Source organism: Pantoea sp. FN0307 (assembly GCF_050113815.1).
Classification (GTDB): Bacteria; Pseudomonadota; Gammaproteobacteria; order Enterobacterales; family Enterobacteriaceae; genus Mixta; species Mixta alhagi.
Genome location: NZ_JBNJSO010000003.1, coordinates 346,030 through 403,700, shown reverse-complemented (window position 1 = coordinate 403,700; position 57,671 = coordinate 346,030). Strand labels below are relative to the sequence as shown.

Annotated in this window: 50 protein-coding genes (2 of these 50 only partly in view); 14 read left to right on the top strand and 36 right to left on the bottom strand. The window is 54.6% G+C overall.

Going from position 1 to position 57,671, the window contains the following annotated elements:
• The 4 genes from ACQE3Z_RS12310 to ACQE3Z_RS12295 all read left to right on the top strand — a co-directional run.
• Nucleotides 1-611: the end of a Tex family protein gene (locus ACQE3Z_RS12310; protein ID WP_426974027.1), read on the top strand. 1,714 nt of this gene lie to the left of the window's left edge; 611 of the gene's 2,325 nt are visible here — the last part of the coding sequence; its start codon lies off the left edge, out of view; it ends in the stop codon at nucleotides 609-611.
• Nucleotides 612-744: 133 nt separating this feature from the next.
• Nucleotides 745-978, top strand: coding sequence for a ferrous iron transporter A (gene feoA / locus ACQE3Z_RS12305; protein ID WP_426974026.1), 234 nt, complete (start codon nucleotides 745-747; stop codon nucleotides 976-978).
• Nucleotides 975-3,287 carry a Fe(2+) transporter permease subunit FeoB gene (gene feoB / locus ACQE3Z_RS12300; protein WP_426974025.1) on the top strand — a complete coding sequence of 771 codons (2,313 nt, stop codon included), beginning with the start codon at nucleotides 975-977 and terminating at the stop codon, nucleotides 3,285-3,287. Before feoA ends, feoB begins: the two co-directional genes overlap by 4 nt.
• Nucleotides 3,288-3,428: 141 nt before the next feature.
• On the top strand, nucleotides 3,429-5,117 hold the full coding sequence (locus ACQE3Z_RS12295) for an alpha-amylase family glycosyl hydrolase (RefSeq protein WP_426974024.1): 1,689 nt from the start codon (nucleotides 3,429-3,431) through the stop codon (nucleotides 5,115-5,117).
• Between the two features lie 30 nt (nucleotides 5,118-5,147).
• On the opposite strand, the gene ACQE3Z_RS12290 is transcribed toward ACQE3Z_RS12295, so the two are convergent.
• On the bottom strand, nucleotides 5,148-5,417 hold the full coding sequence (locus ACQE3Z_RS12290; RefSeq protein WP_085068596.1) for a DUF1471 domain-containing protein: 270 nt from the start codon (nucleotides 5,415-5,417) through the stop codon (nucleotides 5,148-5,150).
• 174 nt (nucleotides 5,418-5,591) lie between these two features.
• Entirely contained in the window at nucleotides 5,592-6,365 is a 774-nt protein-coding gene (gene bioH / locus ACQE3Z_RS12285; protein WP_426974023.1) for a pimeloyl-ACP methyl ester esterase BioH, read from the bottom strand.
• A gap of 39 nt (nucleotides 6,366-6,404) precedes the next feature.
• Between bioH and gntX the strand changes: the two genes are divergently transcribed.
• Together gntX and nfuA are read left to right on the top strand one after the other, a co-directional pair.
• Entirely contained in the window at nucleotides 6,405-7,088 is a 684-nt protein-coding gene (gene gntX / locus ACQE3Z_RS12280) for a DNA utilization protein GntX (RefSeq protein WP_250651507.1), read from the top strand.
• 58 nt (nucleotides 7,089-7,146) lie between these two features.
• Complete coding sequence (nfuA, locus tag ACQE3Z_RS12275) at nucleotides 7,147-7,722, top strand: Fe-S biogenesis protein NfuA (RefSeq protein ID WP_085068601.1); 576 nt, start codon at nucleotides 7,147-7,149, stop codon at nucleotides 7,720-7,722.
• 150 nt (nucleotides 7,723-7,872) lie between these two features.
• On the opposite strand, the gene ACQE3Z_RS12270 is transcribed toward nfuA, so the two are convergent.
• Complete coding sequence (locus ACQE3Z_RS12270) at nucleotides 7,873-8,226, bottom strand: nitrogen fixation protein NifS (RefSeq protein ID WP_426974022.1); 354 nt, start codon at nucleotides 8,224-8,226, stop codon at nucleotides 7,873-7,875.
• A gap of 189 nt (nucleotides 8,227-8,415) precedes the next feature.
• On the opposite strand from ACQE3Z_RS12270, the gene ACQE3Z_RS12265 reads away from it, so the two are divergent.
• Together ACQE3Z_RS12265 and ACQE3Z_RS12260 are read left to right on the top strand one after the other, a co-directional pair.
• Nucleotides 8,416-9,264, top strand: coding sequence for a DUF3289 family protein (locus ACQE3Z_RS12265; RefSeq protein WP_426974021.1), 849 nt, complete (start codon nucleotides 8,416-8,418; stop codon nucleotides 9,262-9,264).
• Nucleotides 9,261-9,728 carry a DUF943 family protein gene (locus ACQE3Z_RS12260; RefSeq protein WP_426974020.1) on the top strand — a complete coding sequence of 156 codons (468 nt, stop codon included), beginning with the start codon at nucleotides 9,261-9,263 and terminating at the stop codon, nucleotides 9,726-9,728. The genes ACQE3Z_RS12265 and ACQE3Z_RS12260 overlap by 4 nt, the downstream gene beginning before the upstream one ends.
• A 121-nt stretch (nucleotides 9,729-9,849) precedes the next feature.
• Here ACQE3Z_RS12260 and malQ read toward each other — a convergent pair whose 3' ends face one another.
• Entirely contained in the window at nucleotides 9,850-11,928 is a 2,079-nt protein-coding gene (malQ, locus tag ACQE3Z_RS12255; protein WP_426974019.1) for a 4-alpha-glucanotransferase, read from the bottom strand.
• A gap of 50 nt (nucleotides 11,929-11,978) precedes the next feature.
• Complete coding sequence (gene malP / locus ACQE3Z_RS12250; protein WP_426974018.1) at nucleotides 11,979-14,384, bottom strand: maltodextrin phosphorylase; 2,406 nt, start codon at nucleotides 14,382-14,384, stop codon at nucleotides 11,979-11,981.
• 371 nt (nucleotides 14,385-14,755) lie between these two features.
• Here malP and malT point away from each other — a divergent pair, with 371 nt between their 5' ends.
• Nucleotides 14,756-17,473 (top strand): HTH-type transcriptional regulator MalT, encoded by a 2,718-nt coding sequence (gene malT / locus ACQE3Z_RS12245; protein ID WP_426974017.1) that lies wholly within the window; start codon nucleotides 14,756-14,758, stop codon nucleotides 17,471-17,473.
• A gap of 29 nt (nucleotides 17,474-17,502) precedes the next feature.
• On the opposite strand, the gene ACQE3Z_RS12240 is transcribed toward malT, so the two are convergent.
• The 3 genes from ACQE3Z_RS12240 to glpE all read right to left on the bottom strand — a co-directional run bounded on the left by ACQE3Z_RS12240 (nucleotide 17,503) and on the right by glpE (nucleotide 19,539).
• The gene (locus tag ACQE3Z_RS12240) at nucleotides 17,503-18,261 is read right to left on the bottom strand and encodes a DeoR/GlpR family transcriptional regulator (RefSeq protein ID WP_085068617.1); all 759 of its coding nucleotides are present in this window, start codon (nucleotides 18,259-18,261) and stop codon (nucleotides 17,503-17,505) included.
• 85 nt (nucleotides 18,262-18,346) lie between these two features.
• A complete protein-coding gene (glpG, locus tag ACQE3Z_RS12235; RefSeq protein ID WP_426974078.1) occupies nucleotides 18,347-19,171 on the bottom strand; it encodes a rhomboid family intramembrane serine protease GlpG in 825 nt (274 codons plus the stop codon).
• Between the two features lie 38 nt (nucleotides 19,172-19,209).
• A complete protein-coding gene (glpE, locus tag ACQE3Z_RS12230) occupies nucleotides 19,210-19,539 on the bottom strand; it encodes a thiosulfate sulfurtransferase GlpE (RefSeq protein WP_426974016.1) in 330 nt (109 codons plus the stop codon).
• 280 nt (nucleotides 19,540-19,819) lie between these two features.
• Here glpE and glpD point away from each other — a divergent pair, with 280 nt between their 5' ends.
• Complete coding sequence (gene glpD / locus ACQE3Z_RS12225; protein ID WP_426974015.1) at nucleotides 19,820-21,328, top strand: glycerol-3-phosphate dehydrogenase; 1,509 nt, start codon at nucleotides 19,820-19,822, stop codon at nucleotides 21,326-21,328.
• 78 nt (nucleotides 21,329-21,406) lie between these two features.
• Here glpD and glgP read toward each other — a convergent pair whose 3' ends face one another.
• The 6 genes from glgP to asd form a co-directional block, all read right to left on the bottom strand.
• Nucleotides 21,407-23,854 carry a glycogen phosphorylase gene (gene glgP / locus ACQE3Z_RS12220; RefSeq protein WP_426974014.1) on the bottom strand — a complete coding sequence of 816 codons (2,448 nt, stop codon included), beginning with the start codon at nucleotides 23,852-23,854 and terminating at the stop codon, nucleotides 21,407-21,409.
• 20 nt (nucleotides 23,855-23,874) lie between these two features.
• Nucleotides 23,875-25,308, bottom strand: a complete 1,434-nt coding sequence (gene glgA / locus ACQE3Z_RS12215) for a glycogen synthase GlgA (protein WP_085068625.1) — start codon at nucleotides 25,306-25,308, stop codon at nucleotides 23,875-23,877.
• A 67-nt stretch (nucleotides 25,309-25,375) separates the two neighbouring features.
• The gene (gene glgC, locus ACQE3Z_RS12210) at nucleotides 25,376-26,668 is read right to left on the bottom strand and encodes a glucose-1-phosphate adenylyltransferase (RefSeq protein WP_250651497.1); all 1,293 of its coding nucleotides are present in this window, start codon (nucleotides 26,666-26,668) and stop codon (nucleotides 25,376-25,378) included.
• A gap of 10 nt (nucleotides 26,669-26,678) precedes the next feature.
• Nucleotides 26,679-28,664 (bottom strand): glycogen debranching protein GlgX, encoded by a 1,986-nt coding sequence (glgX, locus tag ACQE3Z_RS12205; RefSeq protein ID WP_426974013.1) that lies wholly within the window; start codon nucleotides 28,662-28,664, stop codon nucleotides 26,679-26,681.
• Entirely contained in the window at nucleotides 28,661-30,847 is a 2,187-nt protein-coding gene (gene glgB, locus ACQE3Z_RS12200) for a 1,4-alpha-glucan branching enzyme (RefSeq protein ID WP_426974012.1), read from the bottom strand. Before glgB ends, glgX begins: the two co-directional genes overlap by 4 nt.
• A 379-nt stretch (nucleotides 30,848-31,226) precedes the next feature.
• Nucleotides 31,227-32,333: an aspartate-semialdehyde dehydrogenase gene (gene asd / locus ACQE3Z_RS12195; protein WP_426974011.1), complete on the bottom strand. Its 1,107-nt coding sequence runs from the start codon at nucleotides 32,331-32,333 to the stop codon at nucleotides 31,227-31,229.
• Nucleotides 32,334-32,574: 241 nt separating this feature from the next.
• On the opposite strand from asd, the gene ACQE3Z_RS12190 reads away from it, so the two are divergent.
• Complete coding sequence (locus ACQE3Z_RS12190; protein WP_085068632.1) at nucleotides 32,575-33,168, top strand: YhgN family NAAT transporter; 594 nt, start codon at nucleotides 32,575-32,577, stop codon at nucleotides 33,166-33,168.
• A gap of 59 nt (nucleotides 33,169-33,227) precedes the next feature.
• On the opposite strand, the gene gntU is transcribed toward ACQE3Z_RS12190, so the two are convergent.
• From gntU to ACQE3Z_RS12160, 6 genes are all read right to left on the bottom strand, one after another.
• Nucleotides 33,228-34,568, bottom strand: a complete 1,341-nt coding sequence (gene gntU / locus ACQE3Z_RS12185; RefSeq protein ID WP_250651493.1) for a gluconate transporter — start codon at nucleotides 34,566-34,568, stop codon at nucleotides 33,228-33,230.
• A gap of 9 nt (nucleotides 34,569-34,577) precedes the next feature.
• Nucleotides 34,578-35,114, bottom strand: coding sequence for a gluconokinase (gntK, locus tag ACQE3Z_RS12180; protein ID WP_085068635.1), 537 nt, complete (start codon nucleotides 35,112-35,114; stop codon nucleotides 34,578-34,580).
• 139 nt (nucleotides 35,115-35,253) lie between these two features.
• Nucleotides 35,254-36,249, bottom strand: a complete 996-nt coding sequence (gene gntR, locus ACQE3Z_RS12175; RefSeq protein WP_426974010.1) for a gluconate operon transcriptional repressor GntR — start codon at nucleotides 36,247-36,249, stop codon at nucleotides 35,254-35,256.
• Nucleotides 36,250-36,406: 157 nt separating this feature from the next.
• A complete protein-coding gene (locus ACQE3Z_RS12170; protein ID WP_426974009.1) occupies nucleotides 36,407-37,102 on the bottom strand; it encodes a pirin family protein in 696 nt (231 codons plus the stop codon).
• Nucleotides 37,103-37,378: 276 nt separating this feature from the next.
• On the bottom strand, nucleotides 37,379-37,858 hold the full coding sequence (locus ACQE3Z_RS12165) for a putative T6SS immunity periplasmic lipoprotein (protein ID WP_426974008.1): 480 nt from the start codon (nucleotides 37,856-37,858) through the stop codon (nucleotides 37,379-37,381).
• A gap of 2 nt (nucleotides 37,859-37,860) precedes the next feature.
• Nucleotides 37,861-38,397 carry a type IV secretion protein Rhs gene (locus ACQE3Z_RS12160; RefSeq protein ID WP_426974007.1) on the bottom strand — a complete coding sequence of 179 codons (537 nt, stop codon included), beginning with the start codon at nucleotides 38,395-38,397 and terminating at the stop codon, nucleotides 37,861-37,863.
• A 458-nt stretch (nucleotides 38,398-38,855) separates the two neighbouring features.
• Here ACQE3Z_RS12160 and ACQE3Z_RS12155 point away from each other — a divergent pair, with 458 nt between their 5' ends.
• Entirely contained in the window at nucleotides 38,856-39,353 is a 498-nt protein-coding gene (locus tag ACQE3Z_RS12155; RefSeq protein ID WP_426974006.1) for a GNAT family N-acetyltransferase, read from the top strand.
• Nucleotides 39,354-39,523: 170 nt separating this feature from the next.
• On the opposite strand, the gene ACQE3Z_RS12150 is transcribed toward ACQE3Z_RS12155, so the two are convergent.
• Entirely contained in the window at nucleotides 39,524-39,733 is a 210-nt protein-coding gene (locus ACQE3Z_RS12150) for a type II toxin-antitoxin system Phd/YefM family antitoxin (RefSeq protein ID WP_426974005.1), read from the bottom strand.
• A 146-nt stretch (nucleotides 39,734-39,879) separates the two neighbouring features.
• Nucleotides 39,880-41,628 (bottom strand): gamma-glutamyltransferase, encoded by a 1,749-nt coding sequence (gene ggt / locus ACQE3Z_RS12145; protein ID WP_426974004.1) that lies wholly within the window; start codon nucleotides 41,626-41,628, stop codon nucleotides 39,880-39,882.
• 202 nt (nucleotides 41,629-41,830) lie between these two features.
• Here ggt and ACQE3Z_RS12140 point away from each other — a divergent pair, with 202 nt between their 5' ends.
• The gene (locus ACQE3Z_RS12140; RefSeq protein WP_426974003.1) at nucleotides 41,831-42,127 is read left to right on the top strand and encodes a DUF2756 domain-containing protein; all 297 of its coding nucleotides are present in this window, start codon (nucleotides 41,831-41,833) and stop codon (nucleotides 42,125-42,127) included.
• A gap of 3 nt (nucleotides 42,128-42,130) precedes the next feature.
• Here the strand turns inward: ACQE3Z_RS12140 and ugpQ are convergent, their stop codons facing one another.
• The 10 genes from ugpQ to ACQE3Z_RS12090 form a co-directional block, all read right to left on the bottom strand.
• Complete coding sequence (gene ugpQ / locus ACQE3Z_RS12135) at nucleotides 42,131-42,868, bottom strand: glycerophosphodiester phosphodiesterase (RefSeq protein ID WP_250651487.1); 738 nt, start codon at nucleotides 42,866-42,868, stop codon at nucleotides 42,131-42,133.
• Nucleotides 42,865-43,938: a sn-glycerol-3-phosphate import ATP-binding protein UgpC gene (locus ACQE3Z_RS12130; protein WP_426974002.1), complete on the bottom strand. Its 1,074-nt coding sequence runs from the start codon at nucleotides 43,936-43,938 to the stop codon at nucleotides 42,865-42,867. Before ACQE3Z_RS12130 ends, ugpQ begins: the two co-directional genes overlap by 4 nt.
• Before the next feature lie 3 nt (nucleotides 43,939-43,941).
• The gene (gene ugpE, locus ACQE3Z_RS12125; protein ID WP_250651485.1) at nucleotides 43,942-44,787 is read right to left on the bottom strand and encodes a sn-glycerol-3-phosphate ABC transporter permease UgpE; all 846 of its coding nucleotides are present in this window, start codon (nucleotides 44,785-44,787) and stop codon (nucleotides 43,942-43,944) included.
• Nucleotides 44,784-45,671: a sn-glycerol-3-phosphate ABC transporter permease UgpA gene (gene ugpA, locus ACQE3Z_RS12120; RefSeq protein ID WP_250651484.1), complete on the bottom strand. Its 888-nt coding sequence runs from the start codon at nucleotides 45,669-45,671 to the stop codon at nucleotides 44,784-44,786. The genes ugpE and ugpA overlap by 4 nt, the downstream gene beginning before the upstream one ends.
• A gap of 84 nt (nucleotides 45,672-45,755) precedes the next feature.
• The gene (gene ugpB, locus ACQE3Z_RS12115) at nucleotides 45,756-47,075 is read right to left on the bottom strand and encodes a sn-glycerol-3-phosphate ABC transporter substrate-binding protein UgpB (RefSeq protein WP_426974001.1); all 1,320 of its coding nucleotides are present in this window, start codon (nucleotides 47,073-47,075) and stop codon (nucleotides 45,756-45,758) included.
• 799 nt (nucleotides 47,076-47,874) lie between these two features.
• A complete protein-coding gene (gene livF / locus ACQE3Z_RS12110; protein ID WP_250651482.1) occupies nucleotides 47,875-48,588 on the bottom strand; it encodes a high-affinity branched-chain amino acid ABC transporter ATP-binding protein LivF in 714 nt (237 codons plus the stop codon).
• A 1-nt stretch (nucleotide 48,589) separates the two neighbouring features.
• Nucleotides 48,590-49,357 (bottom strand): high-affinity branched-chain amino acid ABC transporter ATP-binding protein LivG, encoded by a 768-nt coding sequence (livG, locus tag ACQE3Z_RS12105; RefSeq protein ID WP_250651481.1) that lies wholly within the window; start codon nucleotides 49,355-49,357, stop codon nucleotides 48,590-48,592.
• Nucleotides 49,354-50,628, bottom strand: a complete 1,275-nt coding sequence (locus ACQE3Z_RS12100; protein WP_426974000.1) for a high-affinity branched-chain amino acid ABC transporter permease LivM — start codon at nucleotides 50,626-50,628, stop codon at nucleotides 49,354-49,356. The genes livG and ACQE3Z_RS12100 overlap by 4 nt, the downstream gene beginning before the upstream one ends.
• Nucleotides 50,625-51,551, bottom strand: a complete 927-nt coding sequence (gene livH / locus ACQE3Z_RS12095) for a high-affinity branched-chain amino acid ABC transporter permease LivH (protein ID WP_426973999.1) — start codon at nucleotides 51,549-51,551, stop codon at nucleotides 50,625-50,627. The genes ACQE3Z_RS12100 and livH overlap by 4 nt, the downstream gene beginning before the upstream one ends.
• Nucleotides 51,552-51,679: 128 nt before the next feature.
• Entirely contained in the window at nucleotides 51,680-52,795 is a 1,116-nt protein-coding gene (locus ACQE3Z_RS12090; RefSeq protein ID WP_426973998.1) for a branched-chain amino acid ABC transporter substrate-binding protein, read from the bottom strand.
• A gap of 403 nt (nucleotides 52,796-53,198) precedes the next feature.
• On the opposite strand from ACQE3Z_RS12090, the gene panM reads away from it, so the two are divergent.
• Complete coding sequence (panM, locus tag ACQE3Z_RS12085; protein WP_426973997.1) at nucleotides 53,199-53,594, top strand: aspartate 1-decarboxylase autocleavage activator PanM; 396 nt, start codon at nucleotides 53,199-53,201, stop codon at nucleotides 53,592-53,594.
• Nucleotides 53,595-53,685: 91 nt separating this feature from the next.
• Here the strand turns inward: panM and rpoH are convergent, their stop codons facing one another.
• From rpoH to ftsY, 4 genes are all read right to left on the bottom strand, one after another.
• Nucleotides 53,686-54,543 (bottom strand): RNA polymerase sigma factor RpoH, encoded by an 858-nt coding sequence (gene rpoH, locus ACQE3Z_RS12080; protein ID WP_249893003.1) that lies wholly within the window; start codon nucleotides 54,541-54,543, stop codon nucleotides 53,686-53,688.
• Between the two features lie 262 nt (nucleotides 54,544-54,805).
• On the bottom strand, nucleotides 54,806-55,789 hold the full coding sequence (ftsX, locus tag ACQE3Z_RS12075; RefSeq protein WP_426973996.1) for a permease-like cell division protein FtsX: 984 nt from the start codon (nucleotides 55,787-55,789) through the stop codon (nucleotides 54,806-54,808).
• Complete coding sequence (gene ftsE, locus ACQE3Z_RS12070) at nucleotides 55,782-56,447, bottom strand: cell division ATP-binding protein FtsE (protein ID WP_249893001.1); 666 nt, start codon at nucleotides 56,445-56,447, stop codon at nucleotides 55,782-55,784. The genes ftsX and ftsE overlap by 8 nt, the downstream gene beginning before the upstream one ends.
• Nucleotides 56,448-56,452: 5 nt before the next feature.
• On the bottom strand, nucleotides 56,453-57,671 hold the 3' portion of the coding sequence (gene ftsY / locus ACQE3Z_RS12065) for a signal recognition particle-docking protein FtsY (protein ID WP_426973995.1). It continues 419 nt past the right edge of the window; the window shows 1,219 of its 1,638 coding nt (coding positions 420-1,638); the start codon falls outside the window, past its right edge; its stop codon occupies nucleotides 56,453-56,455.

Genomic DNA, 57,671 nt, shown 5'->3' with positions numbered 1-57,671 from the left:
CCTATCCGGTGGTAGAGCGTATTCTGGAGGCAACCCGCCAGTCGCTACGTGAGCTGATGGGTAACCCGAATGAGCTGCGCAACCTGAAAGCGGTCGACTTTACCGACGATCGTTTTGGCGTGCCGACGGTCAGCGATATTCTTAAAGAGCTGGAAAAGCCAGGCCGCGATCCGCGTCCGGAATTCAAAACGGCACAGTTTGCTGAAGGCGTGGAAACCATGAACGATCTGCTGCCGGGCATGGTGCTGGAAGGCGCAGTGACTAACGTAACTAACTTCGGTGCGTTCGTGGATATCGGCGTGCATCAGGATGGACTGGTGCATATCTCCTCGCTCTCCGACAAATTTGTCGAAGATCCACATACCGTAGTGAAAGCGGGCGATATCGTTAAGGTCAAGGTGCTGGAGGTGGATTTGCAGCGTAAGCGTATTGCGCTGACCATGCGTCTGGATGAGCAGCCGGGTGAAACCGCTTCGCGCGCTGCGCCACGTAGCCAGGAGCGCGCCAATAACCGCCCGACGGCGAAACCACGCGCGCGTGGCAACAGCACTCTCTCTGGCAACAGTGCGATGAGCGATGCGCTGGCCGCGGCGCTGGGTAAAAAACGCTAACAACTTTAAGGGCGGCCAGGTGCCGCCCTTTGTATTATGTTTGTTCTAAATCAACATTAACGATAATCGTTCTCATTAATATGGTGCCGTTTTGTTCTTGCCGCCTTAAGCGACAGTCAATGAGGTGCACCCTATGCCACTATTTGCCCGCCAACACTATCAAATTCTTGGTTTTTCTTCCGCCGTTAGCCCGGCTTACCGGCAAAAACTCCTTTCTCTTGGGCTGTTGCCCGGTGCCTGTTTCCAGGTGATGCGTATTGCGCCGCTGGGCGATCCGCTCCAGATCCAGACAGGACGCGTTAGCCTGATGCTGCGCAAAAAGGATCTGGCGCTGCTGCAGCTACAGCCGATGGCGGAGGTGGCATGAAAAGCTGCACTATTGGTCTGCTGGGTAATCCCAACGCCGGAAAAACCACCCTGTTTAATCAGCTTACCGGCGCACGTCAGCGCGTGGGCAACTGGGCCGGCGTTACCGTAGAGCGTAAAGAGGGCTTCTTCACCGCTGGCGAGACGCGGGTAACTTTAATCGATCTTCCCGGCACCTATTCGCTCACCACCCTTTCTCAGCAGGCGTCGCTCGACGAGCAGATCGCCTGCCACTTTGTTTTAAGCCAGCAGGCAGACCTGCTGATTAATGTTGTGGACGCCTGTAATCTTGAGCGCAACCTCTATCTTACGCTGCAGTTGCGTGAGCTGGGTGTGCCCTGCATCGTCGCGCTCAATATGCTGGATATGGCGGAAAGCCAACGCATTACCATCGATATACCCGCGTTGGCGCAGCGCCTTGGCTGTCCGGTAGTGCCCGTGGTTTCAACGCGCGGCAGCGGGCTGGATCGCCTGAAACAGCTGATTGACCAAGGCGCTCCCGTCTGCGCGCCGCTGGAGGTCTGCTATCCGGCTGAACTGAACAGCGCTGTCGATCGGCTGGCGGCTACGATGCCGGTCAACGAAAGCCGTCAGCAGCGGCGCTGGCTGGCGCTACAGCTGCTGGAAGGCGATGTCTATAGCCGCCAGCAGATAAGCGATGTGACGCAACAGCATTTAACCGAGCTGGAGACCCAACTCTCATCAGATATTGCGATAAATATCGTCGCCGCACGCTATGAAAAGCTGGCGTCGATTTGCGCTGAAGTCAGCAATCAACATTTGATGGCGCCGCATCGGCTGTCGCAGCGTCTGGATAATCTGGTGTTGAACCGCTGGCTGGGCTTGCCGATCTTTTTGCTGATGATGTATCTGATGTTCGTGCTGGCGATCAATATCGGCGGCGCAATCCAGCCGCTGTTCGACATCGGCTCAACGGCACTGTTTATTCATGGTATGCAGTGGCTTGGCGCTATGCTGCATTTCCCCGTCTGGCTGACACTGTTTCTTGCTCAGGGCATCGGCGGCGGGATCAATACGGTGCTGCCGCTGGTGCCACAGATTGGTTTAATGTATCTGTTTCTCTCCTTTATGGAAGACTCCGGCTATATGGCGCGCGCTGCCTTCGTGGTCGATCGGCTGATGCAATCGCTTGGCCTGCCGGGAAAATCTTTTGTGCCGCTGATTGTCGGCTTTGGCTGTAACGTCCCTGCGGTAATGGGCGCGCGCACGCTGGATGCCCCACGCGAACGGTTGATTACGGTGATGATGGCGCCTTTCATCTCCTGCGGGGCCAGGCTGGCGATTTTTGCCGTGTTCTCTGCCGCCTTCTTTGGCGCGCACGGCGCGCTGGTGGTGTTTAGCCTGTATCTCACCGGCATCGTGATGGCGGTGTTAACCGGTCTGTTGCTAAAGCACACGCTACTGCGCGGCGAAGCCTCGCCGTTCGTGATGGAGCTGCCAAGCTGGCACGTTCCGCATCTGAAAAGCCTGCTCTTGCAAGCCTGGCAGCGGCTGCACGGCTTTGTGCTGCGCGCCGGGAAAGTGATTGTGATCGCCAGCATTTTTATTGGCGGGCTGAATAGCTTCTCGTTTAATGGTCAGCCGGTTAACAGCATCAATGATTCGGCGCTGGCCAGCGTTAGCCGGGTGATCACTCCGCTGCTGGCCCCTATCGGCATCCAGCCGGATAACTGGCAAGCCTCGGTCGGCCTGCTGACAGGCGCAATGGCTAAAGAGGTGGTGGTCGGTACGCTGAATACGCTCTATACCGCCGAAGCGCTGCATGAAGAGCCGTTCAACGTCTACGACTGGAGCCTGAAGGCGGAACTTGCCGATGCGGTAACGGAAACCTGGCAGGGCCTGAAAGAGACGCTGACTTTCAGCGTACTGGCTAACCCTATTGAGGCCAGTAAAGGCGATGGTGAAATGGCGGGCGGCGCGATGGGGAAAATGAGCCGCCAGTTTGGCAGCGATGCCGCCGCTTTCAGCTACCTGCTGTTTGTGCTGCTTTACATTCCCTGCGTCTCGGTGATGGGCGCGATTGCGCGTGAAAGCAGCCGCCGCTGGATGGGCTTTTCAATTCTGTGGGGGTTAAACGTTGCTTACTCCCTTGCCACGCTGTTCTGGCAGTTTTCGCGTATCAATGAGCAACCGCTTACCAGCAGCCTGATTATTTTACTGGTGCTGCTGTTTAACAGCGCCCTGCTGCTGCTGTTACGGCGGATTAAACTGCCACCGCAGCGCATTCCGATTCGGGTGTTGCCGGTGGAAAGCTATGAAAAGCCGTTAAGAAGCGGAGAATGCCATTAGCCAACCAGGCGACGGCAATTTTAGCCAGGCGGCTCCCATCCTGAGAAAGGGAGTCGCTGTAGCGGTTGCGATTTTAGCCTGGCGGTCTACAGTAAAAACTAACGCCCTTGCGAACCTAATGCTGCAGCCTGCCGGATAAACATGGATATTATCAATAACTTAATCGATAAGATCTACCAGGACACTTTTCCAATGGCCGCGCGGGAGCGCCTGCTGTCACACATTCGCGCCGCCCGTGATGCGATAAAAAAACCGCGTAAGCCGCACTGGGATGAAAAAGATGTGGTGCTGATAACCTATGCCGATCAGTTCCGCGAGCCGGAAGCGCCGACGCTTGCCACGTTTTCACGCTTTTACCAGCAGCATTTGCAGTCCACTTTTAACCTGGTTCACCTGCTGCCTTTCTTCCCCTGGTCATCCGACGACGGTTTTTCCGTGATTGATTATCATCAGGTCAATCCCATATGCGGCGAATGGCGCAACGTGGCTGAACTGCATACGCATACGCGTTTGATGTTCGATTTTGTTTGCAACCATATCTCTGCACGCAGCGCCTGGTTTAAACATTATCTGGCCTGCGATCCCGGCTGGGACGATTTTTTTATCAGTATGCCGCCCGGCACCGATTTAAGCAGCGTGACCCGCCCGCGTACTTCACCGCTGCTGACCCCTTTTGAGCGTAGCGATGGTCATACCCACTATATCTGGACCACCTTTAGCGCCGATCAGATAGACCTGAACTTCGCCAGCCCGGAAGTGCTGATTCGTATGGTTGACGTGCTGCTGGAATACCTGAAAAAAGGGGCCGATTACGTCAGGCTGGATGCGGTGGGCTATATGTGGAAAACGCCTGGCACACGCTGTATTCACCTGGAAAATACCCATCTGCTGGTGAAGCTGTTCCGCGCCATTGCCGACGTGGTCGCACCTGGCACCGTGATCATTACCGAAACCAATGTGCCGCATCAGGACAATATCAGCTACTTTGGCAACGGTCAGGATGAAGCGCAGATGGTTTATCAATTCTCGCTGCCGCCGCTGGTACTACATGCTATTCATAACGGCTCGGCGCGCGCGCTGCGCCAGTGGGCGGCGGGCCTCGATTTGGGCGGCGGCGGCACGACCTTTTTTAACTTTCTCGCCTCACATGATGGCATCGGCCTCAACCCGGCGCGTGGCATTCTGCCGGAAGTTGAGATCGTTTCGCTGGTGCGTGACCTGGCGCTGGAAGGCGCACTGATCTCTTATAAAAATAATCCGGACGGCACCACCAGCCCGTATGAGATCAATGTCACCTACATGGATGCCTTGAACAAGCAGAACGATAACGATGATACGCGCATCCGGCGTTTTATGCTGGCACATGCGATTCTGCTGGCTTTCCCCGGCGTTCCCGCCATCTATATCCAGAGCATTCTTGGCTCGCGCAACGATCAGGAAGGCGTCAAAGTCGCCGGTCATAACCGCGCCATCAATCGGGAAAAATATGCGCTCTCAGCGATCGAAAAAGCGTTGTCCGGCGGCAATTATCTCCAACAGCAGGTTTTTAACCGCCTCAGTGCGCTGATACAGCTGCGTACGCGTCAGCCTGCGTTTCATCCTGATAATCCAATGGAGATCCTCAACAGTGAAAATACGCTGTTAATGATGCGGCGCTATTCATCAACGGGCGATAACAGTCTGCTGTGCGTGTTTAATCTGAGCGGCAAAAGCGTGGAGGCGACGCTGCCGGAAGCGAAGAAATATCGCGATATTGTTGAGCAGGCGCTGATTGATGGTTCGCAGCCGGTAACGCTGCCGCCGTGGCACTATCTGTGGCTGAAAGGTTAAGCAGGCATAACCGGTATGCCTGCTTAAAGATTACTTATAGACGTCTGCCGTAGCGCTGAAACGCCCGTGTTCGCGTCCGGCGATCACCAGAAAGTATTTGCCGCCCTTCTCATCCGCCAGCTTTGACAGTTCACGTTTGGCATCCATTGGCGAGGTGGTTTCCGCCGTGGTATTCACCGTGCCGATTTTCTCCAGATTCATTTTCTGCACATCTTCTTTCGTCACTTCCTGTGCCGCCAGCGCAGAGAATGAGAGACCACCCAGCAGACAAGTTACAGCAATAGTTTTAATGATATTCATAGTACACCTTCGTCATAAGTTAACTGAAAAACTCAGACCGCCGAAGAATACAATGAGATAGGGGTATACAGTGCCCTGCTCCCTGGCAGACTCATACAGTCATGATCAGCGGCCTTGCTCAGTTACAATTATTAACGCCAGGTGATATTTTGCCAGCTAAAGGGATAAAGTTTATTAAACTGAATCGCTGAACGCTTTGACCGCCGTACAAAATTCCTGCGTATGCGAGATAAAGGGCGCATGGGCGGCTTTTTCTATAATCAGAGAGGCGCTGGCAGGCCAGCGCTGATCCAGCAGCGTGGCGACTTTACGTGGTACCAGCCCATCCAGATAGCCATAAATACGTAGCAGCGGAACCTGAAGCCTGTCCATTTCATCGCGTAAATCCGTACTCCGTAAAATCTCCAGCCCACCCGCCAACACCTCCACCGTGGGGATCGGCTGCGACAGCACCACCTCTTTTAACGCCCGGGCATCTTGCCTGGCGCTTTGCGTGCCCAGCGTTTGCAGCGCCAGAAAGCGTTCAACGGTGCGCTGATAATCCTCGCTAAGCTGTTGCTGAAAGCCGGTCAGCGTCTCTGGCTTAATCCCCGGCCAGCTCTCTTCATCGGCGGTAAAACGAGGCGATGAGGCGACGGTAATCAGGCCAGTAACCTGTTGCGGATAACGCAGCGCCAGCCGGCTGGCAACCAGACCGCCTAACGACCAACCCAGATAGAGTGCCTTTTCCGGCAGATGGGGCAACAGAGCGTCGATCATCCCATTCAACGTTAATGCGCCAAATCCCTGACTGCGGCCAAAACCCGGCAGGTCCACCACATGCAGCCGAAAATGTGCGCTGAGCGGCTCCGCAATGCAACGCCATACTTCCGCGTTCAGTCCCCATCCGTGTAACAGCACAAGATCGCGATTGCCGGTGCCGGTTGTATGCCAGTAAAGCTGCGCCATCGGTTATTGTCTCACTGTTGCTTAATTAAGGAGGTCGCTATGCTACCAATGCAGGGAGGCTGTTGGCTATGCCAGATACCGCTGGCGCTGCCGGTGCAGGGATTATGCAGCTACTGTTTACGCGCGCTGCCACCGTTACCGCTTTGTTGCCCGCGCTGCGGCTTACCTGCAGGCGATGCGCTTGTGCCCTGCGGTCGCTGCCTGCAGCGCCCGCCACCCTGGCAGCAGCTGATCGCCGTAAGCGATTACTGTTCGCCTTTAAGCTTGCTGATTGCCCGCTATAAATTCTCTGGCCGCACCGCACTCTCTGTGATGCTGGCGCGGCTGATTTTGCTAAGCTGGTTAGCGGCCAGACGTCAGCGCGGCCTGCCTCGTCCCGATTTAATACTGGCTGTGCCGCTGCATCATCAGCGCGCCTGGCGACGCGGTTTTAATCAGGCTGACCTGCTGGCCCGTTCGCTGGCTCGCTGGTTAAGCTGTACTTATGACCCTCAGGCTTTAACGCGCCGCCGCGCTGCTCTTATTCAGCATCGACTTGGGGCGCAAGCGCGTAAGCGCAACCTGCGCGGCGCTTTTCAACTTGAAATCACCGTTCAGGATCGCCATATCGCCCTGATTGATGATGTGGTGACGACCGGTAACACGGTCGCGGAAGTGAGCCGTCTGCTGATGCGCGCCGGAGCCGCCAGCGTCCAGATTTGGTGCCTTTGCCGTACCTTGTAGAGCGTCGGCGATGGGCGTATTATAACCAACTAAATTAGTCAACTATTGAGCAACTGCCATGATCCGAATTACCGATGCCGCCCAGGACCATTTTGCAAAACTGCTTTCAAATCAGGAAGAAGGCACTCAAATCCGCGTGTTCGTGATTAATCCGGGCACCCCAACGGCCGAATGCGGCGTGTCATATTGCCCACCGGATGCGGTAGAGCCGAGCGATACCGAACTGAAGTTTGAAAAGCTTTCCGCCTATGTGGATGAGCTGAGCGCGCCCTACCTGGAAGATGCTGAGATCGATTTCGTTACCGATAACCTTGGCTCTCAGCTGACGCTGAAAGCGCCAAACGCCAAAATGCGTAAAGTGTCTGATGACGCACCGCTGCTGGAGCGCGTTGAATATCTGCTGCAGGCACAGATTAACCCGCAGCTGGCCGGACACGGCGGCCGCGTAACGCTGATGGAAATCACCGACGAAGGCTACGCCATTCTGCAGTTCGGCGGCGGCTGCAACGGCTGTTCCATGGTCGACGTGACGCTGAAAGAAGGGATTGAGAAAGAGCTGCTGGCTGCGTTCCCTGAGCTGAAAGGTGTGCGCGATCTTACCGAACACCAGCGCGGCGAACACTCTTACTACTAAGCGTGGGCCGATGGCTGCGCTGGTCTGCCTGAGGCAGAGAACAGAACGTGATAAAAGGCGGCTTTGAGGCCGCCTTTATATTTAATTCAGTCATCCAGAATCTCTTTTGCTTTAAATTTCCATTTCCTTAATTTTATTAACACCCTATCGCTAACTAGCGCCTTCTATTGAATTAATTAGCTTGCATACTCTATCAACATTATTTGTTGCATACTCCATAGTAGATAAATAAATAATGCTGCTTTTATCAAAATCATTAATCAAGAATTGCCACTGCAAGCCAGGTGCACAAATAATGATTTCTGCATATTGTTTTATTTCATCAATATTAGCCTCAGAAGTATCTTGCTCAACGACCCAGGGATAACCTTCTCTTTTAAGGTAATCAGCTAACGTTTGAATGTAACTTTTTTCACGAAACCATGAGAATATGGCACTTGTTACTGGCGGCGCTCTCCCTAACATTGGGCTTGAGTTATTAACAAAAATTATTTTCCTTTGCATAAATCCGTCCTTACGATTATTAATTAACGAAAAGCGTTACACTGAAATACCTAAGCGACTCAACAAGCGAAAAAATGCACTTTTAAATTTCCTGCATTTACTTTATGGTTATTACCACTACCATCGCCGTTGTTAAATAAAGACTCAAATGGAAGAGTCAAGGATGGGTGTCTACAAGGAGTTAGTGACATGATTAAACTCACCTTCCCGCAAAATCTTTATACCACAAAGCATGAATTTAACGACTATGGGACAGATGATATGCGGTATGGCGATATAACCGCCGCACGTCTTAAAAAAAAGTTCCGGCTGACCAATATCTCTAATATAGTCGATCCCTGGACCATGACCCAACTAACGGCTTTTGATAATCCTCAGTCACGATTTTTCGGCGCACATAGCGGCAACAGACACAGTGCCACGCTCAGCGCGCAACAGTGTGCCAGGCTACTATTTGAAGAGATACAGGTTACCTCATTGCCCTTTGCATGCGTAGGCCCCTGGAAGTATCTTATCAATCGGATGCTTCAGCATTTCCAGCATGGTACAGGTATGCCATTTACTGATATGCAGCTTGATGCGGCCTATAAAAATCAAATTATTAATGATAATACAAAAAACAGTAGTTTAGCCGCTATTAAGGAGGTAATAAATAAGCGTATCAATTATGAGAAAAAAATCATTCCTCCGGAAACGCTTTCTGCCATAACGGAAGAAATCAGCTACAGGACTCTGCCAAAATTTGATTCAATGATACACGACAAAATCAATGGGTTAGGCATTACCATACATGACGTCTACGCTACACGTATAGATTTATTAAGTCTGGAAATCAGTGAAAAAGGCTGGCGCGCGCAGGTAAAGTATACCGGGCAGGATCATTTCGGCCTGGACGTGGACGATATTCAAAAGGCTAAATTTAAGCAATTCCAGTTTTTCAGGATATGGTTTATTCTACAACGCTTTGATCAATTCGGGTTCCGCCCCTTCTTAACCAATATGGAAGCGACAATTACTCTCGAGGAAAAGCGCCCATGAGCAGGAAAAAATCATTTCACTTTCTCATTTTTATCATGATTACGGCTATGGGTATTTATCTTTATCTGGATAACCGGCGCGTTAACATTATTGATGCACATCATGGCATATACTCTGCCGCAATTCTGGTCGATCATTTACCTGTTACCGCCTCATCGGCGATTAACTGGTGGCTGGGAAATCAGAACGCTATCCGGGAAAAATATCATATTCCCTCTGAAGAGGCGGGCGGGCCATCCAACTTTACCGTTTTTGCTTTTGGCGACGGCTACCAGAAAGAGGATGAGAACGATATGCTCTGTTTTGATGATGTGCCTCCCCCTGAAAACTGCATCGTCAAAGAGATACTGTTAACGGTTGGCCGCAACCGTGAGGGTAATATCCGATTCGCCTTTGGCAACGCTGCCTATATTCGCTATGCCGATGGCCGTATTATTGAATTAAAAAAAGAAACATACCACTGACGGCTACGGGGTTCTTATCCTGGACTCATAACGCTTTAGCGGTAGAATAATAGTGCCGCAATCTGGCTGCATTCGTAAAAGAGACCCGACCCATCTTTATCTGACCGGCCGGGCTTGATGATTAACTGCCTTTCGCTTTGCGTCGCCGATCCAGATCCTTAATCAGCTGATTGATATGTTCATCGCTAAACATCTCATCCAGCGTGTGGCTCAGCTTGCGCCGCCAGTTGGGATATTGATCCACCGTGCCCGGCACGTTCACCGGCTGTTCCATATCCAGCCAGTCTTCCGGCTGCAGGCCCAGCAGCGCGCTGCCGCTATCAGCAATATAGCGCAGCATACCGCGGTTCAGCTCCGGCGACATCACCAGCTTCTCAGCACGCTTGCCCAGCTTCTTCGGTACGCAGCCCTGCTCATGTAGCGCATCCAGCAGGGCCTGTTTTTGCCGCTCACGGTTTTCATACAGCCCTTTCAGCACTACCTTATCCGGATAAAGCCCCAACTCCTCGCCCAGCGTCAGATCGCCTGCGCTCCAGAACCCCCGCAGCGTCGGCAAATCGTGCGTGGCGCCGCTGGCCATCGACTGGCGCGGCCACTGCTGCGGCGCGCGATAGCGATCGGCGCTCTCCTGCTCAAAATAGAGCACCTTCCAGGAGTAGATCCCGCTGCGGCGCAGCTTGCCAATAATCTCCTGCGGCACCGTACCCAGATCCTCCCCGATCACCATACAGCGATTCCGCTGGCTTTCCAGCGCCAGGATTGCCAGCAGATCGTCAACCGGATAGGAGATATAGGCACCGTGATTCGCCGTCATCCCATAGGGGATCCACCACAGGCGCAGCAGCGACATCACATGATCGATACGCAACGCGCCGCAGCTGGCCATATTGGCGCGCAGCATCTCAATAAATGGCTGATAGGCCCGCGCCGCCATAACATGCGGATCCATTGGCGGTAGCCCCCAGTTCTGTCCCAGCGGCCCCAGAATATCCGGTGGCGCGCCAACCGAGGCTTGCAGGCAGTAAAGCTCAGGATCGCACCAGGTTTCCGCCCCGCCCTCCGCCACGCCAACGGCTAAATCGCGATACAGGCCAACCGACATGCCGCGCTGCTGACAAACCTGCCAGCACTCATCAAACTGGCGATTAGCCAGCCACTGCAGCCACAGCCAGAAATGAACCTCATCCTGATTTTCACGGCAAAACTGCTGTACCGCCTCGCTGTTGGCCCGGCGATACGCTTCCGGCCAGGCAGGCCAGCCCCAGCTTTGCCCGTCTTGCTGCAGCATCGCTGCATGAAGCGCATCGTATGCCGCCTGGCTGTAAAGACTCTCACCGCCAGCGCTGACAAAATCGGCAAAATGACGTCGCGTTTCATCCTGCTCGTCACGCTCAGAGTACTGCGCCCATGCCAGCCGCAGACCTTCAATTTTTAACTGATTAACCGCGCTATAGTCCACCCAGTCTGACTGGCGCGCCGCCTCTACCCGACGCTGCGTCTCTTTCTTTTTCCACCAGCGTTGCGCCGCTGCGCTCTGCTGGAAATCGGGCACACGCTCTACGTCGATATAGATGATATTCATCCAGCGACGCGATGAAGGACTGTAAGGACTGGCGCTTTCCGGGCTGGCGGGATAAAGAGAGTGAATGGGATTGAGGCCGATAAAATCGCCGCCGCGATCGGCTATTTGCATCAGCATTGCGCTTAAATCGCCAAAATCACCGATGCCCCAGTTGCGGGCGGAGCGCAACGTATACAGCTGCACGCAGGCCCCCCAAAGTTTTTTGCCCTCCAGCAGCGGCTGCGGTTCATAGCAGCGCTGCGGCGCAATAATCACCCGGCAGGCCCACTGTTTTTTGCCCTGCGTTAGCGTCAACTGGTGATAGCCCTGCGGCAGACGCGGCGGTAGCGCAAAGGCTTCACCGCCCTGCGCTTCGCCCTGCCAGGTTTTGCCCTGCTCGGTCTGTAGCTGCCAGTGAAACTGACCGCTGCCGCCAGGCGCAATTGTACGTTTTTGCCGTCCGCTAAATACTTTTACCGGCGGAAGCGGCGCGTTGCTGGCCGCGCGCGGAAATCCCATCGCCTCCAGCAGCAGCTGGCGGGTTTCTGCGCCGATCGCTTCCGGCTCCCCTTTGGCATTGATATAGCTGGCAGCAATCCCGGCCGCGCTGGCGTCCTTCTCAAGCTGAGTTAAATCCATAACGCTTCCTGAATCCGTGTTCTGTTCTGAACGGCCTGCGCCGCTCGCCCTTAACGTTTGCTCTGCCAGATGCGCTGTTGATAATCGCGGATGGAGCGGTCGGAACTGAACATACCGGTACGCGCCGTATTAAGAATCGCGCTACGTGTCCAGGCCTCTTGATCGCGCCATAGCGCTTCGACGCGCTCCTGCGCCACGATATAGTCGGCAAAGTCCGCCAGTACCATCCAGGGATCGCCATTTTTGGTCAGGCTTTCCAGCAGCAGATCAAAAGCATGTTTATCGCCCTGGCTGAAATGGCCTTTTTCCATCTCTTTCAGTAACCCGTCGAGATGCTTGTCTTTCTTACGCAGCTTTTTCGGATCGTAGCCTTTGGCTTTTAACGCCTTCACTTCATCAACGGTATTACCGAAGATAAAGATATTCTCTTCGCCCACCTGCTCGGCAATTTCCACGTTCGCGCCGTCAAGGGTGCCGACGGTCAGCGCGCCATTCAACGCCAGCTTCATATTGCCGGTGCCGGACGCCTCATAACCCGCCGTCGATATCTGTTCCGAGAGATCCGCCGCCGGGATCATCAGCTCCGCGACGCTAATGCGATAATCCGGAATAAATACCACCTTCAACCGATCGCCGATCAGCGGATCGTTATTGATCACCTCCGCTACTTTATTAATGGCATAGATAATATTTTTTGCCAGGTAGTAGCCGGGCGCGGCTTTGGCACCAAACAGGAAAACGCGTGGCACTTTATCCCGTTGTGGGTTGTCGCGTAGCTGACGATAGCAGTGCAGGATATGCAGTAGCCCAAGGTGCTGACGTTTGTATTCATGCAGACGTTTGATTTGCACATCAAACAGCGCCCCGGGATTGACCTCAATGCCGGTCACCTGGCGGATGTAATCGGTCAGGCGCTGTTTATTATCTTGTTTAATCTGGCGATAGCGCTGGCGGAACGCTTTATCCTCTGCATACGGCTCCAGCGCTTTTAGCGCATCCAGCTGCGTGACCCAGTCGCTGTTGCCCAGCGTCTCGTCAATCAGCGTAGCCAGCGCCGGGTTGCACTGTTTCAGCCAGCGACGCGGCGTAATGCCGTTGGTGACATTATGAAATTTATGCGGCCACAGCTGGTGATATTCCGGGAAGAGATCCTTTACCACCAGATCGGAGTGCAGCGCCGCGACACCATTCACCGCAAAACCGCTGACCACGCAAAGGTTCGCCATGCGCACCTGTTTATCGTACAGCACCGCCACTTTTTCCCAGATTTTCTCATCGCCGGGCCACTGCTTATTCACCAACTTTTTAAAACGCTGATTGATCTCTTTGATAATCATGAAATGACGCGGCAGCAGCGAGCGCACCAGACGTTCATCCCAGCGTTCCAGCGCTTCCGGCATCAGCGTATGGTTGGTGTACGCGAAGACGTTACTGGTGATCTGCCAGGCCTCATCCCAGCTCAGCTGATGCTCATCCAGCAGAACACGCAGCATTTCCGGAATAGCGATAGTCGGGTGGGTATCGTTAAGCTGGATGACCTCATAATCAGGCAGTTCCGCCAGCTGGCGTCCCGCCTGATGATGGCGGCGCAGAATATCCGCCACCGAGCAGGCACACTGAAAATATTGCTGCATCAGGCGCAGGCGCTTGCCTTCCTGATGGTTGTCGTTGGGATAGAGCACTTTAGTCAGCTTCGCCGCATCGATCCCATGCTGCTCCGCCTGCAGAAATTTACCGTTATTAAACAGTGTTAAATCAAAGGGCTCTGCATGAGATGCCTGCCACAGACGCAGCGGCTGTGCTAAACCGTTGCGATAGCCGATAACCGGCAGATCCCAGGCTTCGCCGCGCAGCATAAATGCCGGTTCCCAGCACAGGGAGCCGTCACTGTTTTTTACCACTTTACCGCCGATGCCAACGTCCACATCCAGCGCGGCGTTATGGCGAAACCAGGGATAGCTGCCACGCTGCCAGTCATCTGGCGCTTCGCGCTGTTGGCCATGATCGAAGCACTGACGGAACAGGCCGTACTGATAGTTAAGCCCGTAACCGTGAGCTGCCTGGCCCACCGTCGCCATTGAATCAAGATAGCAGGCCGCCAGCCGGCCCAGACCACCGTTGCCCAGCGCCGGATCCACTTCCTCCTCCAGCAGATCGCTAAGCGCAATGCCCTGCTGCGCAAGCAGTGCCTTTACATCGTCATACCAGCCAAGGTTAATCAGGTTATTGCCGGTCAGACGCCCGATCAGAAACTCCATCGACAGATAGTTAACGTGGCGCTGTTGTTCGTCTGGTTTCGCTAACGGCTGTTCCGCCAGAAGTTCTGCCAGCGCTGCGCTGACCGCTTGCCACCACTGATGTCGGGTCATCTCACTGGCGCTGCTCAGCCCGAGATATTGCCACTGGCGTGTTAACGCCGCCTCAAAACGTGTGTGACTGAATTTTTGCTGCGACATACGTGTCTCTTCCGCTAAGTGAATGGTTTCGCAAATAATTGATACACATGCTGACGTTAACCCCCTGCGGCGGCATCCTCCTGTAGCCAGATTCATCAGGGAGGAGCCGCAGGGCGTAGGAAAAAGTGTGACCGATGGCAGGTTAACTTAAGATGTCATAGCGAAAAAAAGCGCCTTTTCAGCGGCGTTTTGTGGCTTTTTTTACAAGAAAGCGTCAAAAAACAATAAGGAAATGTGATGAGGTGCAACTTAATGAACTCTGGTCGGAGGCCATTCTTGCATTAACGCGCGGCAGCACAGAAAGTACTTAATTACGCAGCGTAAAATAATTCCCTTTGTTTCCTTCTATTTCACCACAGTGAAGTGTCGCCATGCTGATACCATCGAAACTCAGCCGTCCTCTGCGGCTTCAGAACACCATTGTTCGGGAGCGTTTGATAGCCAGGCTTGCGAACATTGCGCACTACCGTTTAGCCCTGATTAGTAGCCCTGCCGGCTATGGCAAAACCACGCTGGTGGCGCAGTGGGCGGCGGATAAAAGCGATCTGGGATGGTATTCGCTGGATGAGAGCGATAACTACCCTGAGCGTTTTGCTAACTATTTTATGGCGGCAGTACAGCAGGCCACTGACGGGCACTGCGTGCGTAGCGAAGCGCTGGCGCAAAAACGTCAGTATGCCAGCCTTAGCGCGCTCTTTTCCCAGCTGTTCGTGGAGCTTTCCGAATGGCATCGGCCGCTTTACCTGGTGATTGACGACTACCATCTGCTGACCAACGATGCCATTCATCAGGCGATGCGCTTTTTTATTCGTCATCAGCCGGAAAACCTGACGCTGATTATCCTTTCGCGTAATTTGCCCTCGCTGGGCATCGCTAACCTGCGCGTACGCGAGCAACTGCTGGAAATTAACAGTCAGTCGCTGGCCTTTACGCCACAGGAGGCGAAACAGTTTTTTGATTGCCGCCTGCAGCGCCCTATCGGCGCAGATGATTCGCAGCGGTTGTGCGATGAAGTTGCCGGCTGGGCAACCGCGCTACAGTTGATTGCCCTGACGGAGCGTCAATCCAATACCCCAACTCATCACTCCGCGCAGCGTCTGTCAGGCATTAACGCCAGCCATCTTTCCGACTATCTGGTGGATGAGGTGCTGGACTGCGTGGACGCGGCGACGCGTAACTTTTTGTTACGCAGTTCCGTGCTGCGTTCTATGAACGATATGCTGATTGCTCACCTGACCGGCGAAGAAAATGCACAGCTGCGGCTGGAAGAGACAGAGCGTCAGGGCTTATTTCTTCAGCGCATGGACGACAGTGGAAAATGGTTTAATTTTCACCCGCTGTTTGCCACCTTTTTACGCCAGCGCTGTCAGTGGGAGCTGAGCAGCGAACTGCATAAGCTGCATCGGGCGGCGGCAGAGGGCTGGATGGCGCTCGGCTACGCCGGAGAAGCAATTCATCATGCGCTGGCGGCGGAAGATACTCATCTGCTGCGCGACATTTTGCTGCATCATGCCTGGTCCCTGTTTAACCATAGCGAACTGGCACTGCTGGAAGAAGGGCTTAAAGCGCTGCCGTGGCAGCTGCTGGTTGATAATCCCCGCTTGATTCTGTTGCAGGCCTGGCTGGCGCAAAGCCAGCATCGCTACGGCGAAGTAAATCTTTTGCTGGCACGTGCTGAAGAAGAGATGACGCGGCAACAGATCGCTATCGATGCAGTTCTGAGCGCTGAATTTGATGCGCTACGCGCGCAGGTGGCGATTAACGCCGGGAAGCCCGAAGAAGCGGAGCGGCTGGCTAATCAGGCGCTGGCGAACCTGCCGCTGGCAAACTACTACAGCCGTATTGTCGCCACCTCGGTAAAAGGAGAGGTTCTGCACTGTCAGGGGCAGCTGGAGGCCGCGCTGGCCACCATGCAGCAGACTGATGAGATGGCGCGCCACTATAACAGCTGTCATTACGCGCTCTGGGCGCTGCTGCAACAGAGCGAGATCTTGTTGGCGCAGGGCTTTTTACAGACCGCTTACGATATTCAGGAAAAGGCCTTTGCGCTGATTAACGAAGAAGGGCTGGAACAGTTGCCGATGCATGAGTTCCTGCTGCGTATTCGCTCGCAGTTGCTCTGGTCCTGGGCGCGCCTTGATGAGGCAGAAGCCACCGCCCGTAAAGGGCTGGAAGTGCTGGCAAACTTCCAGCCGCAGCAGCAGTTACAGTGTCTGGCGATGCTGGCGAAATGCGCGCTGGCGCGTGGCGATCTGGACAATGCACGTCGTCACTTGATTCGCTGTGAGAATCTGCTTGGCAACGGTCAGTATCACAGCGACTGGGTAACCAACGCCGACAAACCGCGCGTGATTTACTGGCAACTCACTAACGATAAGGTCGCCGCGGCTAACTGGCTGCGGCTGACGCCAAAACCACCTACTGCCGATAACCACTTTTTGCAGGGCCAGTGGCGGAATATCGCACGCGTGCAAATTCTGCTGGGCCATTATGAAGAAGCCGAAGTGGTGCTGGATGAACTGAATGAAAGCGCGCGGCGGCTACGCCTGACCAGCGATCTGAATCGTAATCTGCTGCTGCTTAATGCGCTTTACTGGCAAACCGGACGTAAAAGCGAAGCCCAGCAGACGCTGATTGAAGCGCTGACGCTGGCAAACCGCACCGGCTTTATCAGCCACTTTGTGATTGAAGGCGAAACCATGGCGCAGCAACTGCGTCAACTGTTGCAATTGCATACGCTACCAGAGCTGGAACAACACCGTGCGCAGCGCATTTTGCGCGACATCAATCAGCATCATCGCCACAAATTCGCCCATTTCGACGAGGGCTTTGTCAGCCGCCTGTTGACACACCCGCAGGTGCCGGAACTGATCCGTACCAGCCCGCTTACGCAGCGGGAATGGCAGGTGTTGGGTCTGATTTACTCCGGTTACAGCAACGATCAAATTGCCGGGGAACTGGAAGTGGCGCAAACCACTATCAAAACCCATATCCGCAATCTCTATCAGAAGCTGGGCGTTATGCATCGGCAGGAAGCCGTGCAGCAGGCACAGCATTTACTGCACCTGATGGGCATGAGCGTGGCGTAGCGGTTAACAGGCGCGGTGAGAAAAGTTACTCAGCACAGCTCCAGATGGACTTCGTGCTGTTCAATCACTTTCATCACGCTGGCGGGCGGCATTTCATTGGTAAACAGATAGTCCACCAGGCTCATATTGCCTAAGTTCACCATGGCGTTGCGGCCAAATTTAGAGTGGTCGGCAACCAGCATCGCACAGCGTGAGTTTTCGATAATCGCCCGTTTGGTGCGAACTTCGTGATAGTCGAACTCCAGCAGCGAGCCATCCATATCGATGCCGCTAATGCCAAGAATGCCGTAATCCAGCCGGAACTGTGAGATAAAATCGAGCGTTGCTTCGCCCATAATGCCGCCGTCACGCGTACGCACCTCGCCACCGGCGATAATCAAGCGAAAATCGGGCTTCGTCATCAACAGCGTGGCGACATTCAGATTATTGGTCACGATGCGCAGATCGTTATGGTTCATCAATGCATGCGCTACCGCTTCTGGCGTGGTGCCGATATCAATAAACAGCGTCGCGCCGTCGGGGATTTGACTGGCCACACGCTGAGCGATGCGCGCCTTTTCCACCGACCACATCATTTTACGATCTTGCCAGGCGGTATTTTCCGAACTGGAAGGCAGCGCCGCGCCGCCGTGATGGCGCTGGATTTTGTTTTGATCGGCCAGATCATTTAGATCGCGGCGAATAGTTTGCGGACTGACGTCAAAATGCTCAACCAGCTCTTCAGTACTCACATATCCCTGACGCCGAACCATATCGATAATAGCGTCATGACGTTGCGTCTGCTTCACATAAATCTCCTGTTAATCGCGCGGCATCAGGCCACAGCTACATTATTTTTTGTCGGCGACCCGTGCCAGCCTGATGCTTCTGCCATCAGCCCTTCTTCACCCGGCGCGTATCAACAAATGCCATCGCCAGCCCTACCGCCAGGCCAGCGGCGTGTGCGGCGTTAGCAATCGGCAGGCCAAATGCGCCAAAATAACCAATGACCAGCCACAGAATAGCGAAAGCCATCAAACCGCGCTCCAGGAAAATCCCACTTTCGGGATCGCGCTCGCCTCGCAGCCATGCATAACCCATCAGCGCATAGACCACGCCGGATAGCCCGCCAAACCAGGGGCCGCTAAATTTGGCCTGCATCCAGCCGCTTAACAGAGCGGAGATCAGGGTAATCACAAACAGTTTGCCGCTGCCCAGCCGCTTTTCTACCGCGCCGCCGATATACCACCACCAGAGCAGATTAAATACCAGGTGCAGCAGCGAGAAGTGCAGCAGGATATGGCTAAACCAACGCCAGGGCTGAAAAAAGGGTGAGACATCCAGCCGCCAGGCCAGCCAGGCCAGCATGATGCCATCGCCGACAATTTGCATCAGGATATACACGGCGATACAGGCGATGGCCAGCAGCATAGTGAGCGGCCCGGCACGCTGGCGCAGATTAGTCAGCAGGCTGTCGCGCTGATAGTGTAATCCGCTATCCGTGGTGCCGCTCTGCCAACTGGCTGCCTGATAGCGCGGATGAAAAGGATCGCGAACAAACTGTTCAAGTTCGTTTTCGACCATTTGCTGTTTCGTCTCATCCTCCAGCAGCAGGATAAGCTGATCTTCCTTTTTGATATGCAGCGTAACGCCGCGCGTGGCCATATAGTCAACAAACGCCTGCGCCATACGCGGATTATTGAACTGAGTCAGTTGTATCATTGCCCATTTCCTGAGGTGTGATCGTAAGACAACGCTTATTCCATTTGCGTCTCAACCAGCTGCGGGAAGGCCGCACGCCAGGCGTCAAAGCCGCCGTCAATGCTGTAAACCTGTTCGAATCCCTGCTGGATTAAATATTGCGCCGCGCCCTTGCTGCTGTTGCCGTGATAACACATGACCAGCACCGGCTTATCGAAATCGGCCTGTTGCATAAAGGTATTCAGCGTGCCGTTTGTCAGGTGGAAAGCCCCTTTGGCATGACCCGCCGCAAAACTTTGCGGATCGCGAATATCGACCAGCAGCGCGTCGCCTTCAGCCAGACGTTGTTGCGCCGTATCGACGCTGATGCATTCAAATTGTTCCATACCGGGTTCCAAATCAACAAAGTGCGGTAAGCCGATTGCGGGGCCGCACGTGATACGTGTGCCGCCTTTCAGCCATGAAGATCTCTATTGTAACGCGAAGCGGATTAACTATAACCCAACTAACAGAAAGGTTAACGCCGCCTGGCGCGGCAAATTATGTTAACTGAATCACGCTAAGATGTTTTTATTGGGTTAAAGCTGGCATCAATGTTGGTTTGCGATTATTATTATGCTCGAAAACGAACATAGACGAACTATTCCGAACATCGGGGGAGATGACGTGGAAACCAAAGATCTGATCGTTATCGGCGGCGGCATCAACGGTGCCGGTATTGCGGCCGACGCCGCAGGACGCGGACTGTCAGTGCTGATGCTGGAGGCGCAGGATCTGGCATGCGCGACCTCCTCCGCCAGCTCAAAACTGATTCATGGCGGCCTGCGCTACCTGGAACATTATGAATTCCGTCTGGTCAGCGAAGCGCTGGCCGAGCGTGAAGTACTGCTGAAAATGGCTCCGCACATTGCCTTTCCCATGCGTTTCCGCCTGCCGCACCGCCCGCATTTACGTCCGGCATGGATGATCCGCACCGGCCTGTTTATGTATGACCACTTAGGCAAACGCACCAGCCTTCCAGGCAGTAAAGGGCTGCGTTTCGGCGCAGACTCCGTCATGAAGCCGGAAATCACGCGCGGTTTCGAATATTCTGACTGCTGGGTCGACGATGCGCGTCTGGTAGTGCTGAACGCTCAGGAAGTGGTAAAACGCGGCGGCGAAGTTCGTACTCGCACACGCGTTACCCGCGCATGGCGCGAAAACGATATGTGGATGGTAGAAGCGGAAGATGTCGATAGCGGTAAAACCTTTACCTGGCGCGCCAAAGGCCTGGTCAATGCCGCCGGTCCGTGGGTTAAACAGCTGTTTGACGACGGCCTGAAGCTGAAATCCCCTTACGGCATTCGCCTGATTAAAGGCAGCCATATTGTAGTGCCGCGCGTTCACACGGAAAAACAGGCTTATATTCTGCAGAACGAAGACCATCGTATCGTTTTCGTGATTCCGTGGATGGATGAGTTTTCCATCATTGGCACCACCGATGTGGAATACAAAGGCGATCCGAAACAGGTAAAAATTGACGATAACGAAATTGCCTATCTGCTGAAAGTGTATAACGCGCACTTTAAAAAGCAGCTGGATCGTAGCGATATTGTCTGGACCTATTCCGGCGTGCGTCCGCTGTGTGATGACGAATCTGACTCACCGCAGGCAATTACCCGTGACTACACGCTGGATGTGCGTGACGATGCGGGTAAAGCGCCGCTGCTGTCGGTGTTCGGCGGCAAGCTGACCACTTACCGCAAGCTGGCTGAACATGCCATGGAGAAGCTGGCGAAGTATTACGCCAATATTGGCCCGGCCTGGACCAAAACGGCAGTGCTGCCAGGCGGTGATATTGCCGGTACGCGTGAGGATTACGCCGCCAGCCTGCGTCGTCGTTATTCCTTTATTAGCGAAGGCATGGCGCGCCATTATGCCCGCACCTACGGCAGCAACAGCGAGCGGATCCTACAGAACGCCACTTCCCTGAGCGATCTGGGTGAAGATTTCGGCCACGGTTTCTATGAGGCTGAGCTGCGTTACCTGATGGAAAACGAGTGGGTGCGCGAACTGGATGACGCGATCTGGCGTCGCACCAAACTTGGCATGTGGCTGAATGAGGCGCAGCAGGCGCGCGTGGCGCAGTGGCTGGACGCGCATGGCAAAAAGCCGACACTCTCGCTGGCGTCATAAACCCGCGCTTTAAAGAGCATAAAAATAATCCCCTGCCAGCATAGTGCTGGCAGGGGATTTTTATTGCCGATGCGGAAATCAAAGCCTGATAGGTGAAATATGCCAAATCTCGTCAGCGTATTCCTGAATGGTACGATCTGAAGAAAAGTAGCCCATATTAGCGATATTCAGCGCCGCACGTCGCTGCCACTCTTCCGGCTGGCGATACAGTTCATCTACTTTGTCCTGCGTATCCACGTAGCTACGATAGTCAGCCAGCAGCTGATAGTGATCGCCCAGACCAATCAACGAATCGTAGATATTGTGATAGCGTCCTGGCTCTTGCGGGCTGAACACGCCGGTAGCAATCTGTGTCAACGCCTGACGCAGCTCTTCATCCTTTTCATAATACTGACGCGAGTTGTACCCTTCCCGCCGCAGCTTTTCCACCTGATCGGCGGTATTACCAAAGATAAAGATGTTCTCTTTGCCCACGTGCTCACGCATTTCAACATTCGCGCCATCCAGCGTACCGATGGTTAACGCGCCGTTGACGGCAAACTTCATGTTACTGGTACCGGATGCTTCGGTGCCAGCCAGCGAGATCTGTTCAGAGAGATCGGCGGCCGGAATAATGATCTGCGCCAGGCTCACGCTGTAATTGGGAATAAACACCACCTTCAGCTTGTTTTTCACCTGCGGATCGTTATTGATCACCTGCGCTACGTCGTTAATCAGATGAATAATATGCTTCGCCATATAGTAGGCAGAGGCCGCCTTACCGGCGAAAATATTAACGCGCGGCACCCAGTTGGCATTGGGATCGGCCTTGATGCGGTTATAGCGGGTGATCACGTGCAGCACGTTCATCAACTGGCGCTTGTATTCGTGGATACGCTTGATCTGCACATCAAATAGCGCATTAGGATCCAGCACGATATCCATGTTTTTCGCCACCCAGGCCGCCAGACGCTTTTTATTCTCCAGCTTGGCATCGGCAATTTTTTCTATAAAAGCAGGGAAATCGATTTGCGGTTTGATCTCCGCCAGCTGGCTAAGATCGGTGCGCCAGTGACGTCCAATGCTTTCATCCAGCACTTCAGAGAGCGCCGGGTTAGCCAGCGCCAGCCAGCGACGCGGGGTAATACCGTTGGTCTTATTACAGAAACGCCCCGGGAACAGGCGGGCAAAATCGGCAAACAGCGACTGTACCATCAGATTCGAGTGCAGCTCCGATACGCCATTCACTTTGTGGCTGACCACCACCGCCAGCCAGGCCATACGTACCTGGCGTCCGTTGTTTTCATCAATAATCGAAATACGTGACAGCAGCTCCCACTCGTTCGGATAGTGATCCTGAATGGTTCGCAGGAAGTAGTCGTTGATTTCAAAAATGATTTGCAGATGGCGCGGCAGGATCTTGCCGATCATATCCACCGACCAGGTTTCCAGCGCCTCACTCATCAATGTATGGTTGGTATAGGAGAAGACCTGGCACACCACTTCAAACGCATCGTCCCAGCTGAACTTATGCTCATCGATCAGCAAGCGCATCAGCTCCGGGATCGCCAGCACCGGGTGGGTATCGTTCAGGTGAATGGCAATTTTATCGGAGAGATTATCGAAGGTCTGATGCATTTCCCAGTGACGGTTCAGAATATCCTGTACCGTTGCCGAAACGAGGAAATACTCCTGACGCAGTCGCAGCTCGCGGCCAGAGTAGGTTGAGTCATCCGGATAGAGCACGCGCGATACGTTTTCCGAATGGTTTTTATCTTCTACCGCAGCAAAGTAATCGCCCTGGTTAAATTTCCCCAGGTTGATTTCATTACTGGCCTGCGCGCTCCACAGCCGTAGCGTGTTGGTCGCATCGGTATCAAAGCCGGGAATAATCTGGTCATAGGCCATCGCCAGCACTTCTTCGGTCTCCAGCCAGCGCACCTTCGCGCCCTCATGCTGTAACCGTCCGCCGAAACGCACTTTATAACGGGTGTTATAGCGCTGAAACTCCCACGGGTTGCCATATTCCAGCCAGTAGTCCGGCGACTCCGCCTGGCGTCCATCCACAATGTTCTGTTTAAACATGCCGTAATCGTAACGGATGCCATAGCCGTGTCCGGGCAAGCCTAAGGTGGCCAGCGAATCAAGGAAACAGGCTGCCAGACGCCCTAAACCGCCATTACCCAGCCCCGGATCGTTCTCTTCCTCAATCAGCTCCGCCAGATCCAGCCCCATCTCTTCCAGCGCGCTGTTGAGATCGTCATAGATCCCCATCGCCAGCAGTGCATTAGAGAGGGTGCGGCCCATCAGGAATTCCATCGACAGGTAATAAACCTGACGCACATCCTGCGACAGCTGAGCACGGCTGGAGCGCAGCCAGCGCTCTACCATGCGATCGCGCACCGCCAGCAGCGAGGCGTTCAGCCATTCATGCTTGTTGGCGGAAGAGGGATCTTTACCCAGCGTAAACATGAGCTTATAGGCAATAGAGTGCTTTAACGCTTCGACCGTTAGCGTAGGTGATGCATAGGTAAAAGGTGCGTTCATAGCAAATATCCTAAATCAGGTTACAACAACCGTTGATAAAGATCCCGGTAGGCCTGTGCAGCCACCTGCCAGCTAAAATCCATCGCCATTGCCTGACGCTGCACGTAGCGCCAAAGAGAAGGACGAGACCACAGCACAAACGAACGCCGGATAGCACGCAGTAGCGACCAGGCATTGCTGTCCTCAAAGGTAAAACCGCTGGCGATGCCGTCCGCCAGGTTTTCCAGAGAACTGTCATTAACCGTGTCCGCCAGCCCGCCGGTGCGTCTTACCAGCGGCAGCGTGCCGTACTTCAGGCCATAAAGCTGCGTCAGTCCGCAAGGTTCAAAGCGACTCGGCACCATAATCACATCCGCTCCGCCCATAATGCGGTGGGAGAACGCTTCGTGGTAGCCAATCTGTACTCCAACGCTGCCGGGGTTTTCCGCCGCCGCCGCCAGGAAGCCCTGCTGCAATACCGCATCGCCTGCCCCCAGCAGCACCAGCTGTCCGCCCTGCTCCAGCAGACTTGGCAACGCCTCCAGCACCAGATCCAGCCCTTTCTGCTTGGTCAGACGACTTACCACCGCAAATACCGGCACGCTGTCGTCAACTTTCAGCCCCATTGCAATCTGTAGCTGACGCTTGTTCTCCGCCTTGGCATCCAGCGTATCGCGGTTGTAACGCGCGTTAAGCAGCAGGTCATGCGCGGGGTCCCAGATTAGCGGATCGACCCCGTTCAGAATGCCGCTCAGCCGCCCCTCCCGCATCCGCTGTGCCAGCAGCGCCTCCATGCCGTTGCCATATTCCGGCAGGGTGATCTCGCGCGCATAGGTCGGACTGACCGCCGTAATATGATCGGCAAAGAAGAGCCCGGCCTTGAGGTAAGAGATCTGGCCGAAAAATTCCAGCCCATGCATATCGAAAAACGACCACGGCAGCTGGATTTCATCCATATGATGCGCGTAGAACAGCCCCTGATACGCCAGGTTATGCACGGTAAATACCGACTTCGCCGGACGTCCGCGCGCCGCCAGATAGGCACAGGTTAAACCGGCGTGCCAGTCATGGGCGTGCACAATATCCGGACGCCAGTTGGTATCCAGCCCGCAGGCCATTTCACACCCCATCCAGCCGAGCAATGCAAAGCGCAGATAGTTGTCCGGATAATCGAACTGGTTTTCATCGTGATAAGGGCTGCCAGGCCGATCGTACAGGCCCTCAGCTTCAATCAGATAAATGCCAACCCCATTAAAATGTCCAAAGTGCAGCCTGACCGGGCCTGCGAAAGTTTGCAGCTCAGCGACGACTTCCGTGTCGGTAATTCCCTTACGCAGATCCGGAAACGCCGGGAGTAAAACGCGCGTGTCCGTTCCATCTGCAATCTGTGCTGCCGGTAATGCCCCCACCACATCAGCTAACCCGCCGGTTTTCAGCAGCGGGAAAAGTTCTGAACAGACATGTAAAACCTGCATTCTCGGCTCCTTTAACGGAAATCTGGCGCGATCCTCGCGCAGATTGCGTGTGTTACTGTTTTGCCGGTCAGGCGGAAGTGTCGGCCAGCCTGGCCAGCATTTCGCGCGTTACCAGCACGATGCCCTCTTCGGAACGGTAAAAACGGCGGCTGTCTTCATCAGGGTTTTCGCCGATTACCATGCCTTCTGGAATAACGCAGGCGCGATCGATGACGCAGCGGCGCAGACGACATGAGCGTCCAATCACCACGTCAGGCAGCAGCACTGCAGAATCAATATTGCAAAATGAGTTCACGCGTACGCGTGAGAACAGCACGGAATGAACCACTACCGAACCAGAGATAATGCAGCCGCCAGAGACCAGCGAGTTCATGGTCATGCCATGACTGCCGGAGCGATCCTGAACAAACTTAGCCGGTGGCAGAGGTTCCATATAAGTATGAATTGGCCATTCATGGTCATACATATCCAGCTCCGGCGTTACGGAAGCAAGATCGAGATTGGCGCGCCAGTAGGCTTCCAGCGTTCCCACATCACGCCAGTAGGGCACCGCCTCATCATCGTTTTGCACGCAAGAGAGAGTAAAGGAGTGCGCCAGCGCTTCGCCGCTGGCGACAATTTTCGGCAGCAGGTCTTTACCGAAATCGTGGCTGGAGCCTGGGATCTCCAGGTCTTCTTCCAGTAGCTGGTAAAGGTAGTCGGCGTTAAAAACGTAGATACCCATGCTGGCCAGCGCTTTGCTGTCATCGCCAGGCATAGAGGGCGGCTGCGCCGGTTTTTCCACGAAATCCACTACGCGATTTTGCTCGTTTACCGCCATAACGCCGAACGCGGTGGCCTCATGCAGCGGCACCGGCAGGCAGGCAATAGTGCAACGCGCATTGTTATCGACATGGTCAAGCAGCATGCGCGAGTAATCCATTTTGTAGATATGGTCGCCCGCCAGGATCACGATATATTGCGCATCGTAGCGGCGAATAATATCCAGGTTTTGGGTTACCGCATCGGCGGTGCCGCGATACCAGTGCTCAGTGCTAAAACGCTGCTGAGCCGGCAGCAGGTCAACAAACTCGTTCATCTCTTCATTGAAGAAAGACCAGCCGCGTTGAATATGCTGCACCAGCGAGTGGGACTGATACTGCGTAATCACCCCAATGCGCCGGATGCCGGAGTTGATGCAGTTCGACAGGGCAAAATCGATAATGCGAAATTTGCCGCCAAAATGCACCGCAGGTTTTGCGCGCGTCGCGGTCAAATCTCTCAGGCGCGTGCCGCGTCCGCCTGCAAGAATGAGGGCCACAGTTTGCGTTGGCAGCTGTCTCGCCAGCATCAGGTGATCGGTACGTTCTAACTTGACCATGTCTGACTCCTTATACTTGCTTCTGGAACACACACGCGCCGTGCGCAGGCCCATGCCAGACAGTGGACGGAACAGGATTATCTTCCCCGGCAAAAGGAGGAACCGCGCGCCACTCTCCATCTGGTAGAGATAATTCGCTCACGTCTTGCGTGGCATTAATCGTGATCAACCAGCGTCCGGACAGCAGGATTTGCAGTTTATGCTCATCCTGCTCCCACTGTTGCTCATCCAGCGGCTCTCCCTGACTGTTTAGCCACTGAACATTGCCATCACCTTCCCTCCACCAGCGATCCTGCGTCAGCGCAGGGATCTGCTGACGCAAATGAATCAGCGCGGCGGTAAAGGCGTACAGCCCTTCATCCTGGTTTTCCCAGTCGAGCCAGGTGAGTTCGTTATCCTGACAGTAGGCGTTATTGTTGCCGTGCTGGGTATGCCCATGTTCATCACCGGCCAGCAGCATCGGCGTGCCCTGCGCCAGCAGCAGTGAAGTCAGCAAGGCGTGCGCGCTGCGACGGCGGCGCTCCAGCACGTTAAGCGAGACCGTTAGTCCTTCGCTGCCGTGATTATGGCTAAAGTTGCCGTTGTGTCCGTCGCGGTTATCTTCGCCGTTGGCCTCATTGCGTTTACGCGTGAAGCTCAGCAGATCGCGCAGAGTAAAGCCGTCATGGGCGGCGATCAGGTTCACCGTGGCGGACGGCAGGCGGTCACTATGCTGGATGGCGTCGCTGGAGGCGGCGAAACGGCGCGCAAAGTCGGCGTTGGTCACTCCGCCAAGCAGCCAGTAACGGCGCATATCGTCACGGAAGCGATCGTTCCAGTCAGCAAAGGGCGACGGAAAACTGCCCACCTGATAGCCGTTCGGCCCGATATCCCACGGCTCGGCGATTAGCTTCACTTGAGAAAGAATCGGACAGGCTTTTAGCGCCGTGAAGAAAGGCGCATCGGCACGAAAATCGGGCGTTCTTCCCAGCACCGGAGCCAGATCGAAGCGGAAGCCATCGACATGGCACACCGTAACCCAGTAACGCAAGCAGTCGAGCGCCCAGTTCACTACCTGCGGATGACTGAAATTGAGCGTGTTACCGCAGCCGGTCCAGTTGTGATAATGGCCGTCATCGGTTAACCAGTAGTAGCTGGCGTTGTCGATCCCGCGCATTGAAAGCGTCGGACCGATCTCTTCCAACTCGGCGGTATGATTCAGCACGATATCCAGCACCACCTCAATGCCCGCCGCATGCAGCGTTTTCACTGCCTGCTGAAACTCCTGTAGCGGGCTCAGGCCGCCAACGCCGGAGGCGTAACGCGGCTCCACCGACCAGAGCGCATAAGGGTTATAGCCCCAGTAGTTACGCAATCCCAGCTGTTGCAGGCGCGGCTCATCGGCAAACTGCGCCACCGGCTGGAGCTCCAGCGTGGTGATACCGAGCTGTTTGAGGTAATTGACAATAGCAGGATGCCCCAGCGCAGCGTAAGTACCGCGCTGCGTTTCCGGAATTTCCGGATGCCGCTGGGTTAATCCACGCACATGCGCTTCATAGATCACCGTATTGCCCCAGGGCACACGCGGCGCGGCGTCATCGCCCCAGTTAAAGGCTTCCGCAACCACCACGCTTTTCGGCGCAATCGCTGCGTTATCCTGCTCATCGCGCTGCCATTCGCCACCGTTAAACAGCGGGCTGTCCACTACCTTGCCCTCAACGGCGCGGGCGCAAGGATCAACTAACAGCTTAGCCGGATTGAAGCGATGCCCCTGCTCCGGCGCCCAGGGACCATGTACCCGGTAGCCGTAGCGCTGGCCCGGCTGGAGATCGGGTACGTAGCCATACCAGATGTTATTGGTGCGTGACGGCAAGTCATAGCGTACTTCCTGTCCCTTTTCATCGAACAGGCAAAGCTCCACGCGTTGAGCGTGTTGAGAGAACAGCGTGAAGTTAACCCCGTTACCATCCCAGGTTGCGCCAGGGGGAGCAGGATTACCCGTACGCAAATGACTCATTCCGCCTCCCGAATCAGCCAAATCGTCGCCAGCGGCGGTAATGTCAGCATCAGCGAATGCTCACGGTTGTGGCTGGGTAGCGGATCGCTCCACACCACGCCGCCGTTGCCGGTATTGCTGCCGTGGTAATGAACAGAGTCGGTATTCATGATTTCGCGCCAGGCGCCGGGCTGGTTAATACCGAACCGGTAGTTGTAACGCGGCACCGGCGTAAAGTTACTGGCAACGATGATTTCGTTACCGTCACGATCGCGGCGCGCAAAAATAAATACCGAGTTTTCGTAATCATCCACCACCAGCCATTCAAAGCCGTTGCCTTCGAAATCGCACTGGTGCATGGGCGCATGATGCCGATAGGTAAAGTTAAGATCGCGTACCAGGCGCTGTACGCCGTGGTGCCAGTTGTCCTCGCCTTCCAGCAGGTGCCAGTCAAGGCTGGCGTCATGATTCCACTCACGTCCCTGCGCGAACTCGCCTCCCATAAACAGCAGCTTTTTGCCCGGGAAAGCCCACATCCAGCCGTAATAGGCGCGCAGGTTGGCAAATTTCTGCCAGGTATCGCCCGGCATGCGATCGAGGATCGAACGTTTGCCGTGTACCACTTCATCGTGCGAAAGCGGCAGCACGAAGTTTTCGGTGTAGTTGTACAACATGCCGAATGTCATCAGGTGATGGTGATGACTGCGGTAAATCGGGTCCTGCTTCATGTAATCCAGCGTGTCGTGCATCCAGCCCAGGTTCCATTTGTACCAGAAGCCCAGACCGCCGGTTTCCGGCGGACGCGATACGCCGTGAAAATCGGTGGATTCCTCAGCGATGGTGACCGCGCCCGGTGCAGTGTTGCCCAGCATCCGGTTGGTGTAGCGGATAAAATCGATCGCTTCGAGATTCTCACGCCCGCCAAAGTGGTTCGGCACCCACTCGCCCTGCGGACGGCTATAGTCGCGGTAGATCATTGACGCCACCGCATCCACGCGCAGGCTATCGATGCCAAAGCGTTCTACCCAGTAGAGCGCGTTACCGGCAAGATAGTTACTGACTTCACGTCGTCCGTAGTTATAGATCAGCGTGTTCCAGTCCTGATGAAACCCTTCGCGCGGGTCTTCATGCTCATACAGCGCGGTGCCGTCAAACTGCGCCAGGCCGAAATCATCGGAAGGGAAGTGGCCGGGCACCCAGTCAAGGATCACATTCAGGCCGGCAGCGTGCGCTGCAGCGACAAAATGGCGGAACTCATCGCGCGTGCCGAAACGTCGGGTCGGCGCATACATCCCCACCGGCTGATAGCCCCAGCTACCGTCAAACGGATGCTCGTTAATCGGCATCAGCTCAATATGGGTAAAGCCCATCTCTTTAACGTAGGGGATCAGCTGCTCTTCCAGCTCTTTGTAGCTCAGCCAGAAATTGTTATCGGTGTGACGACGCCAGGAGCCGAGATGCACTTCATAGATGGAAATCGGCGCGTCAAAGGCGTTGGCCGCTTTGCGGTCCTCGCGCATGACCACCTTTTCCGGCAGTCCACAGATTACCGAGGCGCTGTCAGGGCGCATTTGCGATTCAAAAGCAAACGGGTCCGATTTCAGACGCAGATGCCCTTTATTATCAATAATTTCAAACTTATAAAGTTGTCCGGTGCGTGCTGCCGGCACAAACAGCTCCCAAATACCGATTTCCCGGCGGAAGCGCATCGGATGGCGGCGGCCATCCCAATAGTTAAAATCACCCACCACCGAGACGCGGCGAGCGTTAGGCGCCCAAACCGAGAAGCGGGTACCGCTAATGCCATCAATCACGTCGGCATGCGCGCCCAGCGTTTCGTAGGGGCGTAAATGGGTGCCTTCCGCCAGCAGCCAGCTGTCCAGCTCTTGCAGCAGCGGGCCGAAGCGATAGGCATCGTCAATCAGGTTCTGCTCGCCATGCCAGGTGACGGCAAGCTGATAGCGAAACGGGTTTTTACGACGGGGGATAACACCGTTAAAAAAGCCGCGTGAGTCGAGACATTTCAACTGAGCGCATTTACGCCCGGTGCTGGTTTCAATCACCCACACTTCTGAGGCATCAGGCAACAACGCCCGCACCTCAAGTCCGTTACTGGTCTGATGCATTCCCAACAGTGAAAACGGGTCAGCGTAGTGACCTTCAATAATCGCATTGATCGCCTGGCGATCCGGGAGCTCTGACATGACTTTCTTCCTGTGATGTATGGTAGCCGAAACGTTACGTTTGAGGACGTTAGCCTGACTACTCTTCAATGAGCCATGCGCACGCTGGCAGAGCCGCACCTTTCCCTGGAAAAAGCGTTGCCGCGCGCATCAACTTTTAATCTTCAAAGCAGAAAAACAAAACAGTCCTGCTAAGCATAGACAAGGCCAACAATAAGCCTGCGAACTTTGTATAAAATAATTAGCACAATGCTAAAAAAGAGGATACGGATCACCCAGCGGTTAATTTTTGCGTCAGCATGATGAAAACACTGGGAAAGGAAGAGAGTGTGAAATTTCGGATTAAGGACGGGACGTTAGCCACTTGCCCCATTCAGTCGTTGAATGGGGCAAGTGCCGATTAATCTACCAGCAAACGCAGCATGCGACGCAGCGGTTCGGCAGCGCCCCACAGCAGCTGATCGCCAACGGTAAAGGCAGAAAGATATTCCGGCCCCATGTTCAGCTTACGCAAACGCCCTACCGGCGTGGTCAGCGTGCCGGTTACCGCCGCAGGCGTCAGTTCACGCATTGTCAGCTCACGGTCGTTGGGCACCACTTTCACCCACTGGTTATGCGATGCCAGCAGCTGTTCGATTTCCGCCAGCGGCACATCCTGTTTCAGCTTCAGCGTGAAAGCCTGGCTGTGGCAGCGCAGCGCGCCAACGCGCACGCACAGACCATCAACCGGGATAGTTTGCTGCGTACCAAGGATTTTGTTGGTCTCCGCCTGGCCTTTCCACTCTTCGCGGCTCTGGCCGTTTTCCAGCTGCTTATCAATCCACGGAATCAGGCTGCCCGCCAGCGGCACGCCGAAATTATCCACCGGCAGCGTGCCGGAACGGGTAAATTCGGTGACTTTACGCTCGATGTCCAGAATCGCCGACGCCGGATTTTGCAGCTCTGGCGCAACGTGATCGTGCAACATCCCCATCTGCGTCAGCAGCTCACGCATATGACGCGCGCCGCCGCCGGAGGCCGCCTGATAGGTAGCGACGGAAGCCCACTCAATCAGATTGTGCGCAAACAGACCACCCAGAGACATCAGCATCAGGCTCACGGTGCAGTTGCCGCCAACAAAGGTTTTGATGCCTTTATCCAGCCCTTCACGGATGACCTGCTGGTTAACCGGGTCGAGGATAATGATGGCGTCGTCCTTCATGCGCAGCGTGGAGGCCGCGTCAATCCAGTACCCCTGCCAGCCGCTGGCGCGCAGCTTCGGGTAGATCTCACCGGTATAATCGCCGCCCTGGCAGGTGATGATAATATCCAGCGCGCGCAACGCCTCAATATCATACGCATCCTGTAGCGTACCGCTGTGAGCGCCTACCGTCGGTGCAGCCTGCCCGTGCTGTGAGGTTGAGAAAAAAATCGGACGAATCACGTCAAAATCACGCTCTTCGCTCATGCGCTGCATCAGCACTGAGCCGACCATACCGCGCCAACCAATAAGACCTACATTTTTCATTAAACACCTGCTACAGGCTTCCGGTTGATGACTGCGTCACCAGGATAGCGCCTGACTGTCTGAAGAGTAAAAATACCGGCTCGCCAGAAAGCGAAGCCTGCCAGAGAAAATGGGTTTACCTGTGACCCTCAACTCTACAAAATGCAGCTCTGCTGGCAAGTGAATTAATTCGATTGCGTTAATCTTTTCAACAGCATTGCTAATAACGGCGCTGCTGAATTAAAAGCAAAGAGCAAAATAAATGACTGAAATGATCTCCGCGACCATATTATTGTTGTTGATTATGGATCCGCTCGGCAATTTGCCGATATTTATGTCGGTTTTAAAGCATCTGGAGCCGAAACGGCGGCGTATCGTTTTGATCCGCGAAATGCTGATTGCGCTGGCGCTGATGCTGCTTTTTTTGTTTGCTGGCGAAAGAATTTTGGCGTTTCTTAACCTGCGTACTGAAACGGTCTCGATCTCCGGCGGAATTATTCTGTTTCTGATCGCCATTAAAATGATCTTCCCGTCGCCGGAAAGCAGCAGTACCGGTCTGCCGGTCGGTGAAGAACCTTTTCTGGTACCGCTGGCGATCCCGCTGGTGGCCGGACCTTCGCTGCTGGCGACGCTGATGCTGCTTTCGCACCAGTATCCGCATCAGATGGGTTATCTGGTCGGCGCGTTGCTGTGCGCGTGGGGCATTACGGTGGTGATTCTGTTGCTTTCCGGCCTGTTTCTGCGGCTGCTGGGCGACAAAGGCGTCAATGCGCTGGAGCGTCTGATGGGGCTGATTTTGATTATGCTGGCGACGCAGATGTTCCTTGATGGCATTCGCGCCTATCTGAAAATTTAGTCTGGCAGGCGATAAAGGGCATCAGAAGCGGGCGGATATCGGGTATCCGCCCGTAACGATCAGGAGAGCAGTTGAAAAGCGATCATGCCGACAATGGCGCCGGTGGTGCCCAGAATGGTTTCCATCAGCGTCCAGGTTTTTAGCGTTTGCGCCTCGGTTGCGCCGGTAAAGCGGCCAAACAGCCAGAAGCCCGCGTCGTTGACATGGCTGACCACAATCGAACCGCCAGCGATGCACAGCGACAGCGCCGCCATCTGCGCGCCGTTGTAGTGCAGCGGCTCAATCACCGGCATCACCAGCCCTACGGCCGTTAAACAGGCCACCGTCGCCGAGCCCTGAATAATGCGCACCGCTGCCGCAAGGATAAAACAGGCCAGCGCAATCGGCAGGCCCGCGCCGGTTAAGGCGTTGCCCAGCGCCGGGCCAACGCCGGAATCTACCAGCACCTGCTTAAACACGCCGCCCGCGCCGATGACCAGCAGAATAATGCCCGCTGGCTGCAGCGCACTACCGCAAACCTGCATCACCTTCTCTTTATCCATCCCCTGGCGCCAGGCCAGGCCATAAATCGCCAGCAGCAGCGCCAGCAGAATCGCAGTAAACGGATGACCAATAAACTCCAGCCACTCATACAGGCGTGAGCCTTCAGAGGTAAAACGCGCGCCGATGGTTTTTAGCCCCACCAACACCAGCGGGAAAAGAATCAGCGACAGGCTAAAGCCAAAGGAAGGCAGCTTATGCGCTTCCACTTCCGGCTGCGCCACTTCCTCCGGTACGTTAAAGCTGACGTGGCGGCTGATAAAGTTGCCAAACAGCGGACCGGCGATCAGCATACCGGGCAGCGCCGCGCACAGCCCCAGCAGGATCATCCAGCCGAAATCAACATGCATCTGCGACGCCAGCAGCATCGGTGCCGGACCCGGCAGCAGAAACGCCGCCGCCGCCGCCACGCCGGCAAACAGCGGGATCACCAGCCTGACAAGGTTATCGCCGGTGCGTCTGGCCACGGCGAAAGCGATGCTGATCAACAGCACCACCGCCACTTCAAAAAACAGCGGCAGCGCGCAAATCAAGCCCGCTATTCCCATCGCATAATGCGCCCGGCTTTCGCCGAATGATTTCAACATGCGAATAGCGATTTGATCGACCGCGCCGGTTTCATGCAGGATTTTGCCAAACATAGCGCCCAGCGCTACCACCACGGCGAGAAAGCCAAGCGTACCGCCCATGCCTTTTTCCATGGTTTCGGCAATTTTATCCAGCGGCATCCCGGAGAACAGGCCAGCGCCAAAAGAGACTAATATCAGGGCGACAAAAGCGTGCATACGCGCCTTCATCACCAGAAACAGCAGCAGAACAACTGAACCTGCTGCGGTTAAAACCAGGGTTGCGGTACTCATCAGAAACAACTAATCCTTTTTGATCGCACCCTCAATGGTCGCGATGGTGGCGGCAACGACATCCGGCAGGGGGTGATTGATATCCACCACCAGCACATCGCTTTCATCGGCGTCCGGCTCTTCCAGCGTATCGAACTGGGAGACCAGCATTTGCGGCTTAAAGAAATGGCCTTTGCGCGCCTTCAGGCGGCTTTCAATGGTGGCAAACTCACCTTTCAGATAGATAAACGAGAGGTTGTTATTCCCCTGACGCAGGATATCGCGATAGCTTTTTTTCAGGGCGGAGCAGACGATGATCGAAACGGCCTGAGTACGCTGCATGGCAAATGCCGCATCGTTAACCGCTTTTAACCAGGGACGACGATCGTCATCGTTCAACGGATGGCCTTCCGCCATTTTTTCAATATTCGCGCGGGGATGCAGAAAATCGCCGTCGAGAAACGCGGTTTTCAGCTGGTGCGAGACTTCATAAGCAACGGCAGATTTGCCGCTGCCTGATACGCCCATCAAAATGAATACATGATGAGACGGCGACTGATTTTGCATTATTGTTAGCTCCGGCAGATGAAGATGCCAATGTTACCGATAACATTGATATACCCATTCTCAGTACGTGCGTTCATCGGCGCAACCTGTCTCACAGGAAAAGCCTGGAATTGTGAGCAAGTTCAAAAAAAGCGCAGATTCAGATGCTCTCCCCTTCCTGGATCTCAAAACCCACATCGACAGGCTGATGTTCGCGGCTTTCACCGCCAATACGCGCTAACAGCAGCGCGGCGGCTTCACGCCCCATACGATCGCGCGGTGTCAGCACAGTTGCCAGACGCGGCGTGACCACGTGCGCAATGTCATGCCCGTGAAAGCCGGCAATCGCCATTTGCTGCGGCACACGCAATCCCTGACGCTGACATTCAAACATAGCACCTATCGCCAAATCGTCATTGGTGCAGAACAGGCTGTCGGTTTGCGGGTAACGCCGCCGCGCCTCACACAGCAGCATCGCGCCCGCGCTAAAAGAAGAGGCCTCTTCCATCATGACGCTGCGCGGTTCCAGCCCCGCCTCACGCATTGCCAGTTCATAGCCCCGTTGTTTTTGTAATGTGCGCTCATCCAGCCGTGCGCCCAGATAGACGGTATGTCGATGCCCTTTCGCCAGAATCGCCCGGGTCATTTGTCGCGCCGCCTCAACGTTATCAAAGCCCACTGCCATATCCAGGCAGGGTGAGACGCTGTCCATCATTTCAATTACCGGAATCCCGGCGGTTTCAATCATGCGCAGGCTGGCTGGCGTATGGGTTCGTTCGGTAAGGATCAGCCCGTCAATGTTCCAGCCCAGCAGCGAACGCAGCTGTAGCTCTTCTTTCTCCGGGTTGTAACCAAAGTGACCGACCAGCGTCTGATAACCTGCCGCATCGGTTACGCTTTCAATGCCGCGCAGCACATCGGCGAATACCTGGTTAGTTAATGAAGGCAGCAGCACGCCAATTGCACGGCTGGTGGCGTTAGAAAGCATATCGGGAGCGCGGTTGGGAATGTAGCCCAGCTCATCCAGCACGACGGCAATTTGCGCGCCCAGCGCAGCGGAGACCTGTTGCGGATTACGGAGGTAGCGGCTGACGGTCATTTTCGTCACGCCAACGCGATCGGCAACATCCTGAAGCACGGGTCTTTTTTTCTTCATTATCATTCGCAGGCCAGAGGGAGGTGAGGATGAGTTTACAAAAAAACCGCAGCAGTAACGAGCAGGGAAAACGCGCCTTGTCTGAGACCAGGCGCGCATTGATAAATCGCAGGCAAAAAAAGCCGCCGTCGGGTTGCGACAGCGGCCTGGGTTTGGCTTAAACCGGAGGCAGATCGAACAGCAGGATCTCTGCGTCGCTGCTCGCCTGTAGCATCAGCGTGCTCTCTTCCCAGATTGCCAGCGCGTCGCTGGTGGCGAGCGGCTGGTCATTTACCTGCACTTCGCCTTTTACCACCTGGATCCAGATGCGACGTGACGGATCCAGCGCAATAGTGTCGCTTTCACCCGCTTTCAGTACCCAGCGCGACAGCGTCATATCCTGATAGACCTTCAGCGAACCCTCACGGGCATCCGGCGAAAGGATCAGTTGACGACCTGTAACATCGGCAAAGCGTCGCTGGTCGTAACGCGGTTCAATGCCGGTGCTTTCCGGGATAATCCAGATCTGATACAGATGCAGCGGCTCACTGCTACTGGCGTTATATTCAGAATGATGTACGCCGGTACCGGCGCTCATAATCTGGAACTCGCCCGCCGGGATCTGCTCTTTATTGCCCATGCTGTCCTGATGCTCTACGGTGCCGGAAAGCACGTAAGTCAGGATTTCCATATCTTTATGGGGATGCGTACCAAATCCCTGACCGCCAGCAATAACATCTTCGTTAATTACCCGCAGCGCCGAGAAGCCCATGAAATTGGCATCGTAGTAATTGGCGAATGAAAAAGTGTGCCAGCTGTCCAGCCAGCCGTGGTTAGCATGTCCGCGCTCTTCAGCTTTACGTAAGTAAATCATGTTCAATGCTCCTCAACGTTTTTTTCTAGTCTGGGGCCGGAGCGGATGGAATGATAGCTGAAAAACTTCACGCCTCTGTTCAAAAAAAATGAAGAGGTGTGCGAAGAGGTTTAAGCGCTTTGGCAAATGCAGGGCAAAAAAAAGCCAGCTTCTGGCTGGCTAAAAAAATACTGGAAGCAATGTGAGCAATGTCGTGCTTTCGCAGGGAGTCCGATACGGGTCTCGCTGGAGTGCATGGCAATAATAATCATTATCATTCGTATCTGTAAAGCTTTTTTACTGCTGCTCTGGTGAGATAAGCTCGAACTCATCTGACGATCTCGCAGGCAGATTCCAGTTTGGCGGCTCCGGCTCAACTTCCTCGACCTGCAATCCATGTGCACCCTCAGAAAGACGGAAGCGGGTAACAAAGCCTCTGCCCCAGGGAAAATGCTTCTTTTTGAATTTCTTTTCTGAACTCAGAACAACGGAAAATACATAAGCGGTATCAAGCCGAAACGGGTAAGCAGCGATATCCAGACACTCATCGGCACGAACAGTGTAAGACTTAGGTATAAAAAGCTTTTCACGGGCCATACCTGCCATTTCATAGATGTGTATGGCGTAAACCTCCTCGTCTCCCTCCGGTTGTACGGTTACACATGGTTTATTATCTTTAATCGTCACTTGAGCAGGATAGTCAGGATGGAAATAGTCGCCTGGACCAGGGCAGCCGCTTAGCAGCAAGGCGGCTGCTATAAAGAGTAATTTTCGCATGATTATCTCTGCCTGAGAAAATGGGTTAACACACGCTCATAATCCGTTTTGATGTTTGGGTGAGCTTCCCCTGTAAAAGTCCCAATAGATGGAAGTGACTTAAGCCACAGGCCATAGCCATATCGATAAAGCAAAAAATAATCAGCCACTATCTGCGCCTGCTGTTCCATAGTGTAATCATGTAAATATTTATTTTCAGTAAAATCATAATCATAATTGGCCGCCCAACTAAAAAGCCCGCGGGTTCTGACCCACATCCCTTTCTGATATTGCCAGACATGGGTCAGCTCATGGATAAACGTATGTTGTTTACCAATGTCGGAAATCGCTGAGAAGTCATGCGCATAGAAATAGTCACGCATGTATATCTCCCCGTTGGGCGCCATCGCTACATTTTGGCTCTGCAGGCCAAAAGGAAAATAGCTACCGTAGTGGATCCAAACCCGAGAGTAAACAATCGCATTACCAAATATTGTTTTAGCCATGTTGATTTCGCCCGGCGTCATCAGGCGTAAGCTTCCTTGTTTTGCATTTTTCATGACAGGTTGTCCATACCTTGCGGTTAATAAAATTAATAACATAAATAATGACAATTAAAATAATTAAACATTAGGGTAACTCTCTACCCTTAATGCATTAATAGCACCCTTTAGCGGGCCAGTTAATTAGCACAAAATAATACCCAACCGAAGTTTACGTCACTCCGTAATCTCAACAACTTATAATGCATGAAAGGCCAGATAGCGTTTAATTAGCGGGGGGGTGTTACGCGTTATCTTAATCAACCTGAGGTTGCCTTTTAAAATTCATCTGATGCATCCAGAAAGATCAATAACGCTATTACCGCAGCAAATCAACATTCATTTTATATCATTGGACATTCGTCTCACTTTTTTATAATGAAAGATTCCATTAAAACATACGCTTAATTTTATTGATTTTTTAACGCAACCACGCGAATGTAACTGATAAAACGGCCAGATAACGGAGGGATAATATGAGCAAGATTGTTGTACGTCACGTAGAACCGCAGGATGCGCACGCCCTGCAACAGCTTTATGCACAGGAAAGCAGCTTCCGGGACACTTTGCAGATTCCCTATCCCTCACTGGCTATGTGGCAAGAGCGCATCGCCCACCAACAGCCTGGTCACTATGCGTTGGTTGCCTGCATGGAGGAGCGTGTTGTGGGTAATTTAACGTTAGAGGTTAATCAGTCTCCACGCCGCCGCCACAGCGCCTCTTTTGGCCTCGGGGTTGATGCCAATGAGCGTGGTAAAGGCGTGGCGCAGGCGCTTATGCGTGCCATGATTGATTTATGCGATAACTGGCTGGCCGTAGAACGTATTGAGTTGACGGTGTATACCGATAATGACGCGGCGCTGGCGCTTTATCAGAAATTCGGTTTTGTGACTGAAGGCACGGCGCGTGACTATGCATTACGGGCGGGCGAACGGGTAGACGTACACTATATGGCGCGATTGCGTAAGCGTTAAAGGAAAGCGATCTTATTTGATTCCCCAGGGGTCAAGTAAGCCAGGCCCTATATCGATAAAATTTTTAATTTTTGGCGCCCCTGTTTTTCTTAATTCTGAAAAAACATTCGCACCCAGTAAATAACGCATCAGAAATCAAGGTCCCGGTTAATAATATCCCCACGCTCAGGTTAAAAATCTATAACAGCCGCTTCCGGCATCTGCAAGTCATCAAGAATACTTCTGCGTGAACCGCTGAGCTTTTTAAACTCTTCCCGGTTCAATAATACATATGCAATTTTACCGCGATCGGTAATATAAACTGGGCCATTCTGAGAGAACTTTTTCGCCTTTGAAGCTTCCTGATTAAAGGTGTGGCTGATGATTGTTGTAATAGTCATACCTTCACCTCACTGATAATAACGATGCTACAAATCATATGCATCACATCAAGAAGATTCCATTTATTAGACGGATTTTCGATAACTTCTTTTTATGTTTATCTTTTACGCCGTGCCGGAGCGCAGTTTTCCGACACGGCGTACCATTAATACCCTGCCGTTAAGTCATCTACCGTGCGTGGATCGGACGCGCCGTACAGCATGCCGTCAGGCCCGATCATAATGCTTTGCGTACTGCCCATCGCTGGCAATACTTCGACGTTCTGTGCTTTCGCGCTCAGCAATTTAAGCGTATCCGGGCTGAAACCTTTCTCAACGCGTAGCTGATCCGGCAGCCACTGATGATGGAATCGTGGCGCATTGGTGGCTTCAGCCACATTCATGCCAAAATCGATGCTGTTAACCACCATTTGCAGCACGGTGGTGATAATGCGGCTGCCGCCCGGACTGCCGGTAACCAGCCAGGTTTTGCCATCTTTCGCCACAATAGTTGGCGACATGGATGACAACGGACGCTTGCCTGGCTGAACGGCGTTGGCTTCTCCGCCGACCAGGCCATAAACGTTTGGCGTGCCCGGACGAGCGGAGAAGTCATCCATCTCATTGTTCAGCAGAATACCGCTTTTGCCCGCCACGATACCGCTGCCGAAATTAGTATTCAGCGTATAGGTCACCGCGACCGCATTGCCCTGCTTATCCACCACCGAAAAGTGCGTGGTCTGGTTGCTCTCATACGGCTCCAGTTTGCCCGGCTTGATCTCTGTTGAAGGCCGCGCTTTGGCAATATCAATCTGCTGCGCCAGCGATTTCGCATAGGCTTTGCTGGTGAGCGCCTGCCACGGCACCTTAACAAAATCGGGATCGCCCAGATATTCCGAGCGATCGGCGTAGGCATATTTTTCTGCTTCAGCCATTACCTGCATCGCGTCAGCGCTGCCGAAGCCCATTTTTGCCAGATCGAAGTTTTCCAGGATATTCAGGATCTGCACAATATGAATACCGCCGGATGAGGGCGGCGGCATGGAGAAGACCTGATAGCCACGATAGCTGCCGCTAATCGGCTGGCGCTCTACGGCGCGGTAGCTGGCTAAATCCGCTTTGCTAATCAGCCCGCCGTGCTGCGCCATCTCTGCGGCGATCTGATCGGCAATCTCCCCTTTGTAGAAGGCGTCCGCTCCCTGTTGTGCAATCAGCGACAGGCTGTGTGCCAGATTCGCCTGCACCAGACGTTCGCCTTTCTGGTAAGGCGTGCCGTCCGGCTTAAAGAAAATAGCTTTGCTGTTTTCATGCGACAGCAACACCTCTTTGCCATAGCTATTCAGATCGTCAGCCAGCGCATCGTTCACAATGATACCCTTGCGCGCCAGCTCAACGGCAGGCTGTACCAGCTGACTTAGCGGCAGCGTACCGTATTTTTGGGCGGCCAGCGCAAAGCCCGCCACCGTGCCGGGCGTACCGGAAGCCAGCGGCGAGGTCAGGGAAAGTTTGCTGTCCGCATTACCCTGTTTATCCAGAAACATATCCCGGCTGGCGCGAGCGGGTGCCACTTCACGAAAATCGATAGCCGTGGTACGGCCAGAAGCGGTGCGCAGCAGCATAAAGCCCCCGCCGCCCAGGTTGCCCGCCTGCGGATGGGTTACCGCCAGCGCAAAACCCACCGCCACGGCGGCATCCACCGCATTGCCGCCCTGACGCAAAATATCCACGCCAATTTGCGTGGCGGTCTCATCCACTGATGCTACCATCCCCTGCTTCGCCCGAACCGGATGAAAGGTATCCGCTTCGATACCATAGGAAACCGGTGGGGCATTTTGTACCAGCGCCAGCGCCGATCCGCCCCAAAGCAGCGTCAGCAACGCAGCTGTAAGCCGCCATCCCTTTACTTTTTTCTGCATACCATCACCTTTGTTGTTGTGTTTACATTGTGTTTACTTTTCTTAAACTTGCACAAAATAAGCATAAAAAGCGAGCCTTAACGCAAATTAGCATCCAGTGACAGGCCGATCGCGGAAGGTGAGTTAAACTTAGATTGGGCAACACACAGCGATGCCGCTCTGGCGTCGTCTCCGCCGCGTTGCCAATGAAGGAGAACAGCAAGTGAAAAAACTACTGATGATTTTTATCGCTCTGCTGCCGCTAAGCGGCATGGCGAATACGCTGAACAACAACAACCCTAACCAGCCGGGTTACAACCCAAGCCAGCAGCGTCTGCAAACCCAGATGCAAACGCGTCAAACGCAGCAGCAAAACAAGTTACGTATGGATCAGCAGCAGCAGACGCAGCAAATGCAGCGTCGCATGCAAGAACAGCGGAACAACACGCAGCAGCGCGTTTTACAGTCGCAGCCCGGCAGCAATACGCCGCCGCCGGTTTATCAGAACAACACGCAGTAATCTTTAAAAATCGGGGCCAATAATATCGATGCGATCGGTACAGATCGCATCCACGCCCCACTCCAGCAGCGTCCGCGCACGTTCGGGCTGATTCACGGTATAAACCAGAATTCTCAGCCCAGCCTGTTTAATCGCGGCAGTACGCTCCGCATCCAGCAAGCGATGGTTCAGGTGAACAGAGACACAATCCAGCGCCTGGGTCATTGCCTGCCACTCTTCATGCCATTCGTCCAGCAGCAGTCCGCGCGGCAGTTCCGGCGCGGCCTGCATCGCCGCCTCCAGCGCCACCACTGAAAATGACGAAAGCAGCGGCGCGGTTTCCCCTTGCCACAGCTCACGCGCCGCCAGCGCGATCGCTTTTCCGGTCTGCGCCTCATAACCGGTAGTAGGCTTGATTTCAATATTCGCCATCAGATGATGCTGGCGGCAGCGCGCCGCAACGGCCTCCAGCAGCGGCAGGCGCTCGTTGCTAAACGCTGAGCTAAACCAGCCGCCGGCATCCAACTGAGCTAACTGATGCCACGGCATCTCACCCGCAATGCCCCAGCCGTTGCTGGTGCGATCGAGCGTGTCGTCGTGCAGCAGGAAAATATGCTCATCGCGCGACAGTTTGGCATCAAACTCAATCATGGTATGACCGTAACGCGCACCGGTATCAATTGCCGCCAGCGTGTTTTCCGGTGCCAGCTTGCCGCCGCCGCGATGGGCAACAATATGAGGATAAGGCCACTCTTTGTTCATTCCAGACGCGCTCCCTGTTTAGCTGAAAAAAAATGCAGCGCCTCCACAGGCAGATGCAGCCATAGGGTGCTGCCTGGTGCGGGACGCTCAAGATGCGGCAAGCGTACCACAAGGCGCTGGTCGCCCCACTTTCCGTGCGCCAGATTATCTGCGCCAAGGATCTCCAGCGTTTCGACAACCAGCGGAATGCCGCCCGCCTCGCGACTGCTGAGCTTGATATGTTCCGGGCGAATGCCCAGCGTCACCGCCTGATTCGCCCACTGGGTTTTCGCCACGGCCAGCGGCAGCGCCAGATTATCGCCCAGAACAAACGCGTTGCCGTCGCGGCTAAAGCTGCCTTCCAGCAGATTCATCGCTGGCGAGCCGATAAAGCTGGCGACGAAGCGCGTTGCCGGACGCTCATAAACCTCAACCGGCGTGCCGACCTGTTCGACAACGCCTTTATTCATCACCATCACGCGTTCCGCCAGCGTCATCGCCTCCACCTGGTCGTGGGTGACATACAGGCTGGTGGTGCGCAGCCGACGATGCAACAGCTGTAGTTCCAGGCGCATCTGAACGCGCAGCCGCGCATCCAGGTTAGAGAGCGGCTCATCAAACAGAAATACCGCCGGTTCGCGCACAATTGCACGCCCCATCGCCACGCGCTGACGCTGACCACCAGAAAGCTCGCGCGGCCGCCTTTTCAGCAGCGCATCCAGCTCCAGACTACGTGCCGCCTCCAGCACCCGCTGGCGGATCAGCTCGCGTCCCATGCCGCGAATTTTCAGGCCGTAGGCCATGTTCTCTTCAACCGTCATATGCGGATAGAGCGCATAGTTCTGGAAGACCATCGCAATGCCGCGATCTTTTGGTTCCAGCTCCGTGACCCGCTGCGTATTGATATAGATGTCGCCGCTGCTAACGCGCTCCAGCCCGGCGACCATACGCAGCAGCGTCGATTTACCACAGCCGGAAGGCCCGACCATCACCATAAATTCGCCGTCGCCTATCACCACGTCCAGCGGCTGAATAATTTGCTGCTTGCCGTCATAAGACTTGGTAACGGCCTGAAGGGTTACTGCTGCCATAGTTTATTTCTCACTCTCGACCAAACCACGCACAAACGCCCGCTGCATCACCATTACCACCACTACCGGCGGGATCAGCGTTAACAGCATTGCCGCCATCACCAGATTCCATTGGGTCGTGCCTTCGCCTGAAGAGATCATGCTGCGAATGCCTGCGACCGCCGTGCCCATTTTTGTTTCGCTGGTAATCAGAATCGGCCACAAATACTGGTTCCAGCCGTAGATAAAGGTGATAACAAAAAGCGCCGCCAGGTTGGTACGTGACAGCGGCAGCACAATGTCACGAAAGAAGCGCATCGGGCCTGCCCCATCGATGCGCGCCGCCTCCATGAGCTCATCCGGCAGCGACATAAAGAACTGACGGAACAAAAAAGTGGCGGTCGCTGAGGCCATCAGCGGAAGCGTCAGGCCGCTGTAGCTATCGAGTAGCTGAAGGTTAGCTACCACCTCCACCGTAGGGAAAATACGCACCTCAACCGGCAGCATCAGCGTGATAAAAATCATCCAGAACACCAGGTTGCGTAACGGAAAGCGAAACCAGACCAGCGCAAAAGCGGAAAGCATCGACACGGTGATTTTGCCGAAGGTAATACCCAGCGCCATCAGCGTACTGTTAAACAACAGCACGCTCATTGGCGCGCTATTGCTGCTGACGCCGTGCAGCCAAATCTCACGCAGGTTGTGCCATAACTGAGTGCCCGGCACCAGGCTCATCGGCACCTGAAAAATCTGTTGGTTATCCAGCGTGGCGGCCACAAAGGCGACCCAGAGCGGGAACAAAATGGTCAGAATGCCCAACGCCAGCATAACGTGGCTGAAAATATCCAGCCCGCGACGATTCTCAATCATTGATAACGCACCTTACGCTCGACATAGCGGAACTGAATAATGGTTAAGACAATCACCAGGAACATCAGCACCACCGACTGCGCCGCCGATGAAGAGAGATCGAGACCGGCAAAACCTTCCCGATAAATCTTATAAATCAGCGTGGTGGTAGCCTGTACCGGACCGCCCTGCGTGGCGGCGTCAATTACCGGGAAGGTATCAAAGAAGGCGTAAACCAGGTTTACCACCAGCAGAAAGAAGCTGACCGGCGCGATCAGCGGCAGCGACAGATGAAAGAAGCGACGTACCGGCCCCGCGCCATCAATCGCGGCCGCTTCAACCAGCGAACGCGGGATCGATTGCAGCGCAGCGAAGAAAAACAGGAAGTTGTAGCTGATCTGCTGCCATACCGAGGCCAGCACCACCAGAAACATCGCCTGGCCGCTGTTCTGTGCGTGGTTCCAGTTGTAACCAATGCTCTGCAGAAAGTGGGTGATCAACCCGATGCCGGGGTTAAATAAAAACATCCACAGTACGGCGGCGATAGCTGGCGCAACCGCATAGGGCAGCAGCAGCAGCGTCTGATAAAAGCGTTTCAGGCGCAGCACATGATCCGTCAGCGCGGCGAACAGCAGCGAAATCACCAGCCCAAAGCCGGTCACCAGCGCGCTAAAGATCAGCGTGGTCCAGAAGGATTCAAGATAATAGTTGTCATCCAGCAATCGGCTAAAGTTCTCCAGCCCGACAAAGGTACTGGAAAAGCCAAAGGGATCCACGCTTTGTACTGAGTACCAGAGCGCTTCACCGGCTGGCCAGATAAAAAAGATCAGGGTTATAAGCAGCTGAGGGAAAACCAGTACCCAGGGAAGCCAGCGTGACTGGAAAACGGGACGAGAACTCGACATGCAGTAATTCCATAACAGATCGGCACAAGCGGTGCGTGACAGGATGAGGTGATAGCCGGACCGCCGCAGCGGCCCGGCATCTGCTTACTTCACCTGTTGTTCGAAACGACGCAGCAGCAGGTTGCCGCGCTGGACGGCAGAATCCAGTGCGGCCTGCGGCGTTTTGCTGCCGCTCCAGACGCCTTCCAGCTCTTCATCAACAATGGTGCGGATCTGCGGCATATTGCCGAGGCGTAAGCCTTTGGTGAAAGGCAACGGTGGCTTATTCAGCATCTGACGCGTGGCGATATCCGCGCCTGGGTTCTTCTCATAGAAGCCCTGCTGGCGCGTCAGATCGTAAGCGGCGCGGGTAATGGGCAGATAGCCGGTTTTCTGATGCCATTCGGCAGCGTTTTCCGGCAGAGCGAGATACTGTAAAAACTCCGCCACGCCTTTGTAGGTGGCGCTGTCTTTGCCCTGCATTACCCACAGGCTGGCTCCGCCGATGATGGCGTTCTGCGGCGCGGAAGGCACGCTTTCGTCATACGGCATCATGCCAACGCCATAATTGAATTTGGCATGCTGACGAATATCTGCCAGCGAGCCGGATGAGGCGGTGGTAATCGCACAGTCGCCGTTATAGAACTTTTCGGTAGACTCATCCTTACGGCCAAAGTAGGTGAAGTCCCCTTTTTTGTTCATCTCTTGCAGCATGGCGATATGGCGCACCTGTTCCGGCTTATTGAAAATCAGCTCGGCGCTGGTGCCACCAAAACCATTGTCCTCGGTGGCCACCGGCAAACCGTGCCAGGCGCTGAAGTTTTCAATTTGGATCCAGCCCTGCCAGCCGCTGGCGTAGCCGCACTTCATGCCTGCTTTTCGCAGTGCCGCCGTATCTTTTGCCAGCTGCTGCCAGGTTTTAGGCGGCTGTTCAGGATCTAAGCCCGCTTTCTTAAAGGCGTCTTTGTTGTAATAAAGCACCGGCGTGGAGCTGTTAAACGGCTGCGACAGCAGGTGTCCGCTTTTCGCATCGGTGTAGTAACCCGCGACCGTCGGCACAAACTGCGATTCATCGAATTTGATGCCTGCATCATTAAACACTTCATAGACCGGCTTGATCGCTTTAGAAGCCATCATGGTGGCAGTGCCGACCTCGTAAACCTGCAGAATCGCCGGCGCTTTGCCGGTACGTACCGCAGCGATACCGGCCGCCAGGCTCTGTTCATAGTTGCCTTTATAAACCGGTACGATTTTATAATCGGGGTGCGCCTGGTTAAAACGTTGTGCCAGTGAGTCGACTTCTTTGCCTAATTCGCCTTCCATAGAGTGCCAGAACGGAATTTCCGTCGCGGCCAGGGTGTTGCCGCTCAGTGCCAGCCCCAGCACCATGCTGAGGGCGGTATGACGAAACGTAAAGGAGGACATAGCGTTTTCCTGTGACATTGTAGGTGTGCGTAACAACACGCTTTTTTAGTTCGCAACGTAACATGACACGGAAAAATGACGGTGAGATAACCAGCAGATGACGGAAAAATGACGGCGAGGTTGCACTGGGTGAACGGAGACGGGCGCTAAACGACAAGGATTTCGCGGGACAGGCGGAGACGCAAGCGAGGCCGCTGGACAGGCGGGGAAACAAGCGAGGCTGCTGGACAGGCGGGGGGAAGCAAGCGAGGCTGCTGGACAGGCGGGGGGAAGCAAGCGGGGTTCCGGCCTTACGTAAAGACGCAACTGCCGTCATCCATGACCGGCTCGACCCGCGCCTTCCATGGCGCGGGACGCTTTACTCCTGGCCGGAACCCCGCTTGCCCTGGGCTTCAGCGTCGTCTGTTTAAGACATCCCAGGTCTTGAGTATCGCCTGCTTACGGCTTTCTCGGGCTTCAGCGTCATCTGCTTAAGACATTCCCAGACTTGAGTATCGCCTGCTTACGGCTTTCTCGGGCTTCAGCGTCATCTGCTTAAGACATTCTCAGACTTGAGTATCGCCTGCTTACGGCTTTCTCGGGCTTCAGCGTCGTCTGCTTAAGACATCCTAGGCCTTGAGTATCGCCTGCTTACGGCTTTCTCGGGCTTCAGCGTCATCTGCTTAAGACATCCTAGGCCTTGAGTATCGCCTGCTTACGGCTTTCTCGGGCTTCAGTGTCATCTGCTTAAGACATCCTCAAACTTGAGTAACGCCTGCTTACAGCTTTCCCGGGCTTCGGCGTTGCCTGCGGTGCGATATCAGGCACCCAGGTAAGCGCTGCGGACTGCCTCGTTAGCCAGCAGCGCGTCACCGCTGTCTTCCAGCACCACGTGACCGTTCTCCAGTACGTAGCCGCGATCGGCCAGCTTTAACGCCTGATTGGCGTTTTGCTCCACCAGGAAGATAGTCATGCCCTCCTGACGCAGCTGCTCAATGGTATCGAAGATCTGTTGAATGATAATTGGTGCCAGCCCCAGCGAAGGCTCATCCAGCAGCAGCAGTCGCGGCTGGCTCATCAGCGCACGACCAATCGCCAGCATTTGCTGTTCGCCGCCCGACATGGTGCCCGCGCGCTGAATGCGCCGCTCATGCAGACGTGGAAACAGCTCGTAAACCTGCGCAATTCGCTGTTGGTATTGCTGGCGGCTGGCGAAGAAGCCGCCCATCGCCAGATTCTCCTCCACCGTCATCCGCGAGAACACCCGGCGTCCTTCCGGCACGATGGCAATCGCCTCACGCATAATGCGTGCCGTTTGCCAGTCGGTGATCGCTTTGCCATCAAAGGTAATGGTGCCTTCAGAGGCGCGCGGCTCGCCACACAGGGTGCCCAACAGAGTGGTTTTTCCCGCTCCGTTCGCGCCAATCAGCGTGACGATTTCGCCCTGGTTAATCTCCAGGCTAACCTGGTGCAGCGCCTGGATTTTGCCATAATGCGCGCTGACCTTGCTAAGCGTTAACATCGGATTCGCCATTTTATGCCTCACCTAAATATGCGCGGATCACGTCCGGATTGTTACGGATCTCTTCCGGCGTGCCGTTTGCCAACGGCGTTCCCTGGTTAACCACATAGATGCGATCGGAAATACCCATTACCAGCTTCATATCATGCTCAATAAGCAGCACCGTGACCTTATGCTCGCCGCGCAGCTCCGCAATCAGCTCATCCAGCTCATGGGTCTCTTTCGGGTTAAGGCCCGCCGCAGGCTCATCCAGCATCAGAATTTCCGGACGCGTTACCATACAACGGGCAATTTCCAGCCGACGCTGCTGACCGTAGGCCAGATTGCCCGCCTGCCGGTTAGCCATCTCCAGCAGCCCAACACGCTGTAGCCAGTTGGCGGCCTGATCCAGCGCCTCGTTTTCGCTACGCCGGAAAGCAGGCGTTTTCAACAGGCCGGCAAACAGGCCGCTTTTCAGATGCTGATGCTGTGCCACCAGCAGGTTTTCGATCACCGTCATTTCGCGAAACAGGCGGACGTGCTGGAAGGTACGCACGATGCCCATGCGTGCAATCTGTTGGCCCGGCAACCCGGCCAGCTGGCGATCGCCTAAGCGAATCGATCCGCCGGTCGGCTTATAAAAACCAGTCAGGCAGTTAAACACCGTGGTTTTTCCCGCCCCGTTAGGACCAATCAGCGACACGATCTCTTGCGGATGCAACTCCAGCGCCACGTTATTGACCGCCAGCAGGCCGCCAAAGCGCATCATCAGGCCTTCCACCGTTAATAAAGGCTGACTCATGCCTGCTCTCCTTGTTGATCGCGCTTCAGCTTCAGATGCGGACGCTGCATCGGCAATAATCCCTGCGGACGCCAAATCATCATCAGCACCATCAGCGCGCCCAGCACTAACATGCTGTATTCATTCAGGTCACGCATCAGCTCACGCGAAACCACCAGCAGGATCGCCGCCAGAATCACCGCAAACTGCGAGCCCATGCCGCCCAACACCACAATCGCCAGTACAAAGGCCGATTCGGCAAAGGTAAAGGATTCCGGGCTGATAAAGCCCTGACGAGCGGCAAACAGGCTGCCGGCAAAACCAGCAAATGCGGCGCTGATGGTGAAAGCGGTGAGCTTGATGCGCGTTGGGCTGAGGCCCAAAGAGCGACAGGCGATTTCATCTTCACGCAGCGCTTCCCAGGCGCGGCCCAGCGGCATGCGCAGCAGACGGTTGATGACAAACAGCGTCAGCACCACCAGCAACAGCGCTACCAGATAAAGGAAGATAATGCGGTCGCTGGGGTCATATTTCAGGTTGAAGAAGTGGTGAAACGTATCCCAGCCGCCGTCACGCGGGCTGCGATTAAACTCCAGGCCGAAAAAGGTGGGCTTGGGGATCTGGCTGATACCGTTCGGGCCGCCGGTAATAGCGGTGTTGTTTAACAGCAGAATACGGACAATCTCGCCGAACCCGAGCGTAACGATCGCCAGATAATCGCCGCGCAGGCGCAGTACCGGAAAGCCCAGCAGCAGGCCAAACAGCGCGGAAACCAGCCCCGCCAGCGGCAAGCATTGCCAGAAGCCCAGCCCGTAATAGTGGTTAAGCAAGGCAAAGGTATAAGCACCGATGGCGTAAAATCCGCCATAGCCCAGTACCAGCAGGCCGGAAAGCCCTACCACTACGTTCAGTCCCAGCCCAAGCATGACGTAAATCAGCGTCAGCGTGGCAATGTCCACCGTGCCGCGTGAAACGATAAACGGCCAGATAACCGCCGCCGCGATAAGCAGCAGCGCCAGTAGCTTCTGCTTTGGCGTACTGCCGTCAAAGCTCGGCAGCACAAAACCGCTATGGCCGCTGCGTTTCAGGCGGCGTCCCACCAGTGGACGCAGCAGCTGGAAAACAAACACCACGGCGCAGCCGATGGCGATCCAGCTCCAGCGCACGCTGCCCGCATTGTTGACCACCAGCCGCGTACCGTCGAGATTAAGACGCATGCCCATAAAGAATGCGGCAAGTATCAACAGCATCAGCGCCGAAATAACGGCATTAAAAAAGTGAGCGGGCTTCATACTTTTTCTACCTCCGGACGACCCAGGATCCCCGTCGGCATCACCAGCAGCACCACGATCAGCAGCGCAAAAGAGACCACATCTTTATATTCGGTGCTGAAATAGGCGGAGGTCAGCGCTTCGGCGATGCCTAACACCAGGCCGCCCAGCATCGCGCCGGGAATACTGCCGATGCCGCCCAGTACCGCAGCGGTAAAGGCCTTCATGCCCGCCATAAAGCCGATATAGGGGTTAATGACGCCATAAAACTGCCCCAGCAGCACGCCTGCAACCGCCGCCATCGCCGCGCCGATCACAAAGGTCAGGGAAATCACCCGGTCGGTGTTGATCCCCAGCAAACTGGCCATTTTTAAATCTTCCGCGCAGGCGCGGCAGGCGCGGCCCATGCGTGAATAGCGGATAAACAGCGTCAACGCCAGCATGGCGAGGAAGGTTACCAGCCAGATAATCACCTGCATGGTGCTGATGGTAGCGGCAAACCCATTGCTCTCGCCCAGCGTTATTTGCCCGCTGACCAGGCCCGGCAAGGCGAGATCGCGCGAGCCCTGCGTCAGGCTGACATAGTTTTGCAGGAAGATAGACATACCGATGGCAGAGATCAGTGCAATCAGGCGTTTCGAGGAGCGCACCGGCCTGTAGGCGACACGCTCAATGCTCCAGCCGTAAGCGCTGGCGATCACGATTGCCGCCAGGAAACCGGCACCAATCAATACCCAACCGACATCAATGCCAGCCATCATCAGGGCGGCAATCACAATAAACGAGACATAGCTGCCGATCATATACACTTCGCCATGCGCGAAGTTGATCATGCCGATAATGCCGTACACCATGGTATAGCCAATGGCGATCAGCGCGTAGGTGCTGCCTAAGGTCACGCCATTAAGCAACTGCTGAAGAAAATAGAGAAACTGCTCGGACATAAGATAAACCCCAACAAAACTGCGCAGATCACTCCCGCAGCGAAAAAACGTCCGTCTTCACAACGTGCAGGATAGAACAGGGGTCAGGCACGCCTGACCCCGGACTGCCGGCTCTTACAGAGTACGCTTTATTTCACGGCAGTTGAGGTGCCGTCGGCGTGCCATTTGAATACGCCAAATTCAAACCCTTTCAGGTCACCTTTTTGATCCCAGCTCAGGTTGCCCATCACGGTCGGCACCGGCTGGCCCTCTTTCAGGTTTTTAGCGATATCCGCAGGCTCTTCGCTTTTGCTACGTTCTATACCGGCAACCAGCGACTGCAGCGCCGCGTAGGTCGTCCAGACGAACGGACCGGTAGCGTCCAGCTTTTTAGCCTTGATCGCGTTAACAATCGGCTGGTTTTCCTCTACCTGGTCATAGCGTTTCGGCAGAGTCACCAGCATCCCTTCGGACGCTGCGCCAGCGATATTAGAGAGAGAAGCGTTGCCGACTCCTTCCGGTCCCATGAACTGCGTTTTCAGACCAGCTGCGCGTGCCTGACGCAGAATCTGGCCCATTTCCGGGTAGTAACCGCCAAAGTAAACGAAATCGATATTTTCTTTTTTCAGGCGCGCAATCAGCGTAGAGAAATCTTTATCACCTGCGGTGATCCCTTCAAACATCGCAACTGGCGCATTGGCTTTTTTCAGGCTCTCCTGTACCGAGCGCGCCAGCCCTTCACCGTACTGCTGCTTGTCATGCACGATGGCAATGCGCTGGGGTTTAAGCGTGTCGAGAATATATTTGGCGGCAGTCGGCCCCTGATCGGAATCCAGACCGGTGGTGCGCATAATCAGCTGATAGCCACGGGAAGTCAGATCGGCTGCGGTGGCGGCAGGCGTAATCATCAGGACGCCTTCGTCTTCATAGATATCGGAAGCGGGCTGCGTGGAAGAAGAGCAAAGATGACCAATAACATAACGGATGCCTTCGTTGATCACTTTGTTAGCAACCGCGACCGCCTGCTTGGGATCGCAGGCGTCATCATATTTCACCGCCACCAGCTTATTGCCATTTATGCCGCCTTTGGCGTTGATGTCGGCAATCGCCTGGGTAGCACCGGTAAATTGCATATCGCCGTACTGCGCGACCGGACCGGACATCGCACCAACGATGGCGACTTTAACATCTTCCGCCAGCGCAGCCTGACTCATAGCCAGCGCCATACATCCTGCCAGCATCATGCGACCTTTACTTATCTTCATCCTGATTTCCCCATCTGTTGTGACTGTTGTGATGTGCGTTGTGGTTATTTTGGGCGGGTTATAGAACAAAACTTGTTTAATGTTAACGAGTTAGGAATATAATCACGCTATTTTTATCAATAAGGCTTTATTTTTCAGTCCATTAAACAGGAATTTTATTCTGTAAATCAACTGAGATAATCAAAATATCGCCTTTGCTACAGGACAATCATCTGGCAGTTATGGTGGCATTTTAGCCGTTCGCCCAGCGCATTATGCTGGCACTGTGGTTGGTATTAAGTGTTTACCCGGAATATCAGGGCAGCAACAAACAGATTGCTTTGTTTTCGTACAGAAAAAGTTACACGTCATTTTTTGAACATTTTCGCTACAATATGCCTTTTAACCAGGGGCCGGTTATTTCATGAAATTGACAATTATTCGCCTGCAACATCTGGGCGCGCAGGATCGTACTGATCTCGGTAAGATTTGGCCTGGCGTTGACTGTGATGCGCTGGAAAAAAAGCTAAACGAAAATCATCGGCTTTACGCCGCGCGTTTTAATGAGCGGTTGCTGGCAGCGGTGGAATTAGAAATTCGCGGTACGCTGGGCGAGCTGTCAAAGCTGGAAGTCAGGGAGGTGACCCGTCGACGTGGCGTTGGCCACTATTTGATCGAGGAAGTGATAGCGCAGAATCCGTCGCTGACGCACTGGTGGATTGCTGATGACGGCAAGGCCGATCAGCAGGTTATTGCTGCCTTTATGCAGGCCTGCGGCTTTCGTACTCAGGCTGACGGCTGGGTCTATAACGTCGAGTAAAGCCGTGCTTTTTGCTGAAGGCGCTTAATGCCGCCGAAAGATAGCCATAAAAAAGGGCGGCCTGTTAAGCCGCCCTGACCGCAACAGAGCATTACGCTTCTATTGCCATCCGCAATTTCTTCATTGCGTTTTTCTCAAGCTGACGCACGCGCTCCGCCGAAACGCCATATTTATCGGCCAGCTCCTGCAGCGTGGTTTTATTGTCATCATCCAGCCAACGTGCGCGAATAATATGCTGGCTGCGCTCGTCCAGTCCCTGTAGCGCGTCGCTCAGTTTATCAGCCGCATGGTTTTCCCAGTTATCTTCCTCAATGCCGTCGGCAAAGTCAGATGTTTTATCCTGGAGATAAAGCACCGGGGCCATGCTTTTGCCTTCTCCTGACTCATCTTCAGAGGTCAGATCGAAAGTCATATCCTGAGCGGCCATGCGCGATTCCATCTCGCGCACGTCTTTACTGCTCACGCCCAGCTCACGCGCCACCATTTCCACTTCATCCTGATTAAACCAGCCCAGCCGCTGCTTGGTTTTGCGCAGGTTAAAGAACAGTTTGCGCTGTGCCTTGGTGGTCGCGACCTTCACGATGCGCCAGTTACGCAGCACATATTCGTGAATTTCCGCTTTGATCCAGTGAACAGCAAACGAGACCAGGCGAACCCCAACTTCAGGATTAAAGCGACGTACCGCTTTCATCAGGCCGATATTGCCTTCCTGAATCAGATCCGCCTGCGGCAGGCCGTAGCCCGCGTAGTTACGAGCGATATGAACAACAAAGCGGAGGTGAGACAGGATCAGCGTTTTAGCCGCATCCAGATCGCCCTGGTAATGCAGCCGTTCAGCCAGCGCTTTTTCCTCTTCTGCCGTTAGCATCGGCCAGGTGTTGGCAGCCCGAATATAAGATTCCAGGTTACCAAGAGGAGCAATAGCTAAAGTGTGCATTTCTTTGGTCATTCAAACCCTCACATAATTATTAAAATTGCCGCACGATTCCCTTTTGCGCGATTCACCAGGTTACAGGAATCAGCAAGGAAACCCCAAAGCAATCTGTGCTGCCTCATTAGAAAATGAAGTTATCCACAAGTTCAATTTACAACGTGAATATTTTACACACAAGATACGGACGATATGATTGTGACAGACAGGGAGAAATCCGAGCGGATTTCCTCTGCAGCACAAACGTCATGCAGCAGAGGAAGATTATACCAAAAAATCGCTACTGTGGCGTAAAACGACGTAAATGTTGTACCGTCGCCAGCCAGGCCGCTATCCAGCCAATCATCGCCGACAGCAACAGCAGCAGCAGGCTCTCATCCCACGACAGCCCGCTCAGGCGGAAAGTCGTGCCAAACACTGCTGCCACCTGAGCAACCACCGACTCAAGGCGGAAAACCAAAATTTCAGACAAAATCAGTGACAGCAATGCCCCGCCGAACCCCAGCAGCGCACCGCCATACAGAAAAGGACGCAGGATAAAGCCGTCGGTCGCGCCGATTAGCTTTTGCACGTTAATCGTATCGCGTCGGGCAAAGATGCTAAGGCGTACGCTGTTGCCGATCACCAGAAATACCGCCACCAGCATCAGGATGCCGATCATGGTCGCAACCTGCCCGACCAGGCCCGTCAGCGCAGCCAGACGCGCAAACCAGCTATCGTCCATGCGCACCTCATCCACACCTTCAACATGCTGCACGCGATCGCGCAGCGTTTGCAGCGTTTTCTCGTTCTGGAAATTCATTTCCGGGGTAATGATCACCACCGCCGGCAATGGATTCTGCTCCAGCATATCAAGCGCGCCGCCAAAGCCTGACCAGTTACGAAACTCGCCCAACGCCTCTTCGCGCGACAGATAGTTAACTTTCGCTACGCCCGGCTCTTTCTTCAGCGTCGCTACAACGTTTTCCGCCGCGCTGTCATCCAGCGTTTTTGACAGGTAAAGCGTCAGCTGCGGTGCCGGATACCATTGCTCCGCCGCCTGGCTGACGTTTTTCCATACCATATAGCAGACGCTGGGCAGCGTCAGCGAGATGGCAATTACCATCACCGTTAACAGCGTGGCCAACGGCTGACGCCACATATTGGAGAGCGTGCCGCGCCAGGCGTAACGCCACTGCTCCTGCCAGCCGCCCTTCAGCGCTTTGCTTTTCGACGGCTGTTTGGTTTTTGGCGCCGGTACGCGCTTGTTGCGTTTATTAGCCACGATCGCCTCCGTGCAGTCTTCCATTGCTGAGCGTCATTACCCGATAGTTGCGGCGGCCAATTAAGCCCATATCGTGCGTAGCCATCAGCACCGTTACGCCCACGCGGTTGAACTCTTCAAACAGCCGCAAAATATCATTCGACAGCGCATCATCCAGGTTACCGGTCGGCTCATCCGCCAGCAGCACCGCAGGCTTGTTAACCACGGCGCGTGCTATCCCAACGCGCTGCTGCTCGCCGCCCGAAAGCTGAATCGGAAAGTTTTTCGCTTTGTCGAGAAGGCCAACCTTATCCAGCGCCGCCGAAACGCGGCGGCGAATATCTTCCCCGCTCGCCCCGGCAATAATCAGCGGGATCGCCACATTGTCATAGACCGTGCGGTCCATCAGCAAATGGTGATCCTGAAAGATCATGCCGATCTGACGGCGCAGAAAAGGCACCTCGCTATTTTTCAGGCGGCTAATATCGTGGCCGCTAAACCAGATATGGCCCGCGCTGGGACGTTCAATGCCACAAATCAGCTTCAACAGGGTACTTTTCCCTGCGCCGGAATGGCCGGTCAGAAACGCCATCTCGCCCGGATGCAGATGAAAATCTACCCCTTGCAGCGCTTGCCGACCGCCGAGATAAGCCTTACTGACCTCTTCAAAGCGAATCATCCTGGTTAATCCTCTCGGGCAAACAGTGCCTCAATAAAATCTTCGGCCTTAAATGGCCGTAAATCATCGATGCCTTCTCCAACACCGATAAAACGAATCGGGATGCCAAACTGGTCCGCGACGGAGAAGATGACGCCACCTTTTGCCGTACCATCCAGTTTAGTCAGCGTAATCCCGGTCAGACCTACTGCTTCATGGAACAGCTTAGTCTGACTCACCGCATTTTGACCGGTGCTGGCGTCAATCGTCAGCATCACCTCGTGCGGCGCGTTTTCATCCAGCTTTTTCATTACGCGCGTGATTTTTTTCAGCTCTTCCATCAGATGCGCTTTATTCTGCAAACGACCTGCGGTATCGGCGATCAATACATCCACGCCGCGTGCTTTAGCCGCCTGGATCGCATCGAAAATCACCGAGGCGGAATCCGCACCGGTATGCTGCGCCACCACCGGAATATGGTTGCGTTCGCCCCATACCTGTAGCTGCTCGACCGCCGCCGCGCGGAAAGTATCGCCCGCCGCCAGCATCACCGACTTGCCTTCGGCCTGGTACTGACGCGCCAGCTTACCGATAGTGGTGGTTTTACCCACGCCGTTCACGCCAACCATCAAAATAACAAACGGCGTTTTGCCCGCCATATCCAGCGGCGCTTCAACCTTATGCAGAATCTCGGCCATTTCCGTTTTTAACAGGCCATAGAGCGCCTCGGCGTCACGCAGCTGTTTGCGGTTTGCCTGCTGCGTAAGACTGCTGATAATGCGCTGCGTGGTATCGACGCCAACATCCGCAATGAGCAGCTGTTCTTCCAGCTCTTCAAACAGTTCGTCATCGATTTTTTTGCCACGGAACAGACTGATAAAGCCGGAACCGAGGTTCTGCCGCGTTTTTACCAGGCTGCGCTTTAAGCGGGCAAAGAAGCCCTCTTTGGTCGGACGCTCCTGCTCAACGGGCGCGGCAACGCTCTCCGCCTCTTCTTCCGGGGCTGCGGCCAGCGCCAGCGCGGCTAATTCCTCATCGGAAAGCGGCGCCTCATCCCGTTCTTCTTCGGTTGGGGTCAGCGCTACCGCTGCTGCAACTTCCGCAGCAACCACGGCATCTTTCTCTTCGGCAGGCGCGGTTTCTTGCGCCAGCACTTCGTCTACCTGCTCAATCCGAGCCTCTTCCGGCAGGATCTCTTCTTCCACCGGCATAGCGGTATCAACCGGCTGCGCCTCTTCCGGCAGG

What these genes read in the sequence shown, in the direction of transcription:
- feoA (WP_426974026.1), top strand. Translation starts at nt 745, where the DNA reads ATGCCACTATTTGCCCGCCAACACTATCAAATTCTTGGTTTTTCTTCC.
- feoB (WP_426974025.1), top strand. Translation starts at nt 975, where the DNA reads ATGAAAAGCTGCACTATTGGTCTGCTGGGTAATCCCAACGCCGGAAAA.
- ACQE3Z_RS12295 (WP_426974024.1), top strand. Translation starts at nt 3,429, where the DNA reads ATGGATATTATCAATAACTTAATCGATAAGATCTACCAGGACACTTTT.
- ACQE3Z_RS12290 (WP_085068596.1), bottom strand. Translation starts at nt 5,417, where the DNA reads ATGAATATCATTAAAACTATTGCTGTAACTTGTCTGCTGGGTGGTCTC.
- bioH (WP_426974023.1), bottom strand. Translation starts at nt 6,365, where the DNA reads ATGGCGCAGCTTTACTGGCATACAACCGGCACCGGCAATCGCGATCTT.
- gntX (WP_250651507.1), top strand. Translation starts at nt 6,405, where the DNA reads ATGCTACCAATGCAGGGAGGCTGTTGGCTATGCCAGATACCGCTGGCG.
- nfuA (WP_085068601.1), top strand. Translation starts at nt 7,147, where the DNA reads ATGATCCGAATTACCGATGCCGCCCAGGACCATTTTGCAAAACTGCTT.
- ACQE3Z_RS12270 (WP_426974022.1), bottom strand. Translation starts at nt 8,226, where the DNA reads ATGCAAAGGAAAATAATTTTTGTTAATAACTCAAGCCCAATGTTAGGG.
- ACQE3Z_RS12265 (WP_426974021.1), top strand. Translation starts at nt 8,416, where the DNA reads ATGATTAAACTCACCTTCCCGCAAAATCTTTATACCACAAAGCATGAA.
- ACQE3Z_RS12260 (WP_426974020.1), top strand. Translation starts at nt 9,261, where the DNA reads ATGAGCAGGAAAAAATCATTTCACTTTCTCATTTTTATCATGATTACG.
- malQ (WP_426974019.1), bottom strand. Translation starts at nt 11,928, where the DNA reads ATGGATTTAACTCAGCTTGAGAAGGACGCCAGCGCGGCCGGGATTGCT.
- malP (WP_426974018.1), bottom strand. Translation starts at nt 14,384, where the DNA reads ATGTCGCAGCAAAAATTCAGTCACACACGTTTTGAGGCGGCGTTAACA.
- malT (WP_426974017.1), top strand. Translation starts at nt 14,756, where the DNA reads ATGCTGATACCATCGAAACTCAGCCGTCCTCTGCGGCTTCAGAACACC.
- glpE (WP_426974016.1), bottom strand. Translation starts at nt 19,539, where the DNA reads ATGGAACAATTTGAATGCATCAGCGTCGATACGGCGCAACAACGTCTG.
- glgP (WP_426974014.1), bottom strand. Translation starts at nt 23,854, where the DNA reads ATGAACGCACCTTTTACCTATGCATCACCTACGCTAACGGTCGAAGCG.
- glgA (WP_085068625.1), bottom strand. Translation starts at nt 25,308, where the DNA reads ATGCAGGTTTTACATGTCTGTTCAGAACTTTTCCCGCTGCTGAAAACC.
- glgC (WP_250651497.1), bottom strand. Translation starts at nt 26,668, where the DNA reads ATGGTCAAGTTAGAACGTACCGATCACCTGATGCTGGCGAGACAGCTG.
- glgX (WP_426974013.1), bottom strand. Translation starts at nt 28,664, where the DNA reads ATGAGTCATTTGCGTACGGGTAATCCTGCTCCCCCTGGCGCAACCTGG.
- glgB (WP_426974012.1), bottom strand. Translation starts at nt 30,847, where the DNA reads ATGTCAGAGCTCCCGGATCGCCAGGCGATCAATGCGATTATTGAAGGT.
- asd (WP_426974011.1), bottom strand. Translation starts at nt 32,333, where the DNA reads ATGAAAAATGTAGGTCTTATTGGTTGGCGCGGTATGGTCGGCTCAGTG.
- ACQE3Z_RS12190 (WP_085068632.1), top strand. Translation starts at nt 32,575, where the DNA reads ATGACTGAAATGATCTCCGCGACCATATTATTGTTGTTGATTATGGAT.
- gntU (WP_250651493.1), bottom strand. Translation starts at nt 34,568, where the DNA reads ATGAGTACCGCAACCCTGGTTTTAACCGCAGCAGGTTCAGTTGTTCTG.
- gntK (WP_085068635.1), bottom strand. Translation starts at nt 35,114, where the DNA reads ATGCAAAATCAGTCGCCGTCTCATCATGTATTCATTTTGATGGGCGTA.
- gntR (WP_426974010.1), bottom strand. Translation starts at nt 36,249, where the DNA reads ATGAAGAAAAAAAGACCCGTGCTTCAGGATGTTGCCGATCGCGTTGGC.
- ACQE3Z_RS12170 (WP_426974009.1), bottom strand. Translation starts at nt 37,102, where the DNA reads ATGATTTACTTACGTAAAGCTGAAGAGCGCGGACATGCTAACCACGGC.
- ACQE3Z_RS12165 (WP_426974008.1), bottom strand. Translation starts at nt 37,858, where the DNA reads ATGCGAAAATTACTCTTTATAGCAGCCGCCTTGCTGCTAAGCGGCTGC.
- ACQE3Z_RS12160 (WP_426974007.1), bottom strand. Translation starts at nt 38,397, where the DNA reads ATGAAAAATGCAAAACAAGGAAGCTTACGCCTGATGACGCCGGGCGAA.
- ACQE3Z_RS12155 (WP_426974006.1), top strand. Translation starts at nt 38,856, where the DNA reads ATGAGCAAGATTGTTGTACGTCACGTAGAACCGCAGGATGCGCACGCC.
- ACQE3Z_RS12150 (WP_426974005.1), bottom strand. Translation starts at nt 39,733, where the DNA reads ATGACTATTACAACAATCATCAGCCACACCTTTAATCAGGAAGCTTCA.
- ggt (WP_426974004.1), bottom strand. Translation starts at nt 41,628, where the DNA reads ATGCAGAAAAAAGTAAAGGGATGGCGGCTTACAGCTGCGTTGCTGACG.
- ugpQ (WP_250651487.1), bottom strand. Translation starts at nt 42,868, where the DNA reads ATGAACAAAGAGTGGCCTTATCCTCATATTGTTGCCCATCGCGGCGGC.
- ACQE3Z_RS12130 (WP_426974002.1), bottom strand. Translation starts at nt 43,938, where the DNA reads ATGGCAGCAGTAACCCTTCAGGCCGTTACCAAGTCTTATGACGGCAAG.
- ugpE (WP_250651485.1), bottom strand. Translation starts at nt 44,787, where the DNA reads ATGATTGAGAATCGTCGCGGGCTGGATATTTTCAGCCACGTTATGCTG.
- ugpA (WP_250651484.1), bottom strand. Translation starts at nt 45,671, where the DNA reads ATGTCGAGTTCTCGTCCCGTTTTCCAGTCACGCTGGCTTCCCTGGGTA.
- ugpB (WP_426974001.1), bottom strand. Translation starts at nt 47,075, where the DNA reads ATGTCCTCCTTTACGTTTCGTCATACCGCCCTCAGCATGGTGCTGGGG.
- livF (WP_250651482.1), bottom strand. Translation starts at nt 48,588, where the DNA reads ATGGCGAATCCGATGTTAACGCTTAGCAAGGTCAGCGCGCATTATGGC.
- livG (WP_250651481.1), bottom strand. Translation starts at nt 49,357, where the DNA reads ATGAGTCAGCCTTTATTAACGGTGGAAGGCCTGATGATGCGCTTTGGC.
- ACQE3Z_RS12100 (WP_426974000.1), bottom strand. Translation starts at nt 50,628, where the DNA reads ATGAAGCCCGCTCACTTTTTTAATGCCGTTATTTCGGCGCTGATGCTG.
- livH (WP_426973999.1), bottom strand. Translation starts at nt 51,551, where the DNA reads ATGTCCGAGCAGTTTCTCTATTTTCTTCAGCAGTTGCTTAATGGCGTG.
- ACQE3Z_RS12090 (WP_426973998.1), bottom strand. Translation starts at nt 52,795, where the DNA reads ATGAAGATAAGTAAAGGTCGCATGATGCTGGCAGGATGTATGGCGCTG.
- panM (WP_426973997.1), top strand. Translation starts at nt 53,199, where the DNA reads ATGAAATTGACAATTATTCGCCTGCAACATCTGGGCGCGCAGGATCGT.
- rpoH (WP_249893003.1), bottom strand. Translation starts at nt 54,543, where the DNA reads ATGACCAAAGAAATGCACACTTTAGCTATTGCTCCTCTTGGTAACCTG.
- ftsE (WP_249893001.1), bottom strand. Translation starts at nt 56,447, where the DNA reads ATGATTCGCTTTGAAGAGGTCAGTAAGGCTTATCTCGGCGGTCGGCAA.